Raw genomic sequence first — 57671 nt, 5'->3', positions numbered from 1 at the left:
CAAGGAATCCAAGTTTTGTTGGAAAGTTGTAACTTTTTCAGGGGTTTGAGATAGTCCTTGACCTACTTGAGCAAAGGCTTCTTGGATACCCTTATAGCCACTAGACAATTTGTCCCAATGGATATATGCTTTATCATCTAGCTTAACAGATGAAACGTTAAAGACAAACTTAATAGATACCCAGCGCTCAACCAGAACAGCTAAGATAAACATACCTAGGATTGAAGCACCTTTGGTAATGTCTTGGAGGATACCACCAGACATGTCTTTAGTGATTTCAGAACCAGCCTTGTAGCCCAATTCTTGTGTGTACCAGAGGAAAGCCATCCGGATAGCATTCCAAGCTAAGAAGAAGATAAGTGGACCAATGATATTTCCGGTCAAAGCAAGAGATGCTCCAAGTGCTCCAAGGATAGGACGAACTGTGAACCAGAAGACAGGGTCTCCGATACCAGCCAGAGGTCCCATCATACCGATTTTAACCCCTTGGATAGCCGCATCGTCAATTGCTGCACCATTTGCTTTTTCTTCTTCAAGCGCAAGTGTAACTCCGATGATTGGAGCTGCAACATATGGGTGAGTGTTGAAGAACTCCAAGTGACGCTCAAGAGCAGCAGCTTGATCTTCTTTTTTAGTATAAAGTTTCTTAATAGCTGGAATCAGTGAATAAGCCCAGCCCAAGTTTTGCATACGTTCGTAGTTCCAAGAGCCTTGCAAGAAAGTAGAACGCCACCAAACTTTTTGACGGTCAGCCTTTGAAAGAGTCAATTTTCCTGACTCATCAGGTTTTACAGTATTTAATTCTGTCATGATAGTGTGTCTCCTTTCTTAGTAGTCTTCTAGGATGTCGCCGATTGGATCGTTAGATGAAGCTGTTGCTCCACCACCGCCATTTCCGCCTTTTTTAGACAAGGCAAGGTAGATGAGGGCAATAGCGACACCAATTGCACCGAGGGCAATCAGAGTGAGTTCGCTGACAGCAGCCAAAGCGAAACCAATAGCGAAGAATGGCCATACTTCACGAGTTGCCATCATGTTGATAACCATGGCATAACCAACGGCTACGACCATACCACCACCGATTTGCATACCTTCTGATAGCCAAGCTGGCATAGCTTCAAGAGCAGATTTAACAGACTCAGCAGGAATCATCAAAAGAAGTGCTGCAGGGATAGCAATACGTGCTCCTTGCATGAAGAGAGCGATAAAGTGAGCGCGTTCAACTCCTTTAATGTCTCCTTTTTTCGCAGCAGCATCTGCACCGTGAACCAAACCGACTGACAAAGTGCGGACAATCATAGTCAAGAAGAGACCAGCAACAGCAAGTGGAATAGCAACACCTTGTGCTACAGCGATTCCTTTGCTTGAGAAGTCTCCACCCAGTACCATGATGATGGCAGCGGCAACAGAAGCGAGGGCGGCATCAGGTGCTACAGCAGCTCCGATATTAGCCCAGCCAAGAGCAATCAGCTGGAGAGATCCACCCAGCATAACACCGGCAGCCAAATTACCAGTTACCAGTCCAATCAAGGTACAAGCAACCAGCGGTTGGTGGAATTGGAATTGGTCCAAGATACCTTCTAGACCAGCTAAGAAGGCAACAAAGACTACTAAAACCATAGAAATAATAGACATGTTCTAAATCCTTTCCTAAATTAATAAAAGCAAAACGTTTGATTCTACTGCACGTTGGCTTTCTTAATCAAATCAAACAAATCTTTTTTAGAGTCATTTGGTACTTTACGTACGTCGAATTCAACGCCAAGGTCACGCAGCTTTTCATAAGTAGCAACGTCTTCCTTGTCCATTGACAGTACGTTGTTGACCATTGTTTTACCAGTTGAGTGAGCCATGGAACCAACGTTAAGGGTCTTGATTGGCACACCGCCTTCAACAGCACGAAGGGCATCTTGAGGAGTTTCAAACAGAATCAAGGCATGAGTGTTGCCAAAGCGAGGGTCTTTTGAAACAGCAATCAATTTGTCGATTGGGACAACATTGGCTTTGACATTACCTGGTGCAGCTTGCTTAATCAACTCTTTACGAAGTTCGTCTTGAGCTACTGAATCAGAAGCAACGATAATACGATCTGCTTTTGAATCTGGCGTCCAAGCTGTTGCTACCTGACCGTGCAGCAAACGTGTGTCGATCCGGGCAAGGTTGATTTTGAGCTTGCCGTCACCGATTACAGTCCCTTCAGGGATTGCTGCTTGGGCAACTGGAGCAGCCGCAGCAGGAGCATTTGCTTCTTCAGCAGCAGGGTTCAGCTCTTCAGGCAGAGCTTTGACTCCTTCCTTGGCTTCTTTGATAATGTTAGCAACAACAGCTTCAACGCCGGCGTTGGCATCCATCATCCTTTCTGTATAAGCTTGAATCAGCATAGGCAGGTTCAAGCCTGTAATGATAGCGAACTTGCGGTCTGGATTTTCACCCATGACACGGCTAGCTTGGTTGAATGGAGAGCCACTCCAAAGGTCAGCCAAGACCAACACTTCATCGTCCGCATCAAACGAAGCCACAGCGTCATTGAACTTTGCATAGAGATCATCTGGTCCTTCGTTGGGCATGAAAGTTACAACTTGTACTTTTTCCTGCTCACCGAAAATCATAGAACCTGATTGATGAATACCAGCAGCAAATTCACCGTGGCTAGCAATAATGATTCCGATACTCATTATTGACATTCCTCCTTATAAAATGTTTGACTTAAGTTTTAAGAAAACTTTAAGGCAAGTTTATTATAAAACGTTTTCATGAAAAATGCAAGCGTTTGTTCCTAAAAACGACTTTTTCTTTCAAAAATGTCAGTATTTGCTGAAACCCTGATAAATATAGGTATAAGCAAACCATAGCTATAGAAATGTTTTAATAAATTAGGAAAACAGAAAATACAATAGGTCAATATATGAAAGAATGTTGAAATAATATGAAAGAGACTTTTGAAATGAAAGAAAAGAATCGTGTTTGAGAAAGTGTTTATTTTTCAAAAAAGAAAGAGGAGGACCAAAGACAAGAAATTGCATCTTATGTCTTTAGTCTCCCTCTGTAATGGCAAAAGTTTCTATATAATATCAAGTTTGTCCATCATAAGTTTCCAAAAGTTTGGTAAATGTTGGGATTGACATGTTTTAAAGTATTAGTGTGTGAAGTCAAGGACCATACGTCCCTGAATAGTACCCGCTTCCATTTCGTCAAAGACATCCACTGCATCTGAAACAGGACGTTTTTGAACGACAGGAACCACCAATCCTTCAGCACCAAACTGGAAGGCTTCTTCCAAGTCCTTACGTGTACCAACGAGGGAACCGATGACTTGGATACCATCTAAAACGGTTTTGACAATGCTGAGGTCCATCATTTCAGATGGCAATCCAACGGCAACTACTCGACCGCCAGCACGAACAGAGTCAACAGCTTGGTTGAAGGCAACTTTAGAAACGGCTGTTACTACGGCAGAATGAGCACCGCCAGTTTTTTCTTGGATAAGAGCAGCGACATCTTCAACTTCATAGCCGTTGATGACGATATCAGCACCAACTTCTTTGGCCAGAGCGAGCTTGTCATTGTTGATATCAACAGCGACAACATGTGCGTTAAAGACTTTCTTGGCATATTGAACCGCTAGGTTACCCAATCCACCTGCTCCAAAGATTACTGTCCATTGTCCTGGCTGCAGCTGGGCTTCTTTAATGGCTTTGTAGGTAGTTACGCCAGCACAGGTGATAGAAGAAGCTTGGGCAGGATCCAGTCCTTCAGGAACTTTGACAGCATAGTCAGCTGTTACGATACATTGCTCTGCCATCCCACCGTCAACAGAGTAACCAGCATTTTTTACTGTACGGCAAAGGGTTTCGCGACCAGTTGTACAGTATTCACAAGTGCCGCAGCCTTCAAAGAACCAAGCGACACTGACGCGGTCTCCGACCTTGAGACTTTTTACATCTGGAGCGATTTCTTTGACAATACCGATACCTTCATGCCCAAGAACGCGACCCGGTACCTTACCAAAGTCACCATGCGCGACGTGTAAATCAGTATGGCAGACACCGCAGTATTCAATGTCAACGAGAGCTTCCCCTGTTTCAAGAGGACGAAGTTCCTTATTTTCGATGAGTTGGACATTGGTTCCTTCTGGATTTACAACAACTGCTTTCATAAGTAGTTTCCTCCTGTTATTTAGTTTTCGATTATGTTAATTATATCACAAACTTAAACAAATAGCAAACGCTTACAATTTCAAGTAAAAGTAACCTTTAAAACTATGGTACTGCGGATAAGCTCTGATTTTTAAAGCTTTTAAGCATGATTGAGGTCGAGAGAAGACAAAAAATAAAAGACAAACTCTCGAACAGAGTTTGCCTAATTGTCTACTTTTATAAAAAGAGTTTGTTTAGCTCGTGGGCGACGCCATCTTGGTCGTTAGTCAAAGACAACTGCTGGTCTGCGTAGGGCAGCAGGTCAGTATTGGCATTTTTCATGGCATAGCCAGTGCCAGCAAAGGACAGCATCTCAGTATCATTTTGCTCATCGCCAAAGGCAATCAGATTTTTACGATCCACATTGAGAACATTAAGCAGGTACTGAAGGGCGAAGGCTTTGTTGACCCCTTTGGGAGCACACTCGAGAATGTTGAGCGGTCCGCCCCAAGAGTTGATGGCAAGTTCATGCTGGTAAAAAGCATTCATTTCCTCTGCCAGAGCATATTTGTCAGCTGCTCGTGTCTGCAGGAGAATGGCGTTAGGATTCTCCGTTACTAGATTGGCTTGAAACTGATTTTCAGGCTTAAAAGCATCGATGCCAAAGAGCTTGGGATCAGCAATTTCTTCATTAGGATTGGTGATATAAAATTTATTGCGGTATTCGCCGGCAATGAAATCCGCTTCAATCTCATCCCTGCGCTTAACCATATCCAGCAGAAAGGACTTATCCAGCGTCAGCGATTTTTCAAAGTCCCATTTCTTTTCTGGAATGTGAGTCAGAGAGCCATTGAAGTTAATCATGGGCGTATTGAGCTCTAATTCTTTATAATATTTCAAAGCCATGCGGTAGGGCCGTCCTGTTGTGATGATGACCTTGTGGCCCTTTTGGGAAATTTTTTTGATGGTTTCTTTGGTGAAGTCAGACAGATTGCTGTTAGAATCCAGCAAGGTTCCGTCCAAATCCACAGCGATTACTTTTTTTGTCATGTGAGTCTCTTTTCAGTGATAATACAGACTATTATAACAGAATTCAGTGTAAATAACACGACTTATGTTATAATGGTGCTCTAATCAGTCACAATTATGACACACCAAGGAGGAGCTTTTTTTATGCGTAAACCGTTCATGATTCATGCTCTTTTTCTAATGATTGCCTTTTTTATCTATATCCAATCTCTAAATGGCGGTCCAACCTATCTCATCTGGAATATGACCTTGGCCTTAATCAGCTATGATGCAGCTGTCTTGACGCTTTTATTCAAGAAGCAGAAGTGGGCTTATCCTCTTCTTTTCCTGTTGTGGTTGCTTTTCTTCCCCAACACTTTCTATATGATTACTGATTTGATTCATATGACTTGGGTGGCAGATGTTCTGAGTAAGCCAAGTGTTTTTCTGCTCTTTTTAGCTTTTGTTTCCAGTATTTTATTCGGGATTTTCTGTGGTATGGAGAGCTGGTATGTCATCAAGGAGCGTTGGAAGCTTAACTGGTATTTGGATCTATTGCTGACGGCAGCTCTGTCGGCTGTGTCCAGTCTGGCTATCTACATAGGACGTTATGATCGCCTCAATAGCTGGGATTTATTACTTCATCCACAGCTGGTTATACAGAAGCTTTTGCAAACTTTGCAGCCTGATCGACTGCTTTTCATACTTGGTTTTACTTTTTTACAGTTTATGAGTTTGGTATTTCTGATGAGAGATAATAAAAAATAAGAATAGCGAGACATTCATCTTGAAAAAGTGAATGTTTTTTATTATAATCTAAGTTATCGTTCGCAAATAAACGAAATTCAATCTTTTTTCTTTTTTGTTGAACTAGATATTAGAAATTTTACTCAAAAGGAGATTTATTGAAAAATGGATAAATTTTTCAAACTGACCGAAAAAGGGACGGATGTCCGGACAGAAGTTTTGGCGGGTCTGACGACTTTCTTTGCCATGTCCTACATTTTATTCGTCAATCCGGCCATGCTGGCTCAGACAGGTATGCCCAAGCAGGGTGTTTTTCTAGCTACGATTATCGGAGCTGTTGCCGGAACCTTGATGATGGCCTTCTTTGCCAACTTGCCTTATGCGCAGGCACCGGGCATGGGGTTGAATGCCTTTTTCACTTTTACGGTCGTCTTTGCCTTGGGTTACACTTGGCAGGAAGCCTTGGCTATGGTCTTTATCTGCGGGATTATTTCGCTTATTATCACTCTGACCAAGGTGCGTAAGATGATTATTGAGTCAATTCCAGGCTCCTTGCGCGCAGCTATTTCAGCAGGAATCGGAGTCTTTCTGGCTTATGTAGGTATTAAAAATGCTGGCTTGCTCAAGTTTTCAATCGATCCGGGAAACTATACAGTAGCTGGCAAGGGAGCAGATAAAGCTGCAGCGGCTATTACGGCTAATTCAGCAGCAACTCCAGGTCTGGTAGACTTTAACAATCCAGCGGTCCTAGTAGCCCTGGTTGGTTTGGCCATCACAATCTTCTTTATCGTGAAAAATATCAAGGGTGGTGTTATCCTATCCATCCTAGTAACGACAGTGGTAGCTATTCTGGTTGGCTTGGTTGATTTGTCATCTATTGATTTTGGGCAGAATAACATTGGTACTGCTGTTAATGAACTGGGGCAGATTTTTGGGGTGGCAGTAGGTCCGAAAGGTCTGGGTGCCCTTTTAGCAGATTCAGCTCGCTGGCCCCAGACATGTATGGCTATTCTGGCTTTCTCCTTGACAGATATTTTTGATACCATTGGTACCTTGATTGGGACAGGTGAAAAGGTCGGGATTGTGGCGACTTCTGGGGAAAACCATGAATCAGAAGGTTTGGATAAGGCTCTTTACTCGGATCTCATCGGAACCTCTATTGGCGCCATTGCTGGAACTTCTAATGTGACGACTTATGTGGAGTCTGCAGCTGGTATCGGAGCTGGAGGCCGAACAGGTCTGACCGCCTTGGTCGTAGCCATCTGCTTTGCGGTGTCAAGCTTCTTTAGCCCACTCTTGGCTATTGTTCCTAATGCTGCAACTGCACCGATTCTCATTATCGTGGGGATTATGATGCTGGCTAGTCTGAAAAACATCCATTGGGATGATATGGCGGAGGCCATTCCAGCTTTCTTTACTTCTATTTTTATGGGATTTGCCTATTCTATCACTCACGGGATAGCAGCTGGGTTTATCACCTACACTTTGGTCAAAATCTTCAAAGGTCAAGCCAAGGATGTGCATTCTATGATTTGGATTTTGGATCTTCTCTTTATTTTGAATTTCGTAAATCTGGCTTTAAATTAGGCCTAAACATTGCTGGATTTCCTTGTGTCTAGTGAAGTTTGGATAGCTTATATTTTCAGTATAAAAAATCAGCTTTTTGCGGCTGATTTTTCTTTTGCAAAATTAAGCAGAAAAAATTTTTTTCTGGTATAATAAGAGAATGTTTAGTCATAATGAGGAAGAATTAATCCAGTGGGGTCAGCGTCTGGGCAAATTGCTCCGGGCAGGCGATGTACTGGTTTTAACGGGAGATTTAGGAGCAGGGAAGACAACCTTTACTAAGGGTCTGGCTCTAGGTCTGGGCATCAGTCAGATGATTAAAAGTCCAACCTATACCATTGTTCGGGAATACGTGGGGCGCTTGCCGCTCTATCATCTGGATGTCTACCGCATCGGAGACGATCCAGACTCCATTGATTTGGATGACTTTCTCTTTGGGGAGGGTGTGACGGTCATTGAATGGGGGGAGCTGCTGGGAGAAAATCTGCCTGATAACTATTTAAAATTAAACCTCTTGAAAAAGGAAGATGGTCGTGAATTGGTTTTTGAAGCCAAAGGAACACGAGCCCAAGAGTTGCTTGAGGAACTGCAGAATGACTGAATATGAATTGTGCTTGCGAGAAGCGGAAAAAACAGATGCTGCTGAGCTGATTGCCTTCCTCAATCAGGTCGGGTCTGAGTCAGATTATATGACGCTGGATGAAGCTGGAATTTTGATGAATCAAGAGGAGATGGCTTCATTCATTGAGCATCAGGCTGCTTCTAGTAATCAGCTTTATCTGTTGGCTCTTTTAAATGGTGAGATTGCCGGTCTTGTCAGCATCACAGCTGATTTCCATGAGCGAATTCGCCATATTGGTCAAGTCTTTGTCGTGGTGAAGAAAACTTTCTGGAACCAAGGACTGGGACGCATATTGCTGGAAGAGGCACTGACTTGGGCAGAAGATTCTCAAGTTATTCGACGTTTGGAATTGAGCGTTCAGGTTAGAAATGAACGAGCGGTTCACCTCTATAAAGATTTAGGATTTGAAATTGAAGGCTTACAAAAAAGAGGAGCCTATTTAAAAGAAGGGATATTTCTTGATGTTTACCTGATGGGTAAACTGATAGACTAAAAAAGATATGTTTAAAAAGATTATAATGATGTTTCTCAGTCTCCTTGTCGTAACGACAGCTGGTATCGGTACTTATGCTTGGACGATCTATGGTCAGTCAACAGATGAACTGTCCAAGACTTATAAGGGGTTGGGAAATGAGACAGATGTTATTTCTGCGACTAAGCCCATGACTATCTTACTGATGGGTGTAGATACAGGGAGCGGATCCCGCGAGGATACTTGGGTCGGGAACAGCGATACCATGATTCTCCTGAGCGTCAATCCAAAGACTAAGAAAACAGTCATGATGAGTTTGGAACGTGATATTCTGACTCAGATTGATGAAAATGGTCAAACAGTTGAAGCCAAGCTGAATGCTGCCTATGCGACAGGCGGAGCAGAGTTAGCCATTTCGACTATTGAGGGCTTGATGAATATCCACATCGACCGCTATGTGATGATCAATATGCAGGGCTTGGTTCAACTAGTAGACGCAGTAGGCGGTATTGAGGTCAATAATACCTTTGACTTCCCAATTTCTATTGAGGATAATGAGCCTGAGTATACTGCTAAGGTGGAACCTGGCAAGCAAACCATCAATGGTGATCAGGCGCTGGTCTATGCTCGCATGCGCTATCAGGATCCAGAGGGTGACTATGGCCGCCAAAAGCGTCAACGTGAAGTAATTAAGAAAGTGGTTGAAAAAGTTCTCAGTCTCAACAGTGTCAGCCATTATCAGGCTATTTTAAAAGCTGTCAGCAGCAACATGCAGACCAATATCGCGCTTGATTCAAAAAGCATTCCTCAACTGCTAGGCTATCAGGATGCCTTTAAGAACATTAAGTCTGAGCAGCTACGTGGAGAAGATGCGACCTTGCCTGATGGTGGAAGCTATCAGCTGGTGACGTCAGAGCATTTGCTGAGCATGCAGAATCTAATCCGCAAGTCTCTGGGCTTGGACACAGTTAAGAGTCTGAAGACCAATGCTGTTCTCTATGAAGATATTATGGGTGGCAACAGTCTAAGAAGCAGCAATAGCAGTAGTACATCTAGTAGCACAGAAAGCTATAGCAGTTACCAGAATTCTTATAGTCAGCCTACTTATAATAATGGTTATGAGAATTACTCTTATCCGACGACAGATACAACAGTTGGAACTACGAATACGACTCCGGTTGCTCCAGCGGCTTCCTCTGCCCCAGCTGCAGATGTCAGTGTCAGCACCCCACAAAGTCAGCCAGTAGTCAATGCGACTACAGAGTAAAAAGGTTAAATATAAAAAGAAGGCTGGCTCTTTGTAAATTGTAGTTGATGACGAAAAGTAACATCAAGCGAAGTTGTTATTGATTCTCTCTTTTTAAAACATTTGTCAATTATATCAAACTTCTCTTGTTATTATTGAATTGAATCTAGCAAGTGATGCACTACAAGCACATGAAGAAATAATGTTTTCTGATAGCAGTTTTTCCTATAATATTTTTTTTGAAAGTTTCATAGTATAATCAAACCGAAATAGTAAAAATGAACAAGTTTGAATGTAAAAACAAAAATATCTTGAAAAATGTATGTAGCTAGAAAAAGTTGCATGCATTTTTTCGTGCCTGTGTTGTATGACTAGCAGATTTTTCTTAAAAAAATAGAATATTTCCTGTATAATGGGAATATGTATAAAAATTTGGAGTTAGAAGAAGTATGATTGTAGGTATTGATTTAGGAACAACAAATTCTTTGGTTGGAGTTTATCAAGAAGGTCAGGTTAAGCTGATCCCAAATGCTTTTGGAGAGTTTTTGACTCCTTCTGTTGTGGCCTTAGACGATAATGACGAAATCATAGTTGGGAAAATCGCTAAGGAGCGCTTGGTCACTCATTCTGACAAGACTGTTTCTCAATTTAAACGCTTTATGGGAACTAAGCATGATTTAAGACTAGGAAATAGAACTTATAAGGCTGAAGAATTAAGCTCTTTTGTGATTCGAAAGTTGGTAGATGATGCAGAAACTTATCTTGGGGAGAAAGTTGATGAAGTTATCGTTAGTGTACCAGCCTATTTCAATGATGCTCAGCGCTATGCGACAAAAATAGCAGGAAAATTTGCAGGGGTTAAGATTGATCGTATTATCAATGAACCTTCTGCAGCTGCCCTTGCTAAAAGATCCGTGAGTCATCAAGAGGATCAATCTTTCGTTGTAGTCGATTTTGGTGGAGGTACTCTGGATATCTCAGTTGTAGAGTTGTTTGATAATATTGTTGAGATTGTGTCTATAGCAGGTGACAATCGTTTGGGAGGAGAGGATTTCACTGCAGCTATTGCTGAGGAATTTTTAGTCTTCAATCAATTGACCAAGGAGTCCATTTCGCGCGAATTCTATAGCAAAATTTTGGTGCAAGCTGAGAAAACTAAGTTGGACTTGAATGACAAAGAAGAAGTGAAAATGTCAGTACTTGACCAGGAACAGAAATATTCTTTAAATTTGACCTATCAGCGTTTTTATGAGCTTTGTCAACCTCTGTTAGCCCGTGTTAAGGCAGTTTTAGACCGCGCTTTGATGGATGCACGTTTTAGCTATGTAACCTCTGATAATTTTGTCCTAGTTGGAGGAACTTCAAAATTGAGATTGGTTCAGGATTTTCTATCTTACTGTATTGATCAAAAGGTGCAAGTATCTGATGATCCCGATCTGATGATTGCAAGAGGATGTGCGCTCCTTGCAGGAATCAAGCAACGTCAAGGAGAGATACGAGACCTGTTGCTTTCTGATATCTGCCCGTTTACACTCGGTATTAAGGTAGTCGGTGATCGTTTTTCACCAATAATAGAGCGAAATTCCACCCTCCCTGCTTCGCGGTTGGAGCATTACTATACTGCTGAAATGGGACAGAGCCAGGTGAAGATAAAGGTCTACCAAGGAGAGATGATGAAGGCGACCCAAAACTTATTCTTAGGAGAACTGGAAGTTCCAGTTCCTGTAAATTATCGAGCTAATGAAGGTTTTACAGTCCGATTCACCTATGATCTTAATGGAATATTGGATGTGGAAGTGAAAATTGACTCGACTCAAGAAATCTTTAGCCATGTCATCTTGCAAGATAGTATTACGTTGACAGAAAAGGAAATCAAGGTCAAACAATCTGAATTATCTCGCTATAAGATTAATGCACAGGAGACAGAGGTCTATCGCTTCTTGATTGAGAAGGCCAATCGCGTCTATAGTATGCTACTCGGCAGGAGAAGAGATAATCTGATGGAGGAAACAAAGAGATTTGAGGAAGAGGTCAAACAGGCGTCTGTCTATCAATTACCTAAGGTTTACCAGTCATTTTCTCGTTACTTAGATTATCTAGAACGAGGGTTGTAAGAGAGGAGAAAATATGAGTATATGGGAAACTTTAGGTATTGAGCCAACTCATGATGTCAAAGCAATTCGGAGACGTTATGCTGAGCTGGTTCGACATTATCATCCTGAAGACCAACCAGAAATCTATCAGCAAATTGTTGAAGCCTATCAAGTAGCCTTAAATTATGCAAGATCAATCAATGCTAGCTCAGAGATTGGTCTAAGAAAATCGATTTCCCATCAGCAAGAAAGCCAGACAGGTGAGGAAACCCAAGACTCTGCTTCAAGTTCCCTTGATTTTGATACTTTACATATAGAAGAGGAGCAGTCGCAAGAGGAAGGTGCAAAGTCTCTACTTGACTTTAGTGACTATAAAAGCTCAACTGCTTCAATCGGAAACTATGAAGAACCAGAGACTTCTCTAAACTTTGAAACGTTGAAGGTGGAGGAAGCACAGTTACAAGAAGAAACCGCAAAGTCTACCCTGGATTTTAGCGGCTATAATGAAACTTCGTATATAATTCGGAATTCGATTGAAAGCATAATCGGCAATGCTGATTATAGCTTTGAAGAGCAAGAAAATCTTTGGAACCAGTTCTTTAGTCAGTATAGATATGACATGAGTGCTGTTCAGACTGTCCTAGAGGAAATGGATGTTTATATTTTTAACAAGCCTGAACAATTCTCTATCATCATACCTTTACTGAAAGACTATGTCCCTGATTTTCGCAACTGGAGTTACTATTACAAACTGAATCATTGGGAAATCAAAAGGGCAGTGGCAGTAGAACAACAGAAATCTATTGCAAGTGCGAAAGAAGAGACTGAGCAATTTTACTCTTCATATCTTTTATGCCAAGAAATTCTCAAAGATTCTAAAAAAGCAAATCAACTAACATCTTGGATAGATTTTTTTAAGCACCCGCATCTTGCTTTTGTCGTGCTGTTTCAAGTGAGTCAGAAGCGTCACATAATTAAGAGTGTCCCTGTTTTAACTTATATCCTTGAAAAGGTGCGACAAGTAATGTTTAAAGAGGATCGTGAACAGTTTGATGACCTAGCTGAGTACTTAAAGAAATTAAAGGTAAAACTTGGTGAAAATGTTGACTTTAATCAATACTCTTTAGATAACCCTGATGAGGTTGAGGTAGTTTTTTATGAACTGCTAAACTCTCATTATGAAGACGACTATAGTCTATTGCGTGATTGGCAATTTCTTTTTGAAAGGGTTAAGGAACAATCACTTTTACTATCTTTGTTAGAAAAAGTGGATGTCTATCCTTTAAAGAATAAAAAGGTTTTAACCCTGATACTCCAATTTGTAGAGCGTTCAAGTGACGAGGAGTCAAATCCCTATCTGAAAAAGCTACAATTCTGGAATATTGTTCAGTCCTATCCTTCTGTTGTAAAAGAGTTTGAACTAGATAATAAGGAGAAGTTTGAATATTGGTATTACGAAGGCTATCTTTATGTTGAAAAACTAACGAAAAGTGATGAACTCATCAATGATTGGGATGAGTGGAAGCAATATTTTAAAGAAAAGCCTCGTATTCTAACTGTCTTGTTTGAACAGATATACAAGGAGTATCGACGCTTCACAGATGGAGAAGTCTTGAGATTTGTTCTTGGAAGATTTACTACTTCTAAAATTGCTCCACATATGATGACAGAGGAGACGGACAAGAAACTTGAAGAGATGACAGCCTATGCCTATGAGCTCAGTTATCCTAAGTCGAAACTATCCTATTCGTCTTGGAAAAAAAGACAGATATTCACCAATAAATTTCTGCAGTTTGTATTTGCTGTTTTGACTGTATTTAGCCTCATACAAAGTACCCAAGAGCAACGTCTTGGATTAAATTCTTGGGTTTATGTAGGAATGGTATCTCTTTTTTACTATTATATATTGAGAATGCGACAAACACCCATGGAAGAAGGGGATTTTGCTCGAGGTATGAAGCCCAAACTTTACTACAATCTCAATATGTGGGTTATGGGAATTTTATTCCTTTTCTTAGCCATTCCGTTTTTACCTCTTGGACTTATCGTTGGACTCTCTTTTATAACATTTTTCTGCTTTATTGATGGATTTAAGGTTAATAAGGGTCCAAAATGGAATTATTCACTAGATTGGCTTACTCCTATTGGTATTTTTCTTTCTGCTGGTTTTCTTTCTGCTTTGGCAAAAAGAAGCCAATTGGTTTCAGGTGTTGTCATATTCTATAGCATTATTCTGATTATCCTGCTCATTATTTTGTCCTTTACGAGATTGAGTCTAGACTTTCCGCCTTCGCTTAAGAAAATTTTCTTTCCAAGTTTAATAGGGATTCTTCTTTTTCAATTTTCTCCTCTCATTCACTTTAGACTTAGTTACTTTGATCCTATGATTCTTCGGCAAGACACCCTTAGCCTAACAGTCATGCTGCTATTAAATGCTGTTGCTATGTCTTATTTTACAAAAGAACAACGTTTAATAATTGGAGTTAAAAAGGTCTTCATAATTTATAGTTTGCAGCTGTTTATCTTTCTTCGACGATTTCTTAGGATTCTATTTTTTAATATAGCAGGGTTACGCCGATATAGTATTGAAGTTGATTCCCTTATAATGAATAGTGAGGTTGCTTTCTTCTTTCTAGAAGGACTATTTGTCCTTATGCTAATCCTCCTTTTTCGAAATATCCGTAAAGGAAAATAGTCCCTTTTTATGAAGAAGAATAAGTTGTGATAAATAGATGTAGAAAAAGTTTTCAGAGAACCATTTCGTATTTCAAAAACAGCACCTTTTGATAGAGAAAAACTCCAGCTAAAAACTGGAGTTTTTCTCTATCAAGACTCGTACTTTTCCCAGATGTCTTTGACTTGCTGGATCTGCACTTGAGCTTGGTTTTCAAGGACTTTATATTTATAGGTAAGATCTTGAGCGATGTCTTTGACTTGCTCTTTTTGCTCTTGAATGATGGCAATATTTCGTTGGATATTGGCTAGACTGTCCTTAACTTTGTCTAGGCTATCTGTTGTTTCAATGATTTCTTCTTGAATTTTTTGACGGTTTTCAACCAGCTTGTAACTGGCTGCAGCGGCACCGATAAATAGGAAAATATTTGAAAGTTTCATATTCCCTCCTTAAGCTTGCGCAATCTTCTCAGCTAATTCGGCCAGAGATGGAAAGTCTGGTTCGTGGGCTGCGAAAGTAATCTTGAGGTCATCTGCATCACTGTAGCGCGGTGCCAAATGCACATGGGTATGAAAGACAGTCTGTCCAGCAATTTCTTCGTTGTTGTTGATGATATTCATACCAGCTGCACCAGTGGCTTTCATGACCTTTCGAGCAATGTCAGGTACGCGAGTAAAGAGCTGACTGGTGCTGTCGGCATCCATATCCAGAACATTTCGGAAATGCTCTTTAGGGACAACCAAGGTATGACCTGGTGTTACCTGGGAAATATCTAGAAAAGCAAGGACTTTCTCGTCTTCGTAGACTTTAGAAGAAGGGATTTCTCCGGCAATAATTTTACAAAAAATACAATCAGCCATAAATGGTACCTCTATTCGCTAGATTTTGTTATAATATAAGAACCATTATACCAGAATTCGGAGAAAATATGTTAGAAATCAAAGAGCTTACGGGCGGCTATGTTAATATCCCGGTTTTAAAGGATGTCAGCTTTGAAGTGGGCAATGGCCAGCTGGTTGGTCTGATTGGTCTCAACGGTGCAGGCAAGTCCACGACTATCAATGAGATTATTGGTCTTCTGACGCCTTATAAGGGGCAGATTCAGATTGATGGACTGGAGCTGCGGACCAATCCCAGCGATTACCGCAAGAAGATCGGTTTTATTCCGGAAACGCCTAGTCTCTATGAAGAATTAACCCTGCGCGAGCACATTGAAACGGTAGCTATGGCATACGACATTGAGCAGGAAACAGCTTTTAAGCGCGTGGATAAGTTATTGGAAATGTTCCGACTCAAGGAAAAACTGGATTGGTTCCCTGTTCACTTTTCAAAAGGGATGAAGCAAAAAGTGATGATTATCTGTGCTTTTGTAGTTGATCCCAGCCTTTTTATCGTAGATGAGCCTTTTCTGGGGCTGGATCCGGTAGCTATTGCAGACCTTATTCAGCTCTTGGATGAGGAAAAGAAGAAGGGAAAGTCGATTCTGATGAGCACCCATGTTCTGGACTCTGCCGAGAAGATGTGCGATAGTTTTGTAATCTTGCACAAGGGTCAAGTACGGGCCAAGGGCAGCTTGACTGAGTTGCGGGCCCAATTTCAAATGCCGGATGCTGGTCTGAATGACATCTACCTAGCCCTGACAGAAGAGGCAGCGCTATGAAAGAATTATTTGCCAAACGAAAGCAGGATTTTCGTCAGCAGTGCCTGAAGTACCTGCGTTATGTTTTTAATGATCATTTCGTGCTCTTTCTTCTGATTTTTATGGGATTTTTAGGTGTTCAGTACAGTCAGCTTTTGCGGCATTTCCCGACCAATCACCTCCCGATTATTGCCAGTCTAGTTATTCTATCGCTCTTTATCCTGCCTTTTGGACGGATTGCGACCTATCTGGAAAAGCCGGATGCTCTCTTTCTCTTGGTCAGAGAAGCAGAAGTCAGGGCTTTTATCAAGGCTCAGATTCTGCGTTCCTATCTCTTGTACGCAGTCTTACAGACTGGAATCTTACTGCTACTGGCTCCGCTTTTTCTGGCTCTGGGATTGCCTATTTGGGGCTTCGGGCTCTACTGCCTCTTTATGCTAGTCTTGAAATGGTTTTTGTTTCAGGCTAAGGCCAAGAAATTCTTTACTGAAAATGGCCTAGATTGGCAGGCTCTGGTGGCTTATGAAGCTGCTCGAAAGCAGACGATTCTGCGCTTCTTTGCTCTCTTTACCAATGTTAAAGGCATTTCAAACAGTGTCAAGCGCAGGGCCTATCTGGATGGTTTGACGAGACTTGTGGGCAAGCAGCATAGCAAGACCTGGCAGAATCTCTTTTTGCGCTCTTACTTGCGAAATGGAGACTTCTTTGCTCTAACCTTAAGACTACTCTTTCTAGCTCTTTTGGCCTTGATTTTTGTCAGTCAAGCTTGGATTGCTGCGGCTTTTGCGGTCTTGTTCAATTACCTCTTGCTCTTCCAGCTGACGGCTTTGTATGAAGCTTTTGACTATCAGTTTTTGACCCAACTTTTTCCGATAGAAAGAGGGGAAAAGCTGAAGGGAGCAAGACAAATTATCACATCTATTGGCAGCTGTGTCCTTTTGGGTGAAGTGCTGACTGCTCTGCTCTTTTTCCAAGACAAGACAGCAGTGCTGGCCGTGCTGGGAGCAACTGCCCTACTCTATCTGTTCTATCTGCCGTTCAAGTTACGGAGATTGGTTGACTAAAAGAGGTAAAACTAGTAAAATGATAAAGAAACTTTTTACGGAGGGGAAACATGGACTTGGTTGATAACGAGCTGACCCTGACACCGATAGCTGGTAAGAGCGGAAAGGCCTATATGGGGACTTATCCGGACGGGGGGCGCGTTTTCGTCAAGATGAATACAACCCCTATCTTAGCAGGCTTAGCTCGAGAACAAATCGCACCGCAGCTTTTGTGGAGCCGCCGGATGCCGGACGGAAACGTAATGAGCGGGCAGGAATGGCTTTCAGGCACTATTCTGACCCCAAATGATATGTCCAAAAAGCAAGTAATCAATATTTTGACTCGGCTGCATCGCTCGCGCCCGTTGATGACGCAGCTGACCAAGCTGGGCTATACACTGGAAACGCCGACTGATTTGCTGAATGCTTGGCTCAATCAAGTGCCGCTTGCTTTGAGGAATAATCAATATCTGCAATCAGTTATCCGCGACCTGCGACAGACTGTGCCGGCCTTTCGTGAGGATTATGCGACCATCGTTCACGGAGATGTGCGCCACAGTAACTGGGTAGAGACCGACAGCGGGCTTATTTACTTGGTGGATTGGGATTCTGTGCGCCTGACAGACAGGATGATGGATGTAGCACATATTTTGAGCCATTATGTGCCTGATTCAGGTTGGCAAGAGTGGCTGAGCGCATATGGCTATAAGTATAATCAGACTGTTTTCAATAAGCTATACTGGTTTGGTCAGTATTCTTATCTGATGCAGATTGCCAAATACTATGAAAACAATGATTTAGAAAATGTGAACCGGGAGATTTACGCATTACGAAACTTCCGTTCTAAATACGGAAGAGGACAATGAGAGTAAGGAATCGTAAGGGAGCGACGGAACTGCTGGAGGCGCATCCCCAGTATGTTATTTTGAATCCGGCAGACGCCAAGGGCAGATGGCAGGAGATTTTTGGCAATGATCACCCCATTCATGTAGAGGTTGGCAGCGGCAAAGGAGCCTTTGTGTCCGGTATGGCCAAGGCCAATCCGAATATCAACTACATTGGGATTGATATTCAGAAATCGGTTCTCAGCTATGCCTTGGACAAGGTGCTAGCAACGGATGTGCCCAATATCAAGCTTCTATGGGTGGACGGTTCGGATCTGACTGATTATTTTGAAGAGGGCGAGATTGACCGCCTCTATCTGAACTTCTCGGATCCTTGGCCCAAGAAACGTCATGAAAAGCGCCGTCTGACCTATCAGTCCTTTCTGGCGACCTATCAGCAGATTCTGCCAGAAAATGGAGAAATCCACTTCAAAACGGACAATCGTGGTCTTTTTGAGTATAGCTTAGTAAGCTTTTCGCAGTATGGTATGAAGTTAAAGGGCGTGTGGTTAGACTTGCATGCCAGCGACTTTGAAGACAATGTCCTGACTGAGTATGAGCAGAAATTTGCTAACAAGGGACAAGTCATCTATCGGGTGGAAGCAGCGTTTGAATAAGAAAGAGTCTTCTAGGAAATACTCCTTGAAGACTTTATTATTAGGAAAGAATTTTGCTTAAAAATAAGATCGTTTTAAGTGGGATTCCGTCTTTAAAAGCTTGTACAGCATATTTCCCTTGCATTCTGGGACTTGTCGTGCTATAATACTAATAATGAATAAGGAAAGAGAGGCGAGGAAGTATCTTCGCCTCTTATCTGTGAGGAGGTGTCGTCATATCGCAACGATTGTTGAATTGGTGAGGGAGGTTATTGAACCAGCCATTCTGGCCCCCTATGAATTAGTCGATATTGAGTACGGAAAGATGGGCGGGGACTACGTTCTCAGTGTCTTTGTAGATAAGCCTGAGGGCATTACGGTCAATGATACAGCGGATTTGACGGATATTATCAGTCCGCTCTTGGATCAAATCAAACCAGATCCCTTCCCAGAACAGTATTTTCTGGAAGTGACCAGTCCGGGCTTGGAGCGTCCGCTCAAGACCAAGGAACAGCTATCCGATGCAGTCGGCAGTTATATCCATGTCAGTCTCTATAAGGCTGTTGACAAGCAGAAAGTCTTTGAAGGCACCTTGCTGAGCTTTGAAGAGGATGTTCTGCACATGGAATATCTGGACAAGACTCGCAGAAAAGAAGTCGAAATTCCCTACAGTCTGGTTTCCAAAGCCAGATTAGCCGTTAAGTTTTAGCCGCAGAAGCAATATAGAAAAGAAAGGAACACTTTTGTTTCGGCAAAAGTCACATGAAAATGAGTAAAGAAATGCTAGAGGCCTTCCGCATTTTGGAAGAAGACAAAGGAATCAAGAAAGAAGATATCATTGACGCAGTAACTGAGTCACTCCGCTCAGCCTATCGTCGTCGCTATGGTCAGGCAGATAGCGCGGCCATTGAGTTTGACGAAAAGTCAGGAGATTTCCGTGTCTATACTGTTCGCGAAGTCGTGGACGAGGTCTTTGACAGCCGTTTGGAAATCAGTCTCAAAGATGCCTTGGCTATCAGTTCAGCCTATGAGTTGGGAGATAAGATTAAGTTTGAAGAAGCGCCAGCTGAATTTGGCCGAGTCGCTGCTCAGTCTGCTAAGCAAACCATCATGGAAAAGATGCGCAAGCAGACCCGAGCAATCACCTACAATACCTATAAAGAGCATGAAAATGAAATCATGTCAGGAACGGTGGAGCGTTTTGACAATCGCTTTATCTATGTCAATCTTGGTAGCATTGAAGCACAATTATCGAAGCAAGACCAGATCCCTGGTGAGGTCTTTGCCTCTCATGACCGCATCGAAGTCTTTGTCTACAAGGTAGAAGATAATCCTCGCGGTGTCAATGTCTTTGTCAGCCGCAGCCATCCAGAAATGATCAAGCGCTTGATGGAGCAGGAAATCCCTGAAGTCTATGACGGAACTGTGGAAATCATGAGCGTGTCACGGGAAGCAGGCGATCGGACCAAGGTAGCGGTTCGCAGCCACAACCCTAATGTGGATGCCATCGGTACAATCGTTGGACGCGGTGGAGCCAATATCAAGAAAATTACGAGCAAGTTCCATCCTGCCAAATACGATCCAAAGAGTGGCCGTATGGTGCCGACTGAAGAAAATATCGACGTCATCGAGTGGGTAGCAGATCCAGCTGAATTTATCTACAATGCTATTGCTCCTGCCGAGGTTGACCAAGTTATCTTTAACGAAGAAGATAACAAGCGGGCCTTGGTTGTCGTACCAGACAACAAGCTTTCTCTGGCTATTGGCCGTCGTGGACAGAACGTACGCTTGGCAGCTCATTTGACAGGCTTTAGAATCGATATCAAGTCTGCCACAGAGTTTGAAGAAATGGAAGCAGCCAATGAACTGGGTGGATTTGCTCAGGAAGCAGAAGAAATTCTTGCGGATGCAGATGTCCTAGAGACAGAAGTTTCAGCAGCAGAAGCAACAGACTTTGACGCAGTAGCAGAGGAAACTGTACTAGAAACAGCTGGTTTAGAAAGCGAAGCTGAAGAACTAGATTAAGGGGGCTGGAATGGTAAAAACAAGAAAAATCCCTTTAAGAAAATCAGTGGTGTCCAACGAAGTGATTGACAAGCGTGATTTGCTGCGGATTGTCAAGAACAAGGAAGGTCAAGTCTTTATCGATCCGACAGGAAAGGCCAATGGCCGTGGAGCTTATATCAAGCTGGACAATCAAGAAGCCCTTCAAGCTAAGAAGAAGCGGGTTTTTAACCGCAGCTTTAGTATGGAAGTGGACGAGGCTTTCTATGATGAGTTAATCGCTTATGTCGATCATAAGGTCAAAAGAAGAGAGTTAGGTCTTGAATAAAGAGAAACTTGCAAATTTGCTGGGACTGGCTCAGCGGGCTGGCCGCATCATTTCTGGTGAGGAGCTGACCGTCAAGGCTATCCAGGAGGGAAAAGCACATCTGGTCTTTTTGGCCCAGGATGCAGCTCCTAATCTCAGCAAGAAAATCACTGATAAAAGTCGTTACTACCAAGTAGAAGTATCAACCGTGTTTTCAACACTGGAATTAAGCTCTGCCATTGGCAAGGCCAGAAAAGTGCTCGCCGTGACAGATGCTGGTTTTACAAAGAAAATGAGGTCTCTTATGTAATAGAAGAGGAGGACAAGATTTGTCTAAAGTAAGATTGTATGAAATCGCCAAAGAACTGGGAAAAGAAAGCAAGGAGGTAGTGGCTCGTGCGAAGGAGCTGGGACTGGATGTCAAAAGTCATTCATCCAGCGTAGAAGCTGACGCTGGTGAGCGAATCAAATCCAGCTTTACAAAAGCAGCCGCACCTCAAGCTGCTGCAGAAAAGCCTGTAGCAGCCCAACCATCACCGAAAAAAACTCCTGCCAAAGAGGCGGCACCAGTCAAGGCAGAACAGACAGAAGCAAAAGCAGCAGCTCAGCCAGAAGCGAAAGCAGAAACGGTAGCGCCAGTCAAGCGCCCGCAAAGCCGGAACTTTAAGGCAGAACGTGAAGCGAGAGCCAAGGAAGAGGCAGAGCGTCGGAAGCAGCAAGGCAACCGCAAACCACAAAATAAAGAGCAAGGCAAGCGTGAGGACCGTGATAATCGAAATAAGAATCGCGGAAACCGCAACGACCGAGATAGGGGCAATCGTCCAAATGACCGTCGCGATAATCGTGGTCAAGATGGCCGCCGCAATGGTCAGAATCATCAAGGATTTAACGGTCAAAACCGCCAACAGCCTCAAGGACCAAAGATTGACTTTAAGGCCCGAGCAGCAGCTTTGAAAGCAGAGCAGAATGCTGAATACGCTCGCTCCAGCGAGGAACGCTTTAAGCAAGCACAAGAAGCTAAAGAAGTGTTGGAACGGCAAAATCGCCGCAAGGAGCAGCCTAAGGCAGAAGCAAGTGCACCAGTTCAGCCTGCACCAGCTCCATCTGCACCAGCAGCGAATCCAAGCCCAGCTCCAGCCGCCGTGGATACGCGTCGTAAGAAGCAAGCTCGACCAGATAAGAAGCGCGATGATTTTGATCGCGAAGAAGAAGGTCCAAGAAAACAACAAAAGAATCGAAGCAGTCAAAATCAAGTGAGAAATCAAAGAAATAGTAATTGGAATAAAAACAAGAAAAATAAAAAAGGAAAGGGCAACAATAATCAGGCACCAAAACCTGTTACAGAACGTAAGTTCCATGAGTTGCCAACTGAATTTGAATATACAGACGGAATGACCGTTGCAGAAATTGCAAAACGGATCAAGCGCGAACCAGCTGAAATTGTCAAGAAACTCTTTATGATGGGCGTGATGGCAACGCAAAACCAATCTCTTGACGGCGATACTATTGAACTCCTTATGGTGGACTACGGTATCGAAGCTAAGAAGAAGGTGGAAGTTGACACAGCTGACATTGAGCGCTTCTTCGTAGAAGAAGGTTATATCAACCAAGATGCCTTGGTAGAGCGTCCGCCAGTTGTCACCATCATGGGACACGTTGACCATGGTAAAACAACCCTCTTGGATACCCTGCGTAACTCTCGCGTAGCTACAGGTGAAGCAGGTGGTATTACTCAACACATCGGTGCTTACCAGATTGAGGAAAGCGGCAAGAAGATTACTTTCTTGGATACGCCTGGACACGCGGCCTTTACTTCTATGCGGGCCCGCGGTGCCTCTGTTACGGATATCACTATCCTGGTCGTAGCGGCTGATGACGGTGTTATGCCGCAAACCATCGAAGCTATCAACCACTCTAAAGCGGCTGATGTCCCAATCATCGTAGCCATCAACAAGATTGATAAGCCAGGAGCGAATCCTGAGCGCGTGATTGGTGAATTGGCTGAGCATGGTGTCATGTCAACAGCTTGGGGCGGAGATTCTGAATTTGTTGAAATCTCAGCGAAATTCAATCAAAATATCGACAGCTTGCTAGAAACAGTCCTCTTGGTGGCTGAAATTCAAGAGCTCAAGGCAGATCCTACTGTTCGAGCGATTGGTACAGTCATTGAAGCCCGTCTGGATAAAGGAAAAGGTGCTGTCGCAACCCTTCTGGTTCAGCAGGGAACTCTGAATGTGCAGGATCCAATCGTTGTTGGTAATACTTTCGGTCGGGTTCGGGCTATGACCAATGACTTGGGCCGTCGTGTTAAGGTGGCAGGACCATCTACACCGGTTTCTATCACTGGTCTCAATGAAACTCCGATGGCTGGTGACCACTTTGCGGTTTATGAAGATGAAAAAGCTGCGCGTGCAGCTGGTGAAGAACGTGCCAAACGTGCTCTTCTCAAGCAGCGTCAAGCTACTCATCGCGTTAGTCTGGAAAATCTCTTTGATACCCTCAAAGCTGGTGAAGTTAAGTCTGTCAATGTTATCATCAAGGCTGATGTGCAAGGTTCTGTAGAAGCCCTGTCTGCTTCCCTACAGAAGATTGAAGTGGAAGGCGTTAAGATTACCATCGTCCACTCAGCGGTTGGTGCTATCAATGAATCTGACGTGACACTGGCGGAAGCTTCAAATGCTTTCATCATCGGATTTAACGTTCGTCCAACATCTCAGGCTCGCCAACAGGCAGAAGCTGATGATGTCGAAATCCGTCTCCACAGCATTATCTACAAGGTTATCGAAGAAATGGAAGATGCCATGAAGGGAATGCTGGACCCAGAATACGAAGAAAAAATCATCGGGGAAGCTCTTATCCGCGAGACCTTCAAGGTTTCCAAGGTTGGTACTATCGGTGGATTTATGGTTATCAACGGTAAAGTTACCCGTGATTCCAAGGTTCGTGTTATCCGTGACGGCGTCGTGATTTACGATGGGGAACTTGCCAGCCTCAAGCACTTCAAGGATGATGTTAAGGAAGTTACCAACGGCCGTGAAGGTGGACTCATGATTGATGGCTACAATGACATCCAAGTAGATGACACGATCGAAGCTTATATCATGGAAGAAATTAAGAAATAAGATAAGAAGTAGGTTAAAAACTCGCAGTGAAATCATATTTGGTGGAAGTTGATATTTTTAGTCCCACATCTTTTTCACAAAGAGTTTAGATCGAATTTCATTCATTAAAACTAAAATATAAGCTAGGCTAGGCCTAGCTTATATTGCAGAAGAGAAAAATTAGAAAGGAAATCTCATGGCAAATAATTTTCGTACAGACCGTGTGGGCATGGAAATCAAGCGCGAAGTCAATGAAATTTTGCAGAAGAAAGTTCGTGACCCGCGGGTACAGGGAGTAACCATTACCGATGTCCAAATGCTGGGCGACCTATCCATGGCCAAGGTCTACTACACGATTATGAGCAATCTGGCCTCTGATAATCAAAAAGCTCAGACCGGTCTGGAAAAAGCGACCGGTACCATCAAGCGGGAGCTGGGCCACAATCTGAAGATGTACAAGATTCCAGATTTGACCTTTGTCAAGGACGAATCCATCGAGTATGGCAATAAAATCGACCAGATGCTGCGCGATTTAGATAAAAAATAAAGCAGAAACTCAGCTGTTATGGCTGGGTTTTCTGTTTTTTAATTTAATATAACAATTTTTCATAAAAATAGGTATATACCATTTACAAATAAAAAAGAAAGAGTTATAATATAGTCAAGAAAACTCAGAGATTCAAAAGCGGGAGTTAGAAAGCAGCTATAGAAAGATGCTAGCTCTATCACAGAATTCCGCTTTGAATGGCAGAGAATACAGAAGTCAAGACAAGGGAGGCAGTCTTATGCCTACATATATTAAAGCAGATCAATTTTTCTATCCTCAGGGAATCCGTCAGGGCGGTTATTTAGAGCTGATTGACGGTAAGTTTGGCAAGCTGGTGCAGTCTGTTCCGCAGGATGCAGAGGTCATAGACTACAGTGGCTACTCGATTGCACCAGGTCTGGTGGACACTCATATTCACGGCTTCGGCGGTGTTGATGTCATGGACAACAACATCGAAGGAACTCTTCATACCATGAGTGAGGGTCTCTTGACTACCGGTGTGACCAGCTTTTTACCAACAACCCTGACATCGTCCTATGAGCGGCTTTTGGCGGTTACTGAAAATATCGGTGCACGCTATCAAGAAGCCAGCGGAGCCAAGATTCGCGGTCTCTATTTTGAAGGGCCTTATTTCACCGAAAAGTATAAAGGCGCTCAAAATCCGGCCTATATGAAAGATCCTAGTATGGATGAGTTTCGTGCTTGGCAGAAAGCCGCAAATGGCTTGCTCAATAAGATAGCTCTCGCACCAGAACGTGAAGGCGTAGAGGAATTTGTCCGCACGCTGACTGATGAAGGTGTGACCGTTGCTCTGGGGCATTCTAACGCAACCTTTGATGAAGCTAAGACTGCGGTCGAAGCTGGTGCCAGCGTTTGGGTGCATGCTTATAATGGCATGCGGGGCTTGACCCACCGGGAGCTGGGCATGGTTGGTGCCATGTATGAGTTGCCCCACACCTATGCGGAACTGATTTGTGACGGCCACCATGTGGATCCTAAGGCCTGTGACATCTTGCTCAAGCAGAAGGGACATGAAAATATTGCCCTCATTACTGACTGTATGACCGCAGGAGGTCTTGAAGATGGTGACTACATGCTGGGAGAATTTCCAGTGGTTGTGGCGGATGGAACAGCTCGGCTCAAGTCAACGGGCAATCTAGCTGGCTCTATCCTCAAGCTCAAGGACGGATTGAAAAATGTGGTCAAATGGGGCATTGCCAATCCTCATCAGGCGGTCATGATGGCTAGCCTGATTCCGGCAAAATCAGTCCATATTGATGATGTCTGCGGACAGATCAAGGAAGGCTACGATGCTGACTTTATCGTTTTAGATAAAGATTTAGAGCTGGTAGCTACTTATCTTGATGGTCAAGAACGATTCCATGTATGAGAACCGCAGGTATTGAAATTAGTCTCCTTATATTTTTCAGAAAGAGCAGGGCAACCTGTTCTTTTTGGTTGGCAGACGCCTTGATAGTCTTCGCCTAGATTTGAATTGCTTTCTTAAGCGTGATATAATGAGACTATAATGCAAACAGGAGTAGGCTATGAAACGAATTGATGCGAAATTTTTGATAATGGGACTTGTTTTACTGCTGGCCGGACTGATATTTGGACGAATCTTGATCCTTGTCGCAGGACTTGCTTTCATTATCTATAGCTTTTTCAGTAAAGGTATGGAGCCGACCAAGGAAAATATCTTCAAACCCAAACCAATACTGAAGAAAAAGGAAAAGAAATGAGCAGTTCTGCTCTTGTAATCACTGTAGCAGCTGCCTTACTGAAGGCAGTAGATGGAACTTATAAAGGAGACATGAGATGAGAGAATATCTTTTGAACAACGGTGTTGGCATTCCGGTGCTGGGCTTCGGTACTTGGAAGGCTCAGGATGGCGAAGAAGCTTATCAAGCAACATTAGCCGCTCTCAAGGCAGGCTATCGTCACATTGATACGGCAGCCATCTATAAGAACGAAGAGAGTGTCGGACGGGCAATCAAGGACAGCGGCATTCCGCGGGAGGAGCTCTTCATCACGACCAAGCTTTGGAATGATATTCATACTTATGAGGAGGCTCAAGAGGCCTTTGCTGCCTCAATGGAGCGGTTGGGACTGGACTATCTGGACCTCTACCTCATCCACTGGCCTAATCCCAAACCCCTGAGGGAAAACGATGCTTGGAAAAAGCGGAATGCTGAGGTCTGGCGGGCTATGGAAGACCTCTATAATCTCGGAAAGATTCGAGCGATTGGCGTCAGCAATTTCCTGCCTCATCACTTAGAAGCCTTGCTTGAGACAGCTCGCATGACTCCTGCTGTCAATCAAATCCGCCTGGCTCCAGGTGTCTATCAGACAGAGGCGGTGAACTTCTGCCGTAAGCATGAGATTTTACTGGAAGCTTGGGGACCATTTGGCCAAGGTGAGCTCTTCCAAAATCCAGCCGTGCAGGCTGTGGCAGACAAGTATGGCAAGACCATTGCCCAAGTCGCTTTAGCTTGGAGCTTGCAGGAAGGCTTCCTGCCTCTGCCTAAGTCGGTCACTCCGAGCCGGATTGCCAGCAATCTAGACTGCTTTGACATCGAGCTAGATGATGCGGACTTGGAAGTGCTTAAAAATATCAGCGGTTTGGCCGGTGGCGCACCAAATCCGGATGGGATGGATTTTTAGGTGAAAACATAAATAGGAAATTGCTAGAAGTCAATGTCTAATTTATTTCATTTTATACACGAAAATGGTGTAGATAAAATTAATCTCTCAATTTATAGATTGAGAGATTTTTAAATTTACTGAGTTATTTTATGTAATGAATAAGAAACGAGTGAAAAAATGGTATAATAAGAAATAATAGATTTTATAGTAAGGGTTGATTATATGGGAACAAGAGCAGACCAAATTAGATTTTCTGAATTAACTCGCGTACAGATTCCTGCAGTACTACACCTAATTAGGATAGGATATACCTATTTGTCTCGTAAAAGCCAAGAAATTATTGAAAGGGATCCCGAAACGAATATTTTGGTATCTATTTTTAGAGAACAGTATCGTAAGTTGAATAATTATGCAACTGATATGGACTTTGAACGAGATTTAAATAATATCAAGCTAGAGCTGAATCAAAATGATTTGGGTCGAGCTTTCTATAATCGTATTCAAGGAGATGGTGGTGCGACCTATATTGATTGGAACAATCCGGGAGCGAATACTTTTCATGTAGCCATGGAAGTATCTTGTCAAAATGGCAATGATGAGTTTAGACCGGATGTGATGATTTTTATTAACGGATTGCCGCTATCTTATATTGAAGTGAAACAGCCCAATGCGATTAGAGATGGAAAAACTGGCATTCAATCCGAGCAGGATAGAACGAGATATCGCTTTGAAAATAAGAAATTTCGCCGTTTCAATAATATAACACAATTTATTTCGTTTTCAGATAATTCATCTTACGTGAGTGGGCAAGGAGGACAAAAACAGGGGTCTTATTATTGTTCAAACGCCTTTTCTAAGACTAAATTCAATGCTTTTAAAGAAGAAAGAGAGGTTGATTTTCTTCATAGTTTTCAGACTCTGACTCAGGATGATATTGAATATGTTTTGGAAGATATGAATCAGCTACCACTTCAAACTCTTCCAGAGTTTGTAACAAATATGCAACCTGATACACCATGCAATTCGTTTTTGACTTCTCTATATCAAAAAGAACGCCTATTTTTTATGCTACGTTTTGGGCTTGCGTATGTTGAGGAAGAGGGTAAGGATGGACAACGCCAACTACAAAAGCATATAATGCGCTATCCACAGTATTTTGCTACCAGAGCTATCAAAGATATGATTTCAAAGAATATTAAAAAGGGTGTTATTTGGCATACTCAAGGCTCGGGTAAGACAGCTTTGGCTTATTTTAATATTCGCTACTTAAAGAATTATTTTTCAAAAAAACGTGTTATTCCAAAATTCTATTTTGTTGTTGATCGCTTAGATTTGGCTGACCAAGCTTATAGAGAGTTTGCTAAGCGCGGTTTACGGGTTAAACGTATCAATAAACCGAAAGAATTAAACCAAAAACATGATGGCTATGATGTAGCTGTTGTAAATATACAAAAATTTAAAGACAGCTCCGATTTGACGGATAGTTCTGGCTATGACCTTAACTGCCAAAATGTTTATTTTATTGATGAAGCTCATCGTTCTTATAATGAACGTGGATCCTACCTACCAAATCTTTATAACTCGGACAAGCGGGCCATTAAAATTGCTCTAACGGGAACGCCTTTGATTACGTACAAGAAAGACGGACGGACCAAAGAAAGTCATGCCACTACGCGAGATATTTTCGGAAATTACATCCATAAATATTACTATAACCAATCTATTGAAGATGGCTTTACTCTCCGACTGATGCGAGAAGATATTGAAACCTCGTATAAAGAGAATCTTCGTTCGATAAATGAAGAAATTCAACGTGGCGGGCTCTCTAAAGAGGATATCTTTGCTCATCGTAAGTATGTCTCACCTATGTTAGATTTTATCTTAGAAGATTTCACTAGAGCAAGGAAGTTTATTTTTGATGATGATTCTATCGGAGGCATGATTGTTTGTGATTCATCCAAGCAGGCTCGTGAGCTAGAACGGCAGCTTGAGGAACGACGGCGAAATGGTCAAACAAACCTAAGTTCAGCTCTCATTTTGCATGATGAAGGGGATAAGGACTATAAGAAAGAAAGGGTGGAAGCATTTAAGGAAGGCAAGATTGATTTGATTATTGTCTACTCTATGCTTCTAACTGGCTTTGATGCTCCCAGACTGAAACGTCTTTATTTAGGTCGCAAAATAAAAGCTCATAATCTCTTACAAACTTTGACTCGTGTTAATAGACCCTATAAAGATTATTTGTTCGGTTATGTAGTTGACTTTGCGGATATTTCCAAAGAATTTGATAAGACTAATCGAGCCTATCTTGAGGAACTTAATCATGAGTATGATATTACGGTCACTGGTGAAAATGAAGAAGATGTCTTTGGGTCTCTTTTTGTACCAGCTGATGAGATTAGTCGAGAATTGGAAAAATCAAATCTTATTTTGATGGATTACCCAACTGGAAATCGAGCGGCTTTTGCAATAGCTGTTGATGAAGTGAAGGACAGAAGAGAGTTGATTGAACTCAAAAAAGCGATAGAATCTGTCAAGCAGTACTATAACATTGCAAGTCTCCTAGGCTATAAGGAGTTAATGGATCAAATTGATATCAAATTAATTTCGACTTTTTTGAACATCATCTCCAGAAGATTGATCAACCTTTCTGCTATGGAAAGACCAGATGACTTTTCTAGCCAGGCATTACTGAACCTCGCGATGTCAGAAACTAGTTTTTCTTTTGTAAAGATTGCAGAAGAGGAATTGCGATTAGCTGCTAATGACCTGGACGATTTACGTCGGCGGATCGCCAATGGACTTAATAATCATAAAGATAAAAAAGATCCTGAATGGGTTCAACTTTTTGAAGAGTTCAAGAGAATTATGAAAAAACATATGATCCATGAGGAAGAAGGCTACACCATGGATGTTATTCTGCATACCAAAGAGGCTTATCATAAACTTTTTGGAGCAGTGGATGACTATCGAAGTCGTATGAGACGTTTGACCATGAATTTTGATGGAGATGAGATGGCTGCTAGAAGCTATAAGCATGCAACTAACTCATCCAAAGTTAGTGCTTTTCCAGCAGTTTATCATGTCATCAAGGGAGCTAAGATTCAGGTTGATAGACTCGTCAGTCAAAATCAAGGTGTACTGGACAATGAGGCCTTTCTAAAAAGAATGATTAGTCAGGCAGCTCGCGAGGAAATGAAAAAAACAAAATTAAACAGTAGTTTGACCAGAGAAAATTTTGAAAAGCTTGTTGAATCACTGTTTGAACAATATGAAGAGGAATACCAACATTAATGAATGAGAATTACAAAAATCTTGTCCAAGATTTAGTTGATGATTTAAAAGCTGTTTTTACACATGCTGGTTTAGGAGGAGAGGCTGGTGAATACAAGCTTCTTACCCAATCTTTCTTATATAAGTTTTTAAATGATAAGTTTCTCTATGAAGCAAAGGCAGTAGATACAAAGAATATCTATGAGGAACTTGTTAAGATGAGCCTTGATGGTTATAGGTGGCTTTTGGAAGATATAGGTACTGCGACTGCTCAGCTTAAACCTGAGCAGTTCATTGAGACTTTGCATCGTAAGCAAAATGAAGACAATTTCTATGAAATTTTTGAAACGACTCTCAACCAAATAGCTATTGACAATAATGATATCTTCTCTGTTCATACGGATGGAGACACAGCTATTCGTCTTTTTGATGAGCGTTTAATTACAGATAATATTTCAGATTCAAGCAAACGTAATCAAGTCGCAAGAGCTATCATCAATCTACTTGCTCGTATCAAATTTGATGAGACCATTTTTTCACAAGGTTTCGACTTTTTCTCTACTCTCTTTGAGTACATGATCAAGGACTATAACAAAGACGGTGGAGGCAAGTATGCAGAGTACTATACGCCTCACTCTGTGGCTAAGATTATTGCTGATATTCTTGTGGGAAATGACCAGCCATCAAACGTGCGTATCTATGATCCGTCAGCTGGTTCGGGGACCTTGCTCATGAACCTAGCTAGCCGTATCGGTGTGGATAAGACCACAGTCTATAGTCAGGATATCTCGCAAAAATCCTCTAATCTCCTCCGTCTCAATCTGATCTTGAATGGATTGCAACATTCCATCCATAATATCGTACAGGGAAATACCATTATCGCCAACCGTCACCCTGAAAAGATGGACTATATCGTGTCAAACCCTCCTTTCAAGCTGGACTTTTCAGAGTGGCGTGACCGAGTGGAGAGCTTGCCAGAAGCCAGTGAGCGTTTCTTTGCAGGAGTGCCAAAGGTTCCAGCTAAGTCTAAGGACAAGATGGCGATTTACGAGCTCTTTGTCCAGCATATCATCTACTCCTTGAAGTCAGATGGTCAAGCAGCCGTTGTCTTGCCGACAGGCTTTATCACTGCCCAGTCAGGGATTGATAAGGCTATCCGTCAACATTTGGTGGACAATCAAATGCTGGGTGGTGTCGTTTCCATGCCTTCCAATATCTTTGCGACGACAGGTACTAACGTCTCCATCCTCTTTATCGATAAGAAAAATAAGGGCGATGTCGTCCTTATTGATGCCTCAAACCTCGGAACCAAGGTCAAGGAAGGCAAAAACCAAAAGACTGTGCTTTCTCCTGAGGAAGAGCAGAAGATCGTTGATACCTTTATCAAGAAAGAAGCCGTCGAGGATTTTTCTGTCACTGTCTCTTATGAGGATATCAAGGAGAAAAACTACTCTCTTAGCGCTGGCCAATACTTTGACATCAAGATAGACTATGTGGATATCACAGCAGAAGAGTTTGAAGCCAAGATGACCGCCTTTCAAGATAAACTTTCAGATCTCTTTCAGCAATCGCATGTGTTGGAGCAGGAGATTGAAGAGCAAATGAAGGGGTTGAAGTATGAGTGAGTGGAAGTTTTTAACTCTGAAAGAAGCAGAACTAGAGTTTATAGATGGAGATAGAGGAATTAATTACCCTAAGAAATCAGAGTTATTGCTAGAAGGTGATTGTGTTTTTCTAAATACAGGTAATGTTAGACAAAATAGCTTTGATTTTTCTAATTTAGATTTTATTACAAAAGAAAAGGATAATTTACTAAGGAATGGTAAGTTACAAAGAGATGATATAGTTCTTACCACAAGAGGAACAGTAGGGAATGTTGCCTTATATTCTCAAGAGGTTCCGTTCAGTAACATTAGGATTAATTCAGGAATGGTAATAATTAGGGTAAACAAGAATTTCTGGCATCCCTATTTTGTTTATTTGTTTTTTCAATCTCATCTTTTCAAAAAACAAATCAGTAGACTTATATCTGGTAGTGCTCAACCTCAGTTACCAATTTCAATTTTAGAAACTGTTAGTATTCCTCAATTAACATTGGATGAACAGAAAGAAATTATTTTTAATATTAAATCTATTGACCAAAAAATCCAAATTAACAATCAAATCAACCAAGAGTTGGAAACCATGGCTAAGACTCTCTATGACTACTGGTTTGTGCAGTTCGATTTCCCAGACCAGAATGGCAAACCCTACAAATCATCAGGTGGAAAGATGGTCTATAACCCAGAACTCAAACGCCAAATCCCAGAGGGGTGGGGAGTGGAGAAGTTGGGGGATATCACAATATGCCATGACTCAAAAAGAGTTCCGTTATCTAGTAATGATAGGGAGCTTGTAAAAGGGGAAATACCCTATTATGGCGCTACAGGAATAATGGATTATGTCAATAATTATATTTTTGAAGGAGATTATGTTTTAATGGCTGAAGATGGTTCTGTAATGACAGAGAAAGGAACCCCTATTTTACAACGTATTTCAGGAAAAAATTGGGTAAACAATCATGCTCATGTTCTAGAACCAATTAAGAATCATAGTTGTAAACTTCTTATGATGCTATTGAAGGATGTTTCGGTTATGAAAATTAAAACAGGTTCAATTCAAATGAAAATTAATCAAGAAAATATGAACAAAATTGTAGTCCCAGCAATTCCGTTGGAATTGTTATTTGAGATTAATCAAAAATTAGAAGTAATTGATAAACAGCAACTTAATTTAATCGAAGAGAATAAACAACTCACCCAACTTCGCGATTGGCTCTTGCCAATGCTGATGAATGGACAGGTGAAGGTGGAGTAGTGGAAAGAGGCATAAATTGATTCCAATAAATGTTAATGATGAAAAAAACGGGTTGGCTTCTTTTAGTCAACAACCAGATTTTGATGAATATGTTAAGATTTTTCTAATTAAAATTAAGAAAAATGAGATTTTTTTATATAAACAAGATGCTGATAAAAAAACTAAAGAAACTGTGATAAAATCAATTATTGAAAGTATGGGGCAATCTATTTTTAGTAATCGAGAAATAAAACCATATGATCCGGTCGTAACGTATAAGAATGTACATGAGCAAGTAGAGGTGTCGAACTACGGAAATATTCAATCTGTAATTTCAAAATTTAATGATGAACAACAACATCTACTTAGTTCGAGTAGTGAAACTGAAAAAACATTACACAATTATTTGGTTGTCATAAAAAAGGATGATTTAATTAATCTTAAATTCATTGGTTCGTTTGTAAATGCATTTCAGTTAGAAAAAAAGTGGATTATTGGTAATTTTACGGATAATAAAATTAATCTACGTAATCAAAATAACCTATTTGGTTTGAATAAGAAGATTGATTTGATGATTGTCAATGATGATAAAATTTTAATCAATCAAGCTGAATCAAAATTTGATTCTATATTTGGAATGAATCAAAAATTTGCTGAGCAAGCAACAGAAATTCTAAATACTAATGCAAATATAAAAACTATATTTGAACAAGCTTCAATTAATTTTTTGAAAACAAAAGTGATCAATGGTAAAAGACTTGCTACGAGGTTAATTAAAATTGTTTCTGATACGAATCGTTTTACAGAAACAGTTAAACATATTGACAAAATACAAACTATAAAAAATGATTCTAATCATAAATTTTATAAAGCAATTGAAGGGGTTACGTTCAGTAATGGAAAGCTAAGTATTACTGATGAGAAAAATTGTGTTCAATTGATTAATGCTATATCAGATGCTCTTGTAACAGCTTATATTTCTGAAGTTGAAACGGTTGAAGAAGGACGTATGTAATGCAGCGAGATCTTTTTTCTAAGTGGACATTGTTTATCACCTCGTACCTACCACTATATTTATGGCTTCTTTTTAGTAATATTAATTATTCCAAATTTTCATTTGAGAGATTAATAGCTCTTGATTTCAATCATAAATTGATTCGTGCAGTTTTTGTTGTTCTAATTTTTATTTCATTTATTAAATTATGGAAATTATTTAAGTTTGATGGTAAGGAAAGTATCAAAATACCGAGAAAAATGGAAATATCACCGGAAAGTGATTCATTGATGAACTACATTGTTACGTATTTTACTCCGTTACTGTCTTTTGATATGAATAATACAACTAGTATTATCATGAATTCATTATTATTTCTTTTAATTGGATTGATGTATGTTGGCAGTAATGCAAGTTATCTTAATCCTGTTCTAGGAGTATTTGGATTTAAGATATTTGGAGTTACAGGTTTTCCTCACGCTCATCATATCATAACAAATCTCTCATTTGATGATATAGAAACAGCGAGAGAAACAGATGTAGAATTAACTAGTTATAGATTAGGTGATGGAATTTACATTTTAAAAAGAAAATAGGTAACAATTTTTATTATAAATTATTAACTATAATCCCAGCCAAATCAACCTTTGGCTGGTTTTTATTGTTTAAAGATGGTATAATTAAATTACCTAATAGGTAATTTAATTTAACAGAAAGGAACTTATGAAGCTCATCTATACAAACAAAACTGTTAAAAAGCAGTGCACAGAGCTAAGGCAGGCGAAAAAGGATTTTTCGGATAAGGTTGCTGTAAAGTTGCATCTCTTGATCAACTTTTTGGAAGCAGCGGATTCTTTGGCTAGTGTGACAGCTTTTCCTAAGTATCACTTTCACCAACTTAAGGGAAAGAGACAGGGACAGTTTGCTTTGGATATAGATGGTCGAAAGAGTTCCTATCGTTTGATTGTAGAATTTCGTGATGAGGATCTAGAAAAGGTTTTTCCTAGTCCCATTGAAATCGAAATCCTAAAAATAGAGGAGGTCAGCAATCACTATGAGTAATAAAATTGTTGAATACAAAGACCTGATTGCTTTTCATCCAGGTCAGTATGTTGAAGAGATGATTGAAGATTATAACGTGACGCAAAAAGAATTTGCGGAGCGTTTAGGAGTTTCTGCAAAGACTGTCAGCAAGCTCGTCAATGCTGAGGAGTCCATTAGTAAAGAAACAGCTCATAAGTTAGCCAAGCTAAGCGGAGTTTCCATGCAAACCTGGCTCAATCTTCAAAATGCTTACGATGTAAAAGTGGCAGAGATTGTAGAACAAAGAGAGCTAGAAGAAGGTTGTGAGAAAGAAATCTGTGAGATGATTGATTTTAAGTATTTTAAGGAAGAGGGCTATGTTATAGAAAAGCGCTATACTTTGAAAGAAAAGATTGTCGAACTTCGCAAGATTCTAGGTGTTGCAAGTTTAGAAAACCTCTTAACTTTCAATCATCTAGTGAGTTATCGGAATACACGTGAGTTCACTACTAAAAGTATAGTGAATTCCAATATCATGCTGGAGTTGGCATCTAAAAAAGCACGTGATAAAACAACTACTAAGCTCAATCGTAGAAAGCTAGAAAGAAGCTTGCCTGCCTTGAGAAAGTTGACCAGACAAGACCCAGAAGTCTTTCCTCAACGCTTGTCTGATATCTTGCTAGACTGTGGTGTTGTCTTAGTCAGTCTACCAGCTTTGCCAAATGCCAATCTGAATGGTGCTACGAAAAAATTTGGAAATGGGAGTGCCATGCTATTACTGACGGATCGAAACAAAGCATCAGATATTTTCTGGTTCTCCCTTTTCCATGAGATTGGGCATATTTTGGAGAATGATTTTTCATCTGATGCTGGAAATAGTGAGTCATACCTTCGTTCCGAGGAGCAGGCAGACCAGTTTGCAAAAGATCTCTTGATTAGACCTGAAGACTATCAAGCTTTTGTTGAAAAAGGGAACTTTGATAAGTCAGATATCCTTTGCTTTGCTGAGGAAATAGATATTCACCCTAGTATTGTCTTAGGACGCTTGCAGAAGGAGCAGTACCTTGGATATGAGCAGTTTAGAGAATTAAAAGAGAACTATTACTTTGTTTCTTGAGCATTTTTGATTTTATGAGAATTTTATTCTAAGAAGTAGTCCGTTTGCTTATTTATCAATGAGAAATAATATTTCATAAACATCCTATCACAAATCAATCAAACTGGTACATTCTGAGCTAGTTCTGATTGGTTTTTCTTATTTCCGGATTTTAAACTGTATTTATTCTGTATTTCAAATAAATAGAGACTTGAAACTTTATCATATAGCTGTTCTTGACTATAACGTTCGGTATTGTTACATTTTTGTTACATTTGTTAGGAGTGTATGAATTGTCAGAAAATTTTTATTATAATATGGTTTATAAATAAAGTAAGGAGACTTCTATGCAAAGACAACGTTTTTCACTCCGTAAATACAAGTTCGGTTTGGCTTCCGTTCTGCTGGGGACTGCCCTGGTTTTTGGTGCGGGACAGGCTCAGGCGGATGAGCAGGTGACAGCTAGTTCGTCAGGGCAAGGCCTGCCGACTGCCACTGTGGTATCAGCGACTGAGCCTGCTTCTCAAGCAGCTACACCTGAGAGTCAGCCGGTAAGTCCAGCACCTGTGGAGAAAGCAGCACCAGCTTCTTCTGAATCGGCTGCTTCAAGTACAGAGCAGGCTAGTCAGCCTTCTACGGCAGATGCTAAGGAAGCATCTGTAGCTCCTGTAGAGAAAGGAGCGACTTCTTCATTAGAAGAGGCTTCTTCAAGTGCTGAGAAGGTAACTCAGCCATCTGCCACAGAGACCAAGCCGACAGATCCGGCTAGTCCGACTGCAGAGTCTCCGTCAGCCGCAAACTCAGAAAAGCCTGCTGCTAATCCTGATGCAGTAGCAGAGTCACCAACTTCTCGGGATGCTAAACCGAGCAGTATCAGTACCAATGAGATCATCAAGGTTCCTCAGACCTGGTCTCAAGGCTATAAAGGTCAAGGCCGTGTGGTAGCGATTATCGATTCAGGTCTGGATGTCCACCATGAGGTTCTGAAGATTTCTGACCCGTCAAAGGCCAAGTATCAGACAGAGGCAGCTTTGGAAGAGGCCAAGAAAAAGGCCGGTATTGACTACGGGAAATGGTACAACAGCAAAGTTGTCTATGCCTATAACTATATCGATGGTGATGACAATATCAAGGAAAAGAATAGTTACTCGCATGGTATGCACGTAACGGGGATTACAGCGGGAAATCCCAACAAGAAAGCTCCTAATGACGAGTATGTCTATGGTGTTGCGCCAGAAGCACAAGTTATGTTTATGAGGGTCTTCTCAGACCGTCAACGTACAACTAGCGACGCTATCTATATCAAAGCCATTGATGATGCGGTGGCTTTGGGAGCTGATACCATCAATATGAGTCTAGGTTCAGCAACAGGTTCAACGGTTGATGTCAGCCCTAGTCTGCAGGCCGCTATTGAGCGCGCTCGAGCCAAGGGGGTGAGCGTTGTCATTGCGGCGGGTAATGATAACACCTTCGGAAGTGAATACTCTAAGCCGCTGGTTGAAAATCCAGACTATGGTCTAGTTGGCAATCCTTCAACAGCAGAAAGCTCTATCTCAGTCGCTTCTGTCAATAACACTGTTCTGACAGAGGAAGTCATGGAAGTTCGTGGTCTGGAAAAGAACGATAAGCTTTTGAACGGTCATTTCAGCTACTCCATGGGCGAGACAAATGCAACCTTTGAAAAGGGCAAGGAATATGAATATGTCCATGTTGGTCTTGGCCGTGAAGAGGACTTTGCTGGTAAGGATTTGACAGGGAAGCTGGCTCTTATCCAGCGAGGTTCCTTTACCTTTGCTGAAAAGGTTAGAAATGCCATCAGCCATGGTGCTGTTGGTGCTCTGATCTACAATAATGTCGACGGAGCTAACCTTACTATGAGCCTGGACAGTGAATCTAAAAAGGTTCCATCAGCCTTTATCAGTAAGGAATATGGAGAGGCTTTGGCAGCTGGTAATTACAAGGTAGTCTTTAATGGTCTTAAGGTCAATCGGCCGCATCCAGGAGCTGGTAGTCTGTCTGACTTCTCTAGTTGGGGTGTAACGACAGATGGCTTGCTCAAGCCAGATGTGACAGCACCAGGTGGCGATATTTACTCTTCGCTTAATGACAATACCTATGGCTCTATGAAGGGAACCAGTATGGCTACGCCTCATGTAGCTGGTGTAGCAGCTCTGGTCAAGGAATATCTCCTTCAGCATTATCCAGACTTAACACCTGCCCAGAATACAGATCTGGTCAAAGCTCTCATCATGTCTACGGCTAAGCTGCACGTCAACAAGGAAACAGGTGTCTATACTTCTCCGCGTCAGCAGGGAGCTGGTATCGTAGATACAGCAGCTGCTATTTCTACTGGTCTCTATGTGACAGGAGATAACCAATATCCTAGCGTTTCCTTGGGCAATGTCCAAGACAGCTTCACCTTTGATGTTACGGTTCATAATATCACTGATAAGGACCGGACGCTGAAGATGATTGTCAATACCAACACGGATGCGGTCAAGGATGGCTACTTTACTCTGACACCGCGCAAACTAACTGAAACAGTCTGGCCAGAAATTACTGTCAAGGCTCACAGCAGCCAGAAAGTGACGGTCAAGGTAAATACTGCTAAGTTTGCAGAAGAGTTGATCAAGCAGATGCCGAATGGCTATTTCCTAGAAGGCTTTGTCCGCTTTGTCGATCCAGCAGATGACGGCGATGTGGTTAGTCTGCCATTTATGGGCTTCCGTGGGCAATTCCAAGATCTTCCAGCTGTAGAAAGACCAATCTATAATCTGGTCCAAGAAGGCAAGTCAGGCTTCTATTACCCAGTGCCAGAGGACAAGGGTATCCTGTCTGATGACAATGTCTCTTCCCTTGTGACGGAGTCAAATGACACACTTTATTCTACCGGTCGAACAGCTGCTCGCAGCTCAATTGTACTGGGAACTGCAGAAAATGCTGATGGTAAGCATGTGCTGCAGCTGGGAGCGGATGGCAAGATTCGTCTGGCCTTCTCACCTAATGGAGATGGTAATCAGGACAGCATCCAGTATCGGACAGTTCTCTATCGCAATATCAATAATCTGACAGCTAGTGTCTATACGGCAGATGATACGGACTATCGCTTCCCAATCTGGCAGAGCAGCACGATTAGAGAAGGCCGCAAGAACTATTATAGTGGTCAGTCAGACAATCCTAAGTCCTACCTACTAGAAGATACATACTGGGATGGTCGTGATAGCAAGGGTGAGAAGCTGGAAGATGGCCTCTATACCTATGTGGTTCGCTATACACCAGATGTACCAGGTGCTAAAGAGCAGCAGATTACCTTTAAGCTGCAGATCGATACGCAGAAACCTTTGATTAGTTCAGGCTATATCAGTACCAAGGATGGCGCAGAAACCTTTACGGCTCGCAAGCCAAAAGATGTCGGCAACGGCGGTATTTTGAGAGAACAGGTCTTCTATCTGCAAGCAGATGAAAAAGGGAAAGAGACTTATAAAGCCGTGGATGATTTTGGCATTGAGCGTGATTACGAGCGTCGGGTTTACATCTCAGCCAATGCGGATGGCAGTTACACCTTGCCAAAAGGAGTGGACAAGTCTAAGATTTTCTATGTGGTAGAGGACTATGCAGGCAACCGTGATGCCATAGCTCTGTCAGAACTGGTCAGTGCTGAAAATGATGGTCGTATCCGTGTCGCTCTGGTAGATGCTAATACACGTCAGGATGTATCGTCGACCTTTGTCTATCGAATCAAGGATAGCAAGGGCAAGTATGTCGAACTGGACAAGGGCAAGAAAATCAACGCTCTGCCATTTGGCCGCTATACAGCAGAGATCTTTACTTATGATAAGGATGGGCTTCGTTTCTATAGCGATCTGACTCAGGAGTTTGAGCTGACAGCCCAAGATAGCTTTAAGACGATTGAGTTTCTAGTCAAGAAGCTGGTCTTTGCACCGGTCAGCGTTGCCTTTGATCAAGCTGTTCCGAAGAATACCCAAGTGGTTCTCAAGAATAATAATGGGGATGCCTATACGCTTCCAGCAGAACTGTTTGGCAAGCATGCCTTTGGAAGATCCGTAGCAGCTGGATTCTACTCTGTCTTTGTCAACCTGCCGACTGGCTACGAGCTCTGGGAAAATGAGCCGACTGTCGAGGTCAAAGAAGGTAAGAATAACCTGCTGAAGCTGGGAGTTATCGTCAAGTCAGGCTTGCTGGCAGCTGTCAATCAGCAGTCTAGTCTGGTCGGCACTGCTCAGTATTACAATGCTTCTGCAGCGAAGCGCACAGCCTACGACCAAGCCTATCAGGCAGCCAAGGAAGCTTTGACAAGCAAACTGACCCAAACGCAAGTCGATGCCGTAAGAGCAAAACTAGAAACAGCATCTGCTGATCTAGACGGCAAGGACTCTGATATTGCTGCGGTTAAAGCGGCAGTAGAGGCTTATGCGGCTACCACTAAGACAGGTACTTATGCCAATGCTAAGGATAAGACTCGTCGCGCTTATGACAAGGCCTTCCAAGCAGTCGCTCTGCTCTTGGTGCAGGACAAGGTGACCCAGGAGCAAATTGATACTGCCCTGGCTCAGCTGACTACAGCAGAGAAGAAGCTGGATGGCAAGGCGACTAACTTTACCAATCTCAAGAAGCTAGTCGATGATGAAGTGCATTACCAAGCCATCAGCAATAAGTTTATCTATGCTACTGACGCGGTTAAGGCGGCTTATCTAGAGGCTTATGCACAGGCTAAGGAAGTTTTGACCAATCCAGGTGCCAGCCAGGAAGATGTCAAAGAAGCCATCGCCAATCTTAGAGCAGCCAAGAGAAAACTTGATGGCAGAAAGCCAAGAGTTGTGAGACCGAAAAAACCTAAACAAGTCTAATTGGTTTAGATTAGTTAAAATCCCTTAAGTTGAAACTTGAGGGATTTTTAGATAAGTATTTTACATTGGCCCTATTTTCTGCTATAATCTTTTTTAGAAAGAATTCTCATTGTCTACTTTTTAGCGAGTTCGGGCTAGTGTGAGCCGGATAGGGAAGCAGTGCAGATGGCGCTTTCGGTTATAATTTTTAAAGTAATGAAGTAATAAATTAGGGTGGAACCGCGTCTTGACGCCCCTAGGTGAAATAGCCTAGGACTGTCGGATGTGGTTCTTTTGCGTACTGAATCCATTGTTCGAAAGAAAGGAGATTCGTGGAGAACCTTTATCTTGTAAAAGACGAGAACCAATTAGCAGCTTTTCGAGATTTCGTCGCAAAGAATTCCGCAAAGTTGCAGGATTATCTAACATTTTTAAAAGACGAGTTTGCGGTTTATGACTTGCCGCAAGCCATCATTTGGTCCGATTTTGATTCTGCTACGCAGATCATTCGGGAAATTCCTGTACCAGCCTATACAAATGATAGGCGGATGGTTATGACTCCCGAATTGACGGTTTGGAAAGATTTGTATCTCCTTCAGTTGGAGAATTACGAGACCTCTCACCAAACTCAAGCAATAGCAAACCACTATCAGTCTTTGTCTGAAAATTCTCTCTTACAGATTGTAGGACATGAGTTGGCTCATTGGTCGGAGCATTTTTTAGATGACTTTGATGGATACGGTGCCTATATCTGGTTTGAAGAAGGGATGGTTGAGTATATTAGCCGCAAGTATTTCTTTACAGATGAGGGATTTCAAACGGAAAAGGCCTGTAATCAGTCTCTTGTTGAGCTCTTTCAGAAAAAGCACGGTTGGCACTCATTGAATGATTTCGGCACTTCGACTTATCAAGGGAATTATGCTAGTATTTTTTACGAATACTGGCGCAGTTTTTTGACAGTCGACAAGTTAGTAGAAAATCTAGGCAGTGTGCAAACGGTCTTTGATTCTTATCATCGGTGGGTAAACACAGATAAAACACTTCCCTTGTTGGATTGGTTCATACAGCAGAAAATAATAGACAAAGAAATATAAACAAATTAAGGAGTAACAAATGTCTAAGAAACTTACCTTTCACCTCGCCAAAGTCAATTGCGAACCTAAAGGTTCGATTGACTGACGACAACCGCTATGGGCGGTTTGTCTAGGCGATGTACTAGCTTTTCAAAAGGGAAATAATCGTTCCCTTTTGAACGCTTCGCAAGAAATCTAAATAAACTAAAGGAGTAAAAAATGTCTAAGAAATTAACCTTTCAGGAAATTATCCTGACTCTACAACAGTTCTGGAATGACCAGGGCTGTATGCTCATGCAGGCTTATGATAATGAGAAGGGAGCGGGAACGATGAGCCCCTACACTTTCCTGCGTGCCATTGGTCCTGAACCATGGAATGCGGCCTATGTAGAGCCGTCTCGTCGGCCAGCAGATGGCCGTTATGGGGAAAATCCGAACCGTCTTTACCAGCACCATCAATTTCAGGTGGTCATGAAGCCATCTCCAAGCAATATCCAAGAACTTTACTTGCAGTCTTTGGAGCTTTTGGGTATCAATCCACTGGAGCACGACATCCGCTTTGTCGAGGATAACTGGGAAAATCCGTCAACTGGATCGGCTGGTCTGGGCTGGGAAGTTTGGCTGGATGGTATGGAAATCACGCAATTCACTTACTTCCAGCAGGTCGGAGGTCTGCCAACTCAGCCGGTGACTGCTGAGGTGACTTATGGCCTGGAGCGTCTGGCTTCTTATATCCAAGAAGTGGACTCAGTTTACGACATTGAGTGGGCTGATGGCGTTAAGTACGGCGAAATTTTCACGCATCCTGAGTATGAACATTCCAAGTACAGCTTTGAGGTCAGCGACCAAGACTTGCTCTTGGGGAATTTTGAGAAGTTTGAAGCGGAAGCCAAGCGCTGTCTGGACGAGCATCTGGTGCACCCGGCCTATGATTACGTTCTCAAATGCTCGCATACCTTTAACCTCTTGGATGCGCGTGGAGCCGTATCTGTGACAGAGCGGGCTGGTTACATTGCCCGTATTCGTAATCTGGCGCGTGTTGTGGCCAAGACCTTTGTGGCTGAGCGCAAGCGTCTGGGCTATCCACTTTTGGATGCTGAGACTCGCGAGAAACTCTTGGCAGAGGAGGGAGAATAATGATTACTACTGATAAATTTCCTAAATTTCCTGAGCCCTCAATTCCATTAATATTTGACATAGAGTTAGAAAAATTAGAAGGTAAAGTTGATCACGAAAGTCTTGATAAAAATTTAAAAGAGGAAAAAATGCCAAGGAAAATCCAAATTTATACTACATTCCCTAATATTACCAATAAAACAATCTCGTTTAAATGGTCAGTCTCTTCTCGTAATGATTGGGAAGCATGCAAAAAAAATCTTGAGAATTTAGAGGCTGAATATTTTTTTGTTCCCTATAAAAATGATAATCAGGAGGTATCAACTCCCACCTATACTTTAACTAAAATTATAAAAGTTATAGTACAACGCTGTGAGGAGGGAGAATAATCATGGTAAAAAATTTATTAGTTGAATTAGGCTTGGAGGAAATGCCAGCCTATGTCGTGACACCGAGCATGAAGCAGTTGCGCGACAAGATGGGAGCCTTCCTGACAGACCATCGTCTGACCTTTGAGAAAATTGAAATGTTCTCTACGCCTCGCCGTTTGGCGGTGCGCGTGGTTGGCTTGGCGGACAAGCAGTCTGATTTGACCGAAGATTTCAAAGGCCCTTCTAAGAAAATTGCTCTGGACGCAGATGGCAACTTTACCAAGGCTGCTGAAGGCTTTGTCCGTGGCAAGGGCTTGACGGTTGAGGACATTACTTTCCGTGAAATCAAAGGGGAAGAATACGTCTATGTGACCAAGGAAGAAATCGGCCGCCCTGTAGAGGAAATCATCCCAGCAGTGACCGAAGTTCTGCAAGCTCTGACCTTCCCTGTCAGCATGCACTGGGCCAACAATACCTTTGAATACATCCGCCCGGTCCACACCTTGACTGTGCTCTTAGATGAGCAGGCCTTTGATTTGGGATTCTTGGACATCAAGAGCGGTCGTACCAGCCGTGGACACCGTTTCTTGGGGAAAGAGACGGAGATTACTTCAGCAGATTCCTATGAAGATGATCTACGGGCTCAGTTTGTCATTGCCAGCCCTCTTGAGCGGGGTGATATGATTGTTGAGCAGATTCGAGCACTGGAAGAGGAGCACGGAGTTTCAATTGAGATTGACGAAGACCTGCTTAATGAAGTGTTGAATCTGGTAGAATATCCAACTGCTTTCTTGGGTAATTTTGATGCCAAATACTTAGAGGTACCTGAGGAAGTCTTGGTAACTTCCATGAAAGAGCACCAGCGTTACTTTGTTGTGCGCGATGCTGAAGGCAAGCTTTTGCCACACTTCATCTCTGTCCGCAACGGAAATGCAGAGCATTTAGAAAATGTCATAAAAGGAAACGAAAAAGTCTTGGTGGCTCGTCTGGAAGATGGGGAATTCTTCTGGCGGGAAGACCAAAAACTGGCTATTGCCGACTTGGTTGAAAAGCTGAGCAATGTGACCTTCCACGAAAAGATTGGCTCTCTGGCAGAGCACATGGAGCGGACTGGCAAGATTGCTGCTCTCTTGGCGCAAGAAGCAGGATTGGATGCTGATGAGACAGCTGACTTGGCTCGTGCAGCGGCTATTTATAAGTTTGATTTGCTGACTGGCATGGTTGGTGAGTTTGATGAGCTGCAAGGTATCATGGGCGAGAAGTATGCTCTTCTGGCTGGTGAGAATGCTGCGGTGGCAGCTGCTATTCGGGAGCACTATATGCCGACATCAGCCGATGGGGAATTGCCTGACACCAAGGTCGGAGCGGTCTTGGCTCTGGCTGATAAGCTGGACACCATTCTGTCCTTCTTCTCTGTTGGCTTGATTCCGAGCGGTTCCAATGACCCGTATGCACTACGCCGTGCGACTCAGGGTGTTGTGCGTATCTTGGACAAGTTTGGCTGGAACATTGACTTGGCTCATCTTCTTGGTCGACTTTACGAACTCAAGTTTGATAGCTTAAGCTATGACAATCAAGAGGCAGTGCTGGACTTCTTCCGTGCCCGCGTTGAGAAGATGATGGATCGCAGCATTCCGAAAGACATCGTGACGGCTGTTCTTCAAGACACTAATTTCGTCGTACGCGATTTGGTAGAAACAGCTGCGCTTCTAGCAGAAAAAGCTCAGGAAGACAACTTTAAGTCGGCAGTGGAAAGCCTGTCGCGGGTCTTCAATCTTGCTGAGAAAGCCCAAGGGCAGACAGCTATCAATTCAGCACTCTTTGAAAATCAAGAGGAAAAAGACTTGGCAGCTGCCATTGAAGCAGTGGAGCTGACATCTGACTTGGCTGCCAATCTGGACCAACTCTTTGCCCTCAGTCCAGTTATCGATGCTTTCTTTGACCATACCATGGTTATGGCAGAAGATGAGGCTGTGCGTAACAACCGCCTAGCTCTCCTAGCTTCTTTGACGGCCAAGGCTGGACAGCTGGCGCAGTTTAATCAGATTAATACCAAATAAAAGGTAAGAGAGGTAGAATCATGGATCCTAAAAAAATTGAACGTATCAATGAACTGGCTAAGAAGAAAAAAACAGAAGGTCTAACTGCTGAGGAAAAAGTGGAACAAGCCAAGCTTCGTGAAGAGTATATCGAAGGCTACCGTCGCTCTGTTCGCCATCACATCGAAGGCATCAAGATTGTTGATGAGGATGGCAATGATGTGACACCTGAGAAGTTGCGTCAAGTTCAGCGCGAGAAAGGCCTTCACGGCCGTAGTCTGGATGACCCAGAGTCTTAAAGTAATATAAAAAAATCCCTCGCTAGGAAGCTAGAAAGTTCCTGTCGAGGGATTCTTTTATTCTTGTTTATGTTTTTTCAAAATGCGGAGAGCTACATAGATGCAGCTAGCGATGATTGCTACATCCAGCCAGAAAATCCAAGGCTCCGTGATACGGAAAAAGAAATAAGCAGCGATGGCAATAATGAGGGATAGAATCCCTAAATCCATTTTTTCTTTGAGATTGAGTCTCATAGGTCTTCTTCCTCCTTTTTTTGTGCTTGGCGAATCTTTCCTTTGGCAATGAAATGCATGATCAGTCCAAATCCAAGGCCTGCGGCTAATCCAGTTACAATAAGTTTAGGTTGAAGCAAAACTTGTAGGATATCTTTCTTTTCCATGACAGCTATCATGATGCTAAAGAGAGGGTAAAAGAGCAGCCAATAGGAGAAGCCTGCTTTGAGGCCAGCATGCTTCATGGCTTTTTCTTCTTTTTCATCCTGAAGTCCTAGCTCTAGGCCATCAATTCCTTTGCGCCGTGCTTGAATGACTATATAGACACAGAAGCCGAGGATAAGGATTTCCAGCAGGATTGGATAGGCAAGAGCGATAATTTGGGGCCAGCGAAAGGCTAGGGGAAAGGCGATGGCATTGCCAAAAATCAGAATAAAGAAAAGCCAGATAAAGCCTATATTTCCTAGATGCTCAGCCTGTTGGCGTTTTTGCTCGTCCAGAGGTCCAGTAATACCGTAAAATCGTTTAATCATCTTGTCTGAGAATGTTTCTTTTTTCATGTTTGTGTCCTTTCTAGCTTAAGTCAAGGGGTTATTCGCTCTGTTCAGTATGGTGTTTGCGTGATTTGAAGTAAAAACTGATAAAAACACCTAAAATGCTAGCGACCAAGGCTGTTTTCAGGATTCGATCAGCTTGTAAAAAGAGAGTGAAAAAGTCTTGCTTGAGAGTGACTGCTTCTATAAGGCTAAAGATAGGATGGAAAGTCAATCCAATGAAGAGTGCAATCTTAAGACCAGGATATTGAAGCTTGCGCCTTTCTTTTTCACTCATGAGTTCCAAATCCAAATCTGCCAGGTGCTTTTTCTCAGACCTGAAGTAAATGACACCAGCTATTATAAAGGTAAGAAGTTCTATAATAATGGGGTAAATCCGAGCATCTAAGCCTGGATAGATATCGGCTAGCATGAAAGCTAGGAAATTACTAACTTGCAAAATCAAGAAAAGCCAAATAAAGCCTATATTTCCTAGATGCTCAGCCTGTTGGCGCTTTTGCTCGTCCAAAGGTCCAGTAATACCGTAAAATCGTTTGATCATCTTGTCTGAGAATGTTTCTTTTTTCATGTTTGAGTCCTTTCTTTAGGTATGAAATTTGCTGCAGGGAAGAATTCTTAGTCCTCTGAATCTTCATCTGTCAGCTGGGGTTCCCAAAAGAGGGCGTTGAGGTCAGTATCCAGCGCTCTAGCCAGATTGATACAGAGCTCGAGGGTGGGGTTGTATTTGTTGTTTTCAATCATATTGATAGTTTGCCGCGATACCCCGATAGACTTGGCCAACTCTAGCTGAGACATCTTTTTTTCTTTTCGAAATTCTTTGACACGATTCATTACACCCTTCCTTTCTAATACTATAACTGATAACTTCCAGTATGTTTGTCAGTTATATTTGACTTTTATTTTATGCTAGTATAATACTTTTTGAAAAAAGTGTCAAGTATATCTGACAAAAAATTTAAAAAAGGATTTCATCCGCTTACTTTTTCTTTTAAATTTTTTTTTGCTTTTGAATGTGATATAATAAGTAAGATATGACAAACGAATTTCATCACATTACTGTTCTTCTTCATGAAACGGTTGACCAGCTGGCTGTTAAGCCTGAAGGCATCTATGTCGATGCGACCCTTGGGGGTGCTGGTCACAGCGAATATCTTTTGAGCCAGCTCGGAGATGAGGGGCATCTCTATGCTTTCGATCAGGACCAGACGGCTATTGACAATGCTAAAAAGCGCCTGGCTCCTTATGTAGAGCGGGGGATGGTGACCTTTATCAAGGACAATTTCCGCCACCTCAAGAGCCGTTTGCAAGAAGCTGGTGTGGAAGAAATTGATGGGATTTGTTATGACTTAGGCGTTTCCAGCCCTCAGCTGGATCAGCGTGAGCGTGGTTTTTCCTATAAACAGGATGCGCCTTTGGATATGCGCATGAACCGCGATGCAGCCTTGACAGCTTTTGAGGTTGTCAATCATTATAGCTATCAGGATTTGGTACGAATCTTTTTTAAATATGGCGAAGACAAGTTTTCTAAGCAGATTGCTCGCAAGATTGAGCAGGCTAGAAGTGTCAAACCCATTGAAACAACGACAGAACTGGCTGAAATTATCAAGTCAGCCAAGCCAGCTAAGGAGCTGAAGAAGAAAGGCCATCCAGCCAAGCAGATTTTTCAGGCCATTCGGATTGAGGTCAATGATGAGTTGGGAGCGGCGGATGAGTCTATTCAGCAGGCCATTGATCTGCTAGCGGTGGACGGCCGGATTGCGGTCATTACCTTTCATTCGCTAGAAGACCGTCTGACCAAGCAGCTTTTCAAGGAGGCGTCAACAGTGGATGTTCCCAAGGGCCTGCCCTTCATCCCAGATGAACTGCAGCCTAAGCTGGAGCTGGTCAGCCGCAAACCAATTTTACCAAGCAAAGAAGAATTAGAAAGCAATAACCGGGCTCATTCCGCTAAGCTGCGCGTGGCCCGTAAGATACACAAGTGAGGAAAAAATGTCAGAAAAAAGACCAAACCCGCTTCAAGATCAGATGCGAAAATTTTCCCGAGTTGAGAAGGCCTTTTACGGCTCCATCGTTTTGACTGCCATTATTTTAGCAGTCAGCATCGTCTTTATGCAGACCAAGCTATTGCAGGTAGATCGGGATTTGACGGAAGTCAATACACAGATCGAAGCGGAGCAGACAGAGCTAGCCGACATCAAGCAGGAAGTCAATGAACTGACCCGCTATGAAAGACTGTCCCAGTTAGCCAGCTCTCAGGATATGAAACTCCAGAAGGGAAATCGTAAAACAGTGAGTTCAACGGATGAAGAATAGAATTTTTGAAAGAATTAAAAAATACGCCCTGAAAAATAGGCAAACCCCTGAATACAATCGGCGGCAAGTGGGAAAGAGCATGAGCATCTTAGCTATCTTTCTCTTTTTCGTTTTCTTGATTAATTTTGCCATCATTATCGGGACAGACCAGAAGTTCGGGGTTAATCTATCAAAGGGTGCAGAAGTAGTCCATCAAAAGACGGTCACAGTCGCTGCCCGGCGGGGAACAATCTATGACCGAAATGGAGTTCCCATTGCAGAGGATGCCACGACCTATAATGTCTATGCCATTATTGACAAGAGTTACAAGTCAGCTACTGGCAAGATTCTCTACGTAGAAGAATCCCAGTATGATAAGGTGGCAGAGATTTTCAATCAATACCTAGAGCTGGATAAGGACTATGTCAAAACCCAGCTGGCTCAGAAAAATCTCAAGCAGGTTTCCTTCGGGGCACAGGGCAATGGCATTACCTACAGTAATATGAATGCTATGCGGGAAGCCTTTGAAGCTGCTGGTATTGAAGGGATTGACTTTACTACCAGTCCTAACCGCAGTTATAGTAACGGTGTCTTTGCCTCCCAGTTTATCGGTCTTGCCCAGCTGCAGGAGGATAAGGAAGGCAATAAGACGCTGAAAGGGACTTCTGGCATGGAGCAGGCACTGGATAGGATTCTTGCTGGTCAGAATGGGATTGTGACCTATGAAAAAGACCGAAACGGTAATGTTGTACCTGGGTCAGAAAAGGTCTCTGTACAAGCAGAGGACGGCAAGGACGTCTATACAACGCTGTCGGCTGATTTGCAAACCTACCTAGAAACGCGGATGAATGCCTTCCAGGAAAAGGTTAAAGGCAAGTTTGTCAATGCAACCTTGGTCAGTGCCAAGACCGGCGAAATCCTAGCTACTTCTCAACGGCCGACCTATAATGCAGATACCAAGGAAGGCTTGAATGAGAAAAATCTGATCAACTGGAACACCATGCTCTATCAAGGCCAGTATGAGCCTGGATCTACTATGAAGGTTATGACTCTGGCTTCAGCTATTGATAATGGCAGCTTTAATCCTAACGATACCTTTGACAGTAGAGAATACAAGGTCATGGATGCGACCATTCGGGACTGGAATGTCAACATGGGGATTTCAGAAGGGGAAACCCTGACCTTTGCCCAAGGATTTACCTATTCCAGTAACGTTGGTATGACTATTTTGGAACAGAAGATGGGCAATGACAAGTGGCTGGACTACTTGAGTAAGTTTAAGTTTGGTCTGCCGACCCGATTTGGGATGGGGAATGAAACTTATGGCTCCTTGCCAGGTGATAACTATGTTACGATTGCCATGAGTTCTTTCGGTCAAGGGATTGGTGTGACCCAGGTGCAGATGCTGCGTGCCTTCTCATCCGTTGCCAATGACGGCGTCATGGTGGAGCCTAAGTTTATCAATGCCATCCATGATCCAAAAACCAATACAGCTCGTAAGACAGCGACAGAAATTATCGGAAATCCTGTCTCAGAAAAAGCAGCTCAAACCACTCGGGATTATATGGTTCAGGTCGGAACAGACCCTTACCACGGAACCCTGAATGTCGGTGGAGAACCCGTCATACAAGTGGCTGGTCAGAATGTCGCTGTTAAGTCAGGGACCGCTCAGATCGCTTCTGAAAATGGTTATCTAGAGGGTGAGAACGACAACATCTACTCAGTTGTTGCCATGACGCCGGCAGAAAATCCTGAATTTATCATGTATGTGACAGTTCAGCAGCCCGAGGAAAAATTCCAGCCAATATTCTGGCAGGAAGTGGTCAATCCGGTCTTGGAAGAAGCTGTCGCTCTCAAAGACAGTCTTAATCTGACGACAGAGACAACTCCAGCTCTTGAAACAGTCACTGAAGAAACCAGCTATAAAATGCCATCACTGGAAGATCTGACCAAGCAACTAGGGCTAAAACATCAAATCAGTCCTGGCGGATTGGCAGATGAATTGAGCCGCAACCTCGTCCAACCAATTGTACTAGGAACAGGTGGCAAGATTAAAAAAGTATCTGTCAAAGAGGGCAAAAATCTCAAGGCCAACCAGCAGGTTTTGATCTTGTCAGATGATTTAGACAGTCTGCCTGATATGTACGGCTGGACCAAGGCCAATGTCGAACGTTTTGCGAAGTGGCAGGACATTGAAGTCACTTTCAAAGGAGAGGGCTCCAAGGTCGTCAAGCAGAGCGAAAAGACCAATACTTCGCTGAAAAATCTCAAGAAAATAACAATTACAATGGGAGACTAATATGCTTATTGCTCTTATTGCAGGAATCGTAACTTTTATCCTAACTATCATCGGCATTCCTGCCTTTATTCGTTTTTACCATAAGGCTCGTATCACAGGCCAACAGATGCACGAAGATGTCAAGCAGCATCAGGCCAAGGCCGGAACACCAACCATGGGTGGCACAGTCTTTCTCTTGACCTCCGTTCTGGCCAGCTTTGTTATCGGTCTGTTTTCGCATCAGCTGTCCAATGGCTTGATTATGATTCTTTTTATCTTGGTCCTGTATGGCGTTGTCGGATTTTTGGACGACTTCCTCAAGGTGTTTCGTAAGATCAACGAGGGTCTTAATCCCAAGCAGAAACTGTTTCTGCAGCTTGTCGGCGGAGTTGTCTTTTACTTCTTTTATAATCAGCACGGTGCAGGTGACCAGCTGAATATCTTCACCGTTCCTGTCCAGATAGGCTTCCTCTATGTCTTTTTCGTCCTTTTTTGGTTGATTGGCTTCTCCAATGCTGTCAATCTGACGGATGGAATTGATGGTTTGGCCAGTATCTCGGTGGTCATTAGCTTGGTAGCCTATGCTGTGATTGCTGTTGAGCAGAAGCGTTTTGATATTTTGATTGTCATCATCAGTATGATTGGCGGCTTACTAGGCTTCTTTGTCTTCAACCACAAGCCCGCTAAAATCTTCATGGGAGATGTGGGAAGCCTGGCTTTGGGCGGTATGCTGGCTGCTATCTCCATTTCCCTTCACCAAGAGTGGACCCTCCTCTTGATTGGTATCGTCTATGTGTTTGAAACAACCTCTGTCATGATGCAGGTGACTTACTTCAAGCTGACCGGCGGTAAGCGGATTTTTCGGATGACTCCGGTTCATCACCACTTTGAGCTGGGAGGCCTAACTGGCCACGGCAAGGAGTGGAGCGAATGGAAGGTCGATTTCTTCTTCTGGGGAATCGGTATCGTGGGCAGTCTTTTGACCCTAGCTATCCTATATTTATAGCAAGAAGCGAGTCTCTGGCTCGCTTTTCTGCTTCTTAGATTTGAGGGTAAGCAGGATGGTTATTTTTTTGGTATAATAGTTAGGATAATAGAATAGAGGACAAGATGAAATTTACAGAATTTAAGTTTAAAGATTATATTCAGGAAGCGCTCAGGGATTTGAACTTCCTTGAAGCAACTCCAGTCCAAGAAAAGCTGATTCCTGTGGTATTGTCAGGTCGGGATCTGGTCGGTGAGTCCAAGACCGGCTCTGGGAAGACCCACACGTTTTTGCTGCCGATCTTTCAAATGCTGGATGAGGAGGCAGACAGTGTGGAGGCTGTCATTACAGCCCCAAGTCGGGAGCTGGCAGCGCAGATTTATCAGGCTTCTCGGCAGTTAGCTAGCTTTTCTGAAAGAGAGATTCGGGTGGCTAACTATGTCGGTGGGACTGACAAGGCTCGTCAGATTGGGAAGTTAGAGTCTAGTCAGCCTCATATCGTCATTGGAACGCCTGGTCGAATTTATGACTTGGTAGAGTCTGGCGACTTGGCCATTCACAAGGCCAAGACCTTTGTCGTTGACGAGGCAGATATGACACTGGACATGGGCTTTTTGGCGACGGTTGATAAGATTGCAGGCCGGTTGCCTAAAGATTTGCAGTTTCTCGTTTTTTCAGCGACCATTCCGCAGAAGCTTCAGCCTTTTTTGAAAAAATACCTGTCTAATCCAGTGATTGAGCAGATTAAGACCAAGACGGTCATTGCGGACACCATTGAAAACTGGCTTCTGTCAACCAAGGGACGAGACAAGAATGCCCAGATTTATCAAATCAGTCAGCTCCTGCAGCCTTATCTGGCTATGATTTTTGTTAATACCAAGACGAGGGCAGATGAGCTGCACAGCTATCTGACAGCTCAAGGGCTCAAAGTTGCTAAAATTCATGGAGACATTGCTCCGCGGGAGCGCAAGCGCATCATGAATCAGGTCAAGAATCTGGATTTTGAGTACATTGTCGCTACTGACTTGGCAGCGCGGGGGATTGATATCGAAGGTGTCAGCCATGTTATCAATGATGCCATTCCTCAGGACTTGTCTTTCTTTGTCCATCGGGTAGGCCGGACCGGCCGTAATGGTCTTCCTGGTACAGCCATTACTCTCTACCAGCCGAGTGATGACTCAGATATTCGGGAGTTAGAAAAGATGGGGATTAAGTTCATTCCCAAGATGATAAAAGATGACGAGTTCCAGGATACCTACGACCGAGACCGTCGGGCCAATCGGGAAAAGAGCCGGGAGAAGCTGGACACGGAAATGCTGGGGCTGGTAAAGAAGAAAAAGAAAAAAATCAAACCAGGCTACAAGAAAAAAATTCAGTGGGCTGTTAACGAAAAGCGCCGCAAGACCAAGCGAGCAGAGAATCGTGCACGTGGCCGGGCAGAGCGTAAGGCTAAGCGCCAAACCTTTTAGTGATATACTTTTCTTATCGCTGTGATAAGAAAAATATATTAGTCTTTATGGAAGAGATATGATAGACTAGTGAAACTAGTCTATTTTTATATTGGGCTTAGTGTGGCTTATTTGATATTTAGGAACACGAGATTTTCACTAGCTGCTCATGTTTTGACTGCTAAAAGACAATAAAAGCGAAGCAAATTCTTTGTTTTGTTCCAGAATTGTGTTAAAATATTTCATTATCAAGAAAAGGAAGTAATAATGGTGGTTACAACTTATCTTCTGACAACTGGTTGGTATGAGGAGTTCCTCAAGTTCATTCCAGATGGTAAATTATTTAGTTTAAGGGCTGTTTTTGAGGCCATTCCGGGCATTTTGCAAAATCTGCCAATCACCCTTCTCTTGACAGCGGGTGGTGCAGTCTTTGGTATTCTGCTTGCCATGGTTTTTGCTATCGTCAAGATTAATCGGGTTAAAGTCCTGTATCCGATTCAGGCTTTCTTTGTCAGCTTTCTGAGAGGAACACCGCTGCTGGTCCAGCTCATGCTGACCTATTTTGGGATTCCTTTATTGCTCAAGGCCATCAATCAGAAGTATGGCACAAGCTTTAATATCAACGAGATTCCAGCGTCTGTCTTTGCGATTGTTGCCTTTGCTTTCAACGAAGCGGCTTATGCCAGTGAGACCATCCGGGCAGCAATTTTGTCCGTAGATCCGGGAGAAATTGAGGCTGCACGCAGCTTAGGAATGACCAACAAGCAGGTTTATATGCGTGTCATTATCCCCAATGCAGCAGTAGTGGCGACACCTAGTCTGATTAATTCCCTGATTGGCTTAACCAAGGGAACTTCTCTGGCCTTTAGTGCCGGTGTAGTGGAAATTTTTGCCAAGGCGCAGGCTATCGCGGGGGCGGACTACCGTTACTTTGAGCGTTTTATTTCGGTTTCGCTGATTTATTGGGCAGTCAATATTCTCATTGAGCAACTTGGCCGCTGGATCGAAAAGATGATGGATATCAAACAGCCGGATAAATTTGAATCGCTTCAGCAAGCAGAAGGAGAAGGAATCTGATGATTAATATTTCACATTTAAGTAAGACTTTTTCAGGTCAAAAGGTTCTGGATGATCTCAGTTTGGACATTAAAAAAGGCGAAGTGGTAGCTTTGATTGGCTCTTCGGGTGCTGGTAAGTCAACCTTTCTCCGTAGCCTCAACTATCTGGAACAGCCAGATAGCGGAAAGATTGCTATCGACGGTTTCAAAGTGGATTTTTCAAGGATTTCCAAAGATGAGATTTTGCTACTGCGCCGCAAGCTAGCCATGGTTTTTCAGCAGTTTAACCTCTTTTCCCGTCGGACGGCTCTGGAAAATGTCAAGGAAGGTCTGCTGGTAGTTAAGAAACTGTCAGACCAAGAAGCGACTAAGATAGCCAAGGAAGAGTTAGCAAAAGTTGGCTTGTCAGACCGAGAAAATCACTATCCTAGACATTTGTCAGGCGGTCAGAAGCAGCGGGTTGCCTTAGCAAGGGCTTTGGCTATGAATCCAGATGTTCTTTTGCTAGACGAGCCGACCTCAGCCTTGGATCCCGAGTTGGTCGGAGAAGTAGAGAAATCAATCGCTGATGCAGCCAAGTCTGGCCAGACCATGATTCTGGTCAGTCATGATATGTCCTTTGTCGCTCAGGTGGCTGACAGGGTGCTCTTTTTGGACAAGGGGAAAATCATAGAGTCTGGGACACCAGATGAGATCATCCATCATCCAAAGGAAGAAAGAACCAAGGAATTTTTTGCTAGTTACAAACGGACCTATATTTGATATAATAGAGACAGTGAAGGCTCAGTTGGCTAGACCAGCTGAGTTTGTTTTCAGTCTTAGCGTACAGTGGAGCAGGCTTTCTTGTCTAGTGGGTGTTTTATGCTGACGGTTAGATTTGGGGTTGTTACCTTTCTTTGCACTACGAGGCTGATTGACCTTTGAGGAGTTGACATGTTAGATCAAATATTTGCACTTTATATCGAGAGCTTGCTTTATACTGCAGTCGGTGTAGGGATCATTGCGGGTTTATGGATTGGACTGCGGATGATTCGCCGCAAGGATAAGACGGCTAAGGAGCGCCAGAGTCATCTGTACGATGTCCTTCTGATTGTCATTATGACGATTCCAGTCCTGTCTTTTGCGACGCTGGGCCTGCTCATTGTCCTAAAAGCTTAAATGCTTGTAAAACTGTAGAAAAGTTGTTAGAATAATTCTAGTTACAACAAGGAGAAAGAAGAGTTATGTACGATACAATTATTATTGGAGCTGGACCTGCCGGCATGACAGCTGCCCTCTATGCAGCCCGCAGCAACCTAAAAGTTGCCCTGCTGGAGCGTGGTATTCCTGGTGGTCAGATGAATAATACTGCTGACATTGAAAACTATCCAGGCTATGCCAATATCAGCGGTCCTGAGCTAGCAGAGAAAATGTTTGAACCTCTGGAGAACCTGGGTGTTGAACATTTATTTGGCCTAGTAGAAAAAATTGAAGACCGAGGCGATTTTAAGGAAATCATCACAGAAGATGAGCGTTTTGAAACTAAAACAGTCATCATTGCTTCTGGTGCCAATCATCGTCATCTGGGGGTTCCTGGTGAGGAAGACTACAACAGCCGCGGGGTTTCCTACTGTGCGGTCTGTGATGGCGCCTTCTTCCGTGATGAAGACCTGCTGGTTGTCGGTGGTGGCGACTCAGCTGTTGAGGAGGCTATTTTCCTGACGCGCTTTGCAAAAAGTGTGACCATTGTTCACCGTCGAGATGAGCTGCGAGCACAAAAAGTGCTGCAGGATCGCGCCTTTGCCAACGAAAAGATTCGCTTTGTCTGGGATTCTGTGGTGGAAAGTATCCATGGTGATGAGCGCAAAGTGACAGGCGTAACCTTCAAGAATGTCAAGACAGGTGAGGTTAGTCAGGCAGAGTTTGGCGGTATCTTTATCTATGTTGGCCTAGATCCAGTTAGTGAATTTGCTGCGGACTTGGGCATCACTGATGAGGCTGGCTGGATTCTGACGGATCATCAGATGAAGACGTCAGTAGCCGGTATTTACGCTGTTGGTGATGTTCGCCAGAAAGACCTGCGCCAGATTACGACGGCTGTTGGCGATGGTGCTATTGCCAGTCAGGAAGCCTACAAATACCTTACAGAGCAAGCATAAAAATATAAGCTAAGCAAGTGTGTCTATTCAAGTGAGTTGACAGGATTTGCTTAGCTTTTTTGGAATTATGATATAATAAAAGGTATCTAGCATAAAGGAGCAAGAAGATGTACCCAGATGATAGTTTAACTCTGCACACTGATTTGTACCAAATCAACATGATGCAGGTTTATTTCAAGCAAAATATTCACAACAAGCGTGCAGTTTTTGAAGTTTTTTTCCGTAAAAATCCTTTTAATAACGGCTACGCAGTTTTTGCGGGCTTGGAAAGAATTATTTCCTATCTCAATAATCTGACATTCAGCCAGAGCGATTTAGATTATTTGCAATCCTTGGGCTATCACGGAGAGTTTCTGGATTATTTGCGAAATCTCAAGATGAGCCTGACCGTAAGGTCTGTTCAGGAAG

At 42.7% G+C, this 57671-nt stretch carries 54 protein-coding genes (2 of these 54 running past the window's edge); 43 read left to right on the top strand and 11 right to left on the bottom strand.

Annotated elements, in window-relative coordinates; all coding sequences use genetic code 11:
• From RSK81_RS10250 to RSK81_RS10230, 5 genes are all read right to left on the bottom strand, one after another.
• Positions 1-810, bottom strand: the 5' portion of a protein-coding gene (locus RSK81_RS10250) for a PTS system mannose/fructose/sorbose family transporter subunit IID (RefSeq protein ID WP_002893579.1). Its footprint begins 132 nt before the window's first position; 810 of the gene's 942 nt are visible here — the first part of the coding sequence; it begins with the start codon at positions 808-810; its stop codon lies beyond the left edge, outside the window.
• 18 nt (positions 811-828) lie between these two features.
• Positions 829-1635: a PTS mannose/fructose/sorbose transporter subunit IIC gene (locus RSK81_RS10245; RefSeq protein WP_002893578.1), complete on the bottom strand. Its 807-nt coding sequence runs from the start codon at positions 1633-1635 to the stop codon at positions 829-831.
• A gap of 44 nt (positions 1636-1679) precedes the next feature.
• Positions 1680-2675, bottom strand: coding sequence for a PTS sugar transporter subunit IIB (locus RSK81_RS10240; protein ID WP_002893577.1), 996 nt, complete (start codon positions 2673-2675; stop codon positions 1680-1682).
• Positions 2676-3136: 461 nt separating this feature from the next.
• A complete protein-coding gene (gene adhP / locus RSK81_RS10235) occupies positions 3137-4156 on the bottom strand; it encodes an alcohol dehydrogenase AdhP (protein ID WP_002926616.1) in 1020 nt (339 codons plus the stop codon).
• A 217-nt stretch (positions 4157-4373) separates the two neighbouring features.
• Entirely contained in the window at positions 4374-5186 is an 813-nt protein-coding gene (locus RSK81_RS10230) for a Cof-type HAD-IIB family hydrolase (RefSeq protein ID WP_002908111.1), read from the bottom strand.
• 96 nt (positions 5187-5282) lie between these two features.
• Here RSK81_RS10230 and RSK81_RS10225 point away from each other — a divergent pair, with 96 nt between their 5' ends.
• The 7 genes from RSK81_RS10225 to RSK81_RS10195 all read left to right on the top strand — a co-directional run bounded on the left by RSK81_RS10225 (position 5283) and on the right by RSK81_RS10195 (position 14585).
• Positions 5283-5912 carry a DUF1361 domain-containing protein gene (locus RSK81_RS10225; RefSeq protein ID WP_315686719.1) on the top strand — a complete coding sequence of 210 codons (630 nt, stop codon included), beginning with the start codon at positions 5283-5285 and terminating at the stop codon, positions 5910-5912.
• A gap of 144 nt (positions 5913-6056) precedes the next feature.
• Entirely contained in the window at positions 6057-7478 is a 1422-nt protein-coding gene (locus tag RSK81_RS10220) for an NCS2 family permease (RefSeq protein ID WP_002911250.1), read from the top strand.
• Between the two features lie 139 nt (positions 7479-7617).
• Positions 7618-8058, top strand: a complete 441-nt coding sequence (gene tsaE / locus RSK81_RS10215) for a tRNA (adenosine(37)-N6)-threonylcarbamoyltransferase complex ATPase subunit type 1 TsaE (RefSeq protein WP_002911252.1) — start codon at positions 7618-7620, stop codon at positions 8056-8058.
• Positions 8051-8572 (top strand): GNAT family N-acetyltransferase, encoded by a 522-nt coding sequence (locus RSK81_RS10210; protein ID WP_002911253.1) that lies wholly within the window; start codon positions 8051-8053, stop codon positions 8570-8572. The genes tsaE and RSK81_RS10210 overlap by 8 nt, the downstream gene beginning before the upstream one ends.
• A gap of 7 nt (positions 8573-8579) precedes the next feature.
• Complete coding sequence (gene brpA / locus RSK81_RS10205) at positions 8580-9818, top strand: biofilm formation/cell division transcriptional regulator BrpA (protein ID WP_002893568.1); 1239 nt, start codon at positions 8580-8582, stop codon at positions 9816-9818.
• A 428-nt stretch (positions 9819-10246) separates the two neighbouring features.
• Positions 10247-11911, top strand: coding sequence for a molecular chaperone HscC (locus RSK81_RS10200; protein WP_002911254.1), 1665 nt, complete (start codon positions 10247-10249; stop codon positions 11909-11911).
• A gap of 13 nt (positions 11912-11924) precedes the next feature.
• On the top strand, positions 11925-14585 hold the full coding sequence (locus RSK81_RS10195) for a molecular chaperone DnaJ (RefSeq protein ID WP_315686718.1): 2661 nt from the start codon (positions 11925-11927) through the stop codon (positions 14583-14585).
• A 131-nt stretch (positions 14586-14716) separates the two neighbouring features.
• Here RSK81_RS10195 and RSK81_RS10190 read toward each other — a convergent pair whose 3' ends face one another.
• On the bottom strand, positions 14717-15004 hold the full coding sequence (locus RSK81_RS10190; protein ID WP_002896907.1) for a hypothetical protein: 288 nt from the start codon (positions 15002-15004) through the stop codon (positions 14717-14719).
• A 9-nt stretch (positions 15005-15013) separates the two neighbouring features.
• Positions 15014-15424 carry an HIT family protein gene (locus RSK81_RS10185; RefSeq protein WP_315686716.1) on the bottom strand — a complete coding sequence of 137 codons (411 nt, stop codon included), beginning with the start codon at positions 15422-15424 and terminating at the stop codon, positions 15014-15016.
• A 68-nt stretch (positions 15425-15492) separates the two neighbouring features.
• Between RSK81_RS10185 and RSK81_RS10180 the strand changes: the two genes are divergently transcribed.
• The 26 genes from RSK81_RS10180 to RSK81_RS10055 all read left to right on the top strand — a co-directional run bounded on the left by RSK81_RS10180 (position 15493) and on the right by RSK81_RS10055 (position 46297).
• Complete coding sequence (locus RSK81_RS10180; protein WP_061592623.1) at positions 15493-16224, top strand: ABC transporter ATP-binding protein; 732 nt, start codon at positions 15493-15495, stop codon at positions 16222-16224.
• Positions 16221-17267: an ABC transporter permease gene (locus RSK81_RS10175; protein WP_315686714.1), complete on the top strand. Its 1047-nt coding sequence runs from the start codon at positions 16221-16223 to the stop codon at positions 17265-17267. The genes RSK81_RS10180 and RSK81_RS10175 overlap by 4 nt, the downstream gene beginning before the upstream one ends.
• A 50-nt stretch (positions 17268-17317) precedes the next feature.
• A complete protein-coding gene (gene ccrZ, locus RSK81_RS10170) occupies positions 17318-18112 on the top strand; it encodes a cell cycle regulator CcrZ (RefSeq protein ID WP_002893562.1) in 795 nt (264 codons plus the stop codon).
• The gene (trmB, locus tag RSK81_RS10165) at positions 18109-18747 is read left to right on the top strand and encodes a tRNA (guanosine(46)-N7)-methyltransferase TrmB (RefSeq protein ID WP_002920086.1); all 639 of its coding nucleotides are present in this window, start codon (positions 18109-18111) and stop codon (positions 18745-18747) included. The genes ccrZ and trmB overlap by 4 nt, the downstream gene beginning before the upstream one ends.
• A gap of 199 nt (positions 18748-18946) precedes the next feature.
• Positions 18947-19435: a ribosome maturation factor RimP gene (gene rimP / locus RSK81_RS10160; RefSeq protein WP_032912391.1), complete on the top strand. Its 489-nt coding sequence runs from the start codon at positions 18947-18949 to the stop codon at positions 19433-19435.
• A 59-nt stretch (positions 19436-19494) separates the two neighbouring features.
• Positions 19495-20751 (top strand): transcription termination factor NusA, encoded by a 1257-nt coding sequence (nusA, locus tag RSK81_RS10155; protein ID WP_315686711.1) that lies wholly within the window; start codon positions 19495-19497, stop codon positions 20749-20751.
• Between the two features lie 10 nt (positions 20752-20761).
• Positions 20762-21058, top strand: coding sequence for an RNase P modulator RnpM (gene rnpM / locus RSK81_RS10150; RefSeq protein WP_315686709.1), 297 nt, complete (start codon positions 20762-20764; stop codon positions 21056-21058).
• On the top strand, positions 21051-21347 hold the full coding sequence (locus tag RSK81_RS10145; protein WP_002893557.1) for a YlxQ-related RNA-binding protein: 297 nt from the start codon (positions 21051-21053) through the stop codon (positions 21345-21347). Before rnpM ends, RSK81_RS10145 begins: the two co-directional genes overlap by 8 nt.
• A 19-nt stretch (positions 21348-21366) precedes the next feature.
• Positions 21367-24159 (top strand): translation initiation factor IF-2, encoded by a 2793-nt coding sequence (infB, locus tag RSK81_RS10140; RefSeq protein WP_002920084.1) that lies wholly within the window; start codon positions 21367-21369, stop codon positions 24157-24159.
• 175 nt (positions 24160-24334) lie between these two features.
• On the top strand, positions 24335-24685 hold the full coding sequence (rbfA, locus tag RSK81_RS10135) for a 30S ribosome-binding factor RbfA (protein WP_002908941.1): 351 nt from the start codon (positions 24335-24337) through the stop codon (positions 24683-24685).
• Between the two features lie 238 nt (positions 24686-24923).
• Positions 24924-26075, top strand: coding sequence for an N-acetylglucosamine-6-phosphate deacetylase (gene nagA, locus RSK81_RS10130; protein ID WP_032913043.1), 1152 nt, complete (start codon positions 24924-24926; stop codon positions 26073-26075).
• Between the two features lie 157 nt (positions 26076-26232).
• Positions 26233-26427: a hypothetical protein gene (locus RSK81_RS10125; RefSeq protein WP_002918060.1), complete on the top strand. Its 195-nt coding sequence runs from the start codon at positions 26233-26235 to the stop codon at positions 26425-26427.
• 76 nt (positions 26428-26503) lie between these two features.
• Positions 26504-27349: an aldo/keto reductase gene (locus RSK81_RS10120; protein ID WP_315686708.1), complete on the top strand. Its 846-nt coding sequence runs from the start codon at positions 26504-26506 to the stop codon at positions 27347-27349.
• A gap of 204 nt (positions 27350-27553) precedes the next feature.
• Positions 27554-30625, top strand: a complete 3072-nt coding sequence (locus tag RSK81_RS10115) for a type I restriction endonuclease (RefSeq protein WP_002911268.1) — start codon at positions 27554-27556, stop codon at positions 30623-30625.
• On the top strand, positions 30625-32229 hold the full coding sequence (locus RSK81_RS10110; protein ID WP_315686706.1) for a class I SAM-dependent DNA methyltransferase: 1605 nt from the start codon (positions 30625-30627) through the stop codon (positions 32227-32229). The genes RSK81_RS10115 and RSK81_RS10110 overlap by 1 nt, the downstream gene beginning before the upstream one ends.
• Positions 32222-33460 (top strand): restriction endonuclease subunit S, encoded by a 1239-nt coding sequence (locus RSK81_RS10105; protein ID WP_002911270.1) that lies wholly within the window; start codon positions 32222-32224, stop codon positions 33458-33460. The genes RSK81_RS10110 and RSK81_RS10105 overlap by 8 nt, the downstream gene beginning before the upstream one ends.
• A 16-nt stretch (positions 33461-33476) precedes the next feature.
• Positions 33477-34454, top strand: a complete 978-nt coding sequence (locus RSK81_RS10100) for a hypothetical protein (RefSeq protein ID WP_002911271.1) — start codon at positions 33477-33479, stop codon at positions 34452-34454.
• Positions 34454-35029 (top strand): hypothetical protein, encoded by a 576-nt coding sequence (locus tag RSK81_RS10095; RefSeq protein ID WP_002911272.1) that lies wholly within the window; start codon positions 34454-34456, stop codon positions 35027-35029. Before RSK81_RS10100 ends, RSK81_RS10095 begins: the two co-directional genes overlap by 1 nt.
• Before the next feature lie 127 nt (positions 35030-35156).
• Positions 35157-35495: a type II toxin-antitoxin system RelE/ParE family toxin gene (locus RSK81_RS10090; protein ID WP_002911273.1), complete on the top strand. Its 339-nt coding sequence runs from the start codon at positions 35157-35159 to the stop codon at positions 35493-35495.
• A complete protein-coding gene (locus RSK81_RS10085; protein WP_002911274.1) occupies positions 35488-36573 on the top strand; it encodes a HigA family addiction module antitoxin in 1086 nt (361 codons plus the stop codon). Before RSK81_RS10090 ends, RSK81_RS10085 begins: the two co-directional genes overlap by 8 nt.
• Before the next feature lie 326 nt (positions 36574-36899).
• Positions 36900-41420: a S8 family serine peptidase gene (locus tag RSK81_RS10080; RefSeq protein WP_315686704.1), complete on the top strand. Its 4521-nt coding sequence runs from the start codon at positions 36900-36902 to the stop codon at positions 41418-41420.
• Positions 41421-41731: 311 nt separating this feature from the next.
• Positions 41732-42493, top strand: coding sequence for an elongation factor Tu (locus RSK81_RS10075; protein ID WP_315686702.1), 762 nt, complete (start codon positions 41732-41734; stop codon positions 42491-42493).
• A 198-nt stretch (positions 42494-42691) separates the two neighbouring features.
• On the top strand, positions 42692-43609 hold the full coding sequence (gene glyQ, locus RSK81_RS10070) for a glycine--tRNA ligase subunit alpha (protein ID WP_002893545.1): 918 nt from the start codon (positions 42692-42694) through the stop codon (positions 43607-43609).
• Positions 43609-43977: a hypothetical protein gene (locus RSK81_RS10065; protein WP_268681653.1), complete on the top strand. Its 369-nt coding sequence runs from the start codon at positions 43609-43611 to the stop codon at positions 43975-43977. Before glyQ ends, RSK81_RS10065 begins: the two co-directional genes overlap by 1 nt.
• Positions 43978-43979: 2 nt before the next feature.
• On the top strand, positions 43980-46019 hold the full coding sequence (gene glyS, locus RSK81_RS10060) for a glycine--tRNA ligase subunit beta (protein ID WP_315686699.1): 2040 nt from the start codon (positions 43980-43982) through the stop codon (positions 46017-46019).
• Positions 46020-46039: 20 nt separating this feature from the next.
• On the top strand, positions 46040-46297 hold the full coding sequence (locus tag RSK81_RS10055; protein ID WP_002916326.1) for a DUF896 family protein: 258 nt from the start codon (positions 46040-46042) through the stop codon (positions 46295-46297).
• Positions 46298-46354: 57 nt separating this feature from the next.
• Here RSK81_RS10055 and RSK81_RS10050 read toward each other — a convergent pair whose 3' ends face one another.
• From RSK81_RS10050 to RSK81_RS10035, 4 genes are read right to left on the bottom strand one after another with little or no spacing between them, the layout of a single operon-like run.
• On the bottom strand, positions 46355-46531 hold the full coding sequence (locus tag RSK81_RS10050; protein WP_002901317.1) for a hypothetical protein: 177 nt from the start codon (positions 46529-46531) through the stop codon (positions 46355-46357).
• Positions 46528-47070, bottom strand: coding sequence for a DUF3278 domain-containing protein (locus RSK81_RS10045; RefSeq protein WP_002916325.1), 543 nt, complete (start codon positions 47068-47070; stop codon positions 46528-46530). Before RSK81_RS10045 ends, RSK81_RS10050 begins: the two co-directional genes overlap by 4 nt.
• Positions 47071-47101: 31 nt before the next feature.
• Positions 47102-47632 (bottom strand): DUF3278 domain-containing protein, encoded by a 531-nt coding sequence (locus tag RSK81_RS10040; protein WP_315686696.1) that lies wholly within the window; start codon positions 47630-47632, stop codon positions 47102-47104.
• A 47-nt stretch (positions 47633-47679) separates the two neighbouring features.
• Positions 47680-47895, bottom strand: a complete 216-nt coding sequence (locus RSK81_RS10035; protein WP_002896937.1) for a helix-turn-helix transcriptional regulator — start codon at positions 47893-47895, stop codon at positions 47680-47682.
• 200 nt (positions 47896-48095) lie between these two features.
• On the opposite strand from RSK81_RS10035, the gene rsmH reads away from it, so the two are divergent.
• From rsmH to RSK81_RS09985, 10 genes are all read left to right on the top strand, one after another.
• A complete protein-coding gene (gene rsmH / locus RSK81_RS10030; RefSeq protein ID WP_004185595.1) occupies positions 48096-49046 on the top strand; it encodes a 16S rRNA (cytosine(1402)-N(4))-methyltransferase RsmH in 951 nt (316 codons plus the stop codon).
• Between the two features lie 7 nt (positions 49047-49053).
• A complete protein-coding gene (gene ftsL / locus RSK81_RS10025) occupies positions 49054-49377 on the top strand; it encodes a cell division protein FtsL (RefSeq protein ID WP_002893529.1) in 324 nt (107 codons plus the stop codon).
• Positions 49367-51655, top strand: a complete 2289-nt coding sequence (gene pbp2X, locus RSK81_RS10020) for a penicillin-binding protein PBP2X (protein WP_315686692.1) — start codon at positions 49367-49369, stop codon at positions 51653-51655. Before ftsL ends, pbp2X begins: the two co-directional genes overlap by 11 nt.
• Before the next feature lies 1 nt (position 51656).
• Positions 51657-52640 (top strand): phospho-N-acetylmuramoyl-pentapeptide-transferase, encoded by a 984-nt coding sequence (gene mraY, locus RSK81_RS10015; protein WP_002911286.1) that lies wholly within the window; start codon positions 51657-51659, stop codon positions 52638-52640.
• A 104-nt stretch (positions 52641-52744) separates the two neighbouring features.
• On the top strand, positions 52745-54088 hold the full coding sequence (locus RSK81_RS10010) for a DEAD/DEAH box helicase (protein ID WP_315686688.1): 1344 nt from the start codon (positions 52745-52747) through the stop codon (positions 54086-54088).
• Positions 54089-54334: 246 nt separating this feature from the next.
• Positions 54335-55144: an amino acid ABC transporter permease gene (locus RSK81_RS10005; RefSeq protein ID WP_002893524.1), complete on the top strand. Its 810-nt coding sequence runs from the start codon at positions 54335-54337 to the stop codon at positions 55142-55144.
• Positions 55144-55887: an amino acid ABC transporter ATP-binding protein gene (locus RSK81_RS10000; protein ID WP_223321892.1), complete on the top strand. Its 744-nt coding sequence runs from the start codon at positions 55144-55146 to the stop codon at positions 55885-55887. Before RSK81_RS10005 ends, RSK81_RS10000 begins: the two co-directional genes overlap by 1 nt.
• Positions 55888-56058: 171 nt before the next feature.
• Positions 56059-56283: a DUF4059 family protein gene (locus tag RSK81_RS09995; protein WP_002893522.1), complete on the top strand. Its 225-nt coding sequence runs from the start codon at positions 56059-56061 to the stop codon at positions 56281-56283.
• A 65-nt stretch (positions 56284-56348) separates the two neighbouring features.
• Positions 56349-57263 carry a thioredoxin-disulfide reductase gene (gene trxB / locus RSK81_RS09990; protein ID WP_315686683.1) on the top strand — a complete coding sequence of 305 codons (915 nt, stop codon included), beginning with the start codon at positions 56349-56351 and terminating at the stop codon, positions 57261-57263.
• Between the two features lie 107 nt (positions 57264-57370).
• Positions 57371-57671, top strand: partial view of a nicotinate phosphoribosyltransferase gene (locus tag RSK81_RS09985; RefSeq protein WP_315686681.1) — the start only. It continues 1160 nt past the right edge of the window; only the first 301 of its 1461 coding nucleotides appear in the window; it begins with the start codon at positions 57371-57373; its stop codon lies off the right edge, out of view.

The sequence above is a fragment of the Streptococcus sp. DTU_2020_1000888_1_SI_GRL_NUU_041A genome, from assembly GCF_032387735.1.
In the GTDB taxonomy this organism is placed as follows: domain Bacteria; phylum Bacillota; class Bacilli; order Lactobacillales; family Streptococcaceae; genus Streptococcus; species Streptococcus sanguinis.
The sequence above is the reverse complement of the archived record's forward strand: the minus strand, read 5'-3'. Positions and strand labels throughout refer to the sequence as shown.

Bases quoted from the DNA above. Each gene is read 5' to 3' on its own strand.
- RSK81_RS10225 (WP_315686719.1), top strand. From the start codon at position 5,283: ATGACACACCAAGGAGGAGCTTTTTTTATGCGTAAACCGTTCATGATT.
- RSK81_RS10185 (WP_315686716.1), bottom strand. From the start codon at position 15,424: ATGGCTGATTGTATTTTTTGTAAAATTATTGCCGGAGAAATCCCTTCT.
- RSK81_RS10210 (WP_002911253.1), top strand. From the start codon at position 8,051: ATGACTGAATATGAATTGTGCTTGCGAGAAGCGGAAAAAACAGATGCT.
- RSK81_RS10000 (WP_223321892.1), top strand. From the start codon at position 55,144: ATGATTAATATTTCACATTTAAGTAAGACTTTTTCAGGTCAAAAGGTT.
- mraY (WP_002911286.1), top strand. From the start codon at position 51,657: ATGCTTATTGCTCTTATTGCAGGAATCGTAACTTTTATCCTAACTATC.
- RSK81_RS10035 (WP_002896937.1), bottom strand. From the start codon at position 47,895: ATGAATCGTGTCAAAGAATTTCGAAAAGAAAAAAAGATGTCTCAGCTA.
- RSK81_RS10065 (WP_268681653.1), top strand. From the start codon at position 43,609: ATGATTACTACTGATAAATTTCCTAAATTTCCTGAGCCCTCAATTCCA.
- nagA (WP_032913043.1), top strand. From the start codon at position 24,924: ATGCCTACATATATTAAAGCAGATCAATTTTTCTATCCTCAGGGAATC.
- adhP (WP_002926616.1), bottom strand. From the start codon at position 4,156: ATGAAAGCAGTTGTTGTAAATCCAGAAGGAACCAATGTCCAACTCATC.
- glyS (WP_315686699.1), top strand. From the start codon at position 43,980: ATGGTAAAAAATTTATTAGTTGAATTAGGCTTGGAGGAAATGCCAGCC.
- RSK81_RS10230 (WP_002908111.1), bottom strand. From the start codon at position 5,186: ATGACAAAAAAAGTAATCGCTGTGGATTTGGACGGAACCTTGCTGGAT.
- ccrZ (WP_002893562.1), top strand. From the start codon at position 17,318: ATGGACTTGGTTGATAACGAGCTGACCCTGACACCGATAGCTGGTAAG.
- RSK81_RS10085 (WP_002911274.1), top strand. From the start codon at position 35,488: ATGAGTAATAAAATTGTTGAATACAAAGACCTGATTGCTTTTCATCCA.
- RSK81_RS10200 (WP_002911254.1), top strand. From the start codon at position 10,247: ATGATTGTAGGTATTGATTTAGGAACAACAAATTCTTTGGTTGGAGTT.
- rbfA (WP_002908941.1), top strand. From the start codon at position 24,335: ATGGCAAATAATTTTCGTACAGACCGTGTGGGCATGGAAATCAAGCGC.
- RSK81_RS10180 (WP_061592623.1), top strand. From the start codon at position 15,493: ATGTTAGAAATCAAAGAGCTTACGGGCGGCTATGTTAATATCCCGGTT.
- brpA (WP_002893568.1), top strand. From the start codon at position 8,580: ATGTTTAAAAAGATTATAATGATGTTTCTCAGTCTCCTTGTCGTAACG.
- pbp2X (WP_315686692.1), top strand. From the start codon at position 49,367: ATGAAGAATAGAATTTTTGAAAGAATTAAAAAATACGCCCTGAAAAAT.
- RSK81_RS10040 (WP_315686696.1), bottom strand. From the start codon at position 47,632: ATGAAAAAAGAAACATTCTCAGACAAGATGATCAAACGATTTTACGGT.
- nusA (WP_315686711.1), top strand. From the start codon at position 19,495: ATGAGTAAAGAAATGCTAGAGGCCTTCCGCATTTTGGAAGAAGACAAA.
- RSK81_RS10245 (WP_002893578.1), bottom strand. From the start codon at position 1,635: ATGTCTATTATTTCTATGGTTTTAGTAGTCTTTGTTGCCTTCTTAGCT.
- glyQ (WP_002893545.1), top strand. From the start codon at position 42,692: ATGTCTAAGAAATTAACCTTTCAGGAAATTATCCTGACTCTACAACAG.
- RSK81_RS10125 (WP_002918060.1), top strand. From the start codon at position 26,233: ATGAAACGAATTGATGCGAAATTTTTGATAATGGGACTTGTTTTACTG.
- RSK81_RS10045 (WP_002916325.1), bottom strand. From the start codon at position 47,070: ATGAAAAAAGAAACATTCTCAGACAAGATGATTAAACGATTTTACGGT.
- RSK81_RS10010 (WP_315686688.1), top strand. From the start codon at position 52,745: ATGAAATTTACAGAATTTAAGTTTAAAGATTATATTCAGGAAGCGCTC.
- RSK81_RS10080 (WP_315686704.1), top strand. From the start codon at position 36,900: ATGCAAAGACAACGTTTTTCACTCCGTAAATACAAGTTCGGTTTGGCT.
- RSK81_RS10120 (WP_315686708.1), top strand. From the start codon at position 26,504: ATGAGAGAATATCTTTTGAACAACGGTGTTGGCATTCCGGTGCTGGGC.
- RSK81_RS10090 (WP_002911273.1), top strand. From the start codon at position 35,157: ATGAAGCTCATCTATACAAACAAAACTGTTAAAAAGCAGTGCACAGAG.
- ftsL (WP_002893529.1), top strand. From the start codon at position 49,054: ATGTCAGAAAAAAGACCAAACCCGCTTCAAGATCAGATGCGAAAATTT.
- RSK81_RS10240 (WP_002893577.1), bottom strand. From the start codon at position 2,675: ATGAGTATCGGAATCATTATTGCTAGCCACGGTGAATTTGCTGCTGGT.
- RSK81_RS09995 (WP_002893522.1), top strand. From the start codon at position 56,059: ATGTTAGATCAAATATTTGCACTTTATATCGAGAGCTTGCTTTATACT.
- RSK81_RS10005 (WP_002893524.1), top strand. From the start codon at position 54,335: ATGGTGGTTACAACTTATCTTCTGACAACTGGTTGGTATGAGGAGTTC.
- rsmH (WP_004185595.1), top strand. From the start codon at position 48,096: ATGACAAACGAATTTCATCACATTACTGTTCTTCTTCATGAAACGGTT.
- RSK81_RS10110 (WP_315686706.1), top strand. From the start codon at position 30,625: ATGAATGAGAATTACAAAAATCTTGTCCAAGATTTAGTTGATGATTTA.
- trmB (WP_002920086.1), top strand. From the start codon at position 18,109: ATGAGAGTAAGGAATCGTAAGGGAGCGACGGAACTGCTGGAGGCGCAT.
- RSK81_RS10105 (WP_002911270.1), top strand. From the start codon at position 32,222: ATGAGTGAGTGGAAGTTTTTAACTCTGAAAGAAGCAGAACTAGAGTTT.
- rnpM (WP_315686709.1), top strand. From the start codon at position 20,762: ATGGTAAAAACAAGAAAAATCCCTTTAAGAAAATCAGTGGTGTCCAAC.
- RSK81_RS10055 (WP_002916326.1), top strand. From the start codon at position 46,040: ATGGATCCTAAAAAAATTGAACGTATCAATGAACTGGCTAAGAAGAAA.
- RSK81_RS10190 (WP_002896907.1), bottom strand. From the start codon at position 15,004: ATGAAACTTTCAAATATTTTCCTATTTATCGGTGCCGCTGCAGCCAGT.
- RSK81_RS10050 (WP_002901317.1), bottom strand. From the start codon at position 46,531: ATGAGACTCAATCTCAAAGAAAAAATGGATTTAGGGATTCTATCCCTC.
- RSK81_RS10195 (WP_315686718.1), top strand. From the start codon at position 11,925: ATGAGTATATGGGAAACTTTAGGTATTGAGCCAACTCATGATGTCAAA.
- RSK81_RS10095 (WP_002911272.1), top strand. From the start codon at position 34,454: ATGCAGCGAGATCTTTTTTCTAAGTGGACATTGTTTATCACCTCGTAC.
- RSK81_RS10115 (WP_002911268.1), top strand. From the start codon at position 27,554: ATGGGAACAAGAGCAGACCAAATTAGATTTTCTGAATTAACTCGCGTA.
- trxB (WP_315686683.1), top strand. From the start codon at position 56,349: ATGTACGATACAATTATTATTGGAGCTGGACCTGCCGGCATGACAGCT.
- tsaE (WP_002911252.1), top strand. From the start codon at position 7,618: ATGTTTAGTCATAATGAGGAAGAATTAATCCAGTGGGGTCAGCGTCTG.
- RSK81_RS10175 (WP_315686714.1), top strand. From the start codon at position 16,221: ATGAAAGAATTATTTGCCAAACGAAAGCAGGATTTTCGTCAGCAGTGC.
- RSK81_RS10220 (WP_002911250.1), top strand. From the start codon at position 6,057: ATGGATAAATTTTTCAAACTGACCGAAAAAGGGACGGATGTCCGGACA.